The sequence below is a fragment of the Rhizobium sp. UFLA01-1127 genome, assembly GCF_059803845.1.
Window position 1 is genome coordinate 1 of the sequence record NZ_JAUQTZ010000016.1, and the last position, 55,712, is coordinate 55,712.

Genomic DNA, 55,712 nt, shown 5'->3' on the forward strand with positions numbered 1-55,712 from the left:
GAGATCGAGTACGGCGATGCACTGCTTTTCCAGCTCGCTGCGGTAGGGTTCGGCGGCGGGATCGATCTGGCCGAGGCGGTCGATATTGCCGGAAATGCGCCGCGACAGGGATAGCGCGCGGTCGTCACGCGAGACGAACAGCGTGAAATGCGGTTTGTCCTTGCCAAGTGCCGCGAACTGCCGTCCGAAGACATCAACGTCGAGATCGGGTGACGCCAGCATGACATTCTTGATCTTCGGTGCGACGCGGCCGTTGCGGATTGCCATCTGCCGCAGCGATTCGACCGCAAGCCAGCTACCCATGGAATGCGCCATGACGGTGATATCGCCCACGGCGGGATCGGCGGCAACCCGGCGCAACAATTCCTCGAGCGAGTCTCGCGAATAGTTCGTGCTTTCCTTGTCATAGGCATAATCGAAGATGCTGGCGCGCGACGGCCAGGTGAACACGATCGGCGCGACCTCGGCGTGGGAATCGTGAACGATCTGTGCAAAGCGATAGACCGCGTCTTCATAGCGATTATTGAAACCATGCACGAAGATCAGCACCCGCCTGTTCTTCGGCAATTCCGCATGCAGCCAGCCTCGGCCGTCCGCTTCGGTCGCCAGCGGCTTGACGGCGATCGTGACGAAATTCTTCAGTGGATTGCCCGGCAGGCGGCTCGGCCATTGCACCTGGCCGACCTTGCGATTGGCCTCTGGCGGAATGGAGACGCTGACGGCATCCACCTTCAGCCCGGATCCCCGCTCGCCCGAAAACAGAATGGCCGGGTCCTTGTCCGGCAGGCGTGTCGTCGCAACGAGAAGATCGACCTTCGACGTGCCCGGCACATTTTCACTGACGGGCTGCATGACTCCGATGGGACGACCACATGCGGCCAGCGACAAAGTCGCGGCCACGGCGACAGTTCGGAAAAACACTCTTCCCCATCGGCCGGAATCCGCCACGCGCTGCATCATGCAACCTCTCATTACCGCCAGAAAGCCGCGCTACTCTACGCGTGGATACCCGCCACGCAAGCGACTCCAGCAGCCCGCTGTCTCATGACGCAATGCTAATTTGCGAAAGCATTGCAAAGACGCAACGCAATCGTCCGATACCGCAGGTCACCGATCGTGGCTGAAAATAAAAAAGAGCCCGATGCGGGAAGAGGATGCATCGGGCTCTTGATCCGGATTGGCAACTGGGAGGAGGAGGAGTGTTGCCAATCATTGAAGGAGCGCTGGGAGGAGGAGTGCGCTGCCTTCGAGGGATTAGATATAACGAGAGGGACAGGATGAACAGACCAGCTTTCGCAATGCAGCAATGCATCCAATGCATTGCTTTTGTCGCAGATGCCGGAAATTACGCATAGCAGCGGCATTTCAAGGCTTTCAACGCCTATTTTACAGTCGTTATTTGCCCAGATCCCGAGATTCACATGATCGTGATCGGCATTTTTGCATTGGAATGCCTCTTGCTGGCAATCCGGCCGGCGGGCCACCTCCGCCGGCCGGACGTTTTCCGGCTCAGGCTGCCTTGAACGCCTTCCTGCCCTCTGCGTCCAGCGCGGCAAACTCCTCGTCGGAAAGGACAATATCGACCGCCGCAGTATTTTCCTCGAGATGCCTGACCTTGCCCGTTCCGGGGATCGGCAGCATGACGGGACTGCGCTTCAGCACCCAGGCAAGAGCGATCTGGCTCGGGGCGGCATTGTGTTTTTTCGCGATGGTATCGAGCAGCGAACCTTCCCTGGCGAGATCGCCGGCGGCCAGCGGGAACCAGGGAATGAAGCCGATGCCGTGCTTTTCGCAATAGTCGAGCACGTCTTCGCTAGTACGATCGACGAGATTGTAGCGGTTCTGCACCGTCACGACCTTGAAATGCTTCGAAGCTGCCTCGATGTCGGCAACGGAGACTTCGCTCAAACCCGCATGACGGATGATGCCGTCGTTCAACAGCGATTTCACGGCATCGAACTGCTCGGCCGCCGGCACCTTGGAGTCGATTCGGTGCAACTGCCAGAGATCGATGCGGCCAACGCCGAGATTGCGCAGGCTCTTGTGCGCCTGCTGGATCAGATATTCGGGGCGGCCCAGAGGCACCCAAACGTTCGGGCCGGTGCGGGTGAGCCCGCCCTTGGTCGCGACGACAAGACCGTGGCCATAGGGGTGGAGCGCCTCCTTGATCAGACGTTCCGACACGTCAGGGCCATAGGAATCGGCCGTATCGATGAAATTGATGCCGAGCTCCGGCAGACGCCTCAGCGTGCGGACGGCTTCGTCGCGATCCTCCGGTTCACCCCAGATACCTGCGCCGGTGATGCGCATGGCGCCGAAACCGAGGCGATAGACGGGGAGGTCACCGCCGATCTTGAACTGACCGGACTTGGCTGCGTCGAATTCTGACATGGTTCTGGTCCCTTTTGCTGATCTGAAATGGATCTGGCATTTCGGCATCCGTGGAGGAGCCGGGATGTGACGGATAAATCGAGGGCTTCGCGAGGGAGAGATGCTGTCGCGATCCGATATTAGATGGGTCGCAGCGCAGCATATACAATGCACCGATGCGCTCGCGGGTCTGGCGGCGCTTGCGCGCACGCCGGCCTTCCTTCACCGCGACATCGGCATCATGCTTCTTTGCCATCCGCTATCCTTGCCCCGTTCCGCATCCGTCACGCGGCGCCTCCACACCAGCTAGCCGGCTCCAGCGCCTGGGGCAACTCCAGGAAAAGTGCGCAGCAGCTTCCGTCCGGAATTGCGCAAAAACAAAAGGATAGAGCGTTTTCGCGCTTCGAGGAAACGCGGATGCTCTAAGCGCTTATTCCGGCGCTGTCTCCCGCACCACGATATTTGGAACCGGCAATCGGGAGCTCCAGCGGGTTTTGCCGCGATATCCTGTAGACGCCGGCGGGCGGAATATTGCGCACCGTGCTGCCGATCCGCGTTCCCTTCAGCCCGAGGCTCTCGAGAACCAGCTTCGGCACCGGACAGCGCGGACCGTAGGTGAACTGATAGAAGGCGCCGCCCGGCTTCATCGCCTCGAAGGCACCTCCGACGATGGCCGCGACCTTCTCAGGCGGCATGGACAGCAGCGGCAGACCGCTGACGACGGCACCGAAGGGAGCATCGTCGAAAAGGCCGCACTGGGCGAGCTGCGCCGCATCCATCTGCACCACCCGCGCCTCGGGAAAACGCCCGCGCAGGCGAACGGCAAACTCTTCGCCGAACTCAACGAGCGTCAATGCGCTTTCCGGAATACCACGCGCCAGCAAAGCCCGTGTGAACACACCGGTTCCCGGTCCAAGCTCAAGGATCGGACCCGTCAGCGGCTCGATCTCCTGTGTCATCAACCTGGCCAGCCGCTCGCTCGACGGCGCGACCGCCGCAACCCGCATCGGATCGCTCACCCAGGAGCGGAAAAACCGCACAAAATCAGCGCATGAGGTTTTTGTCGTCATTCCGCGAATCCAATCTTCGGCTACGGTATCGAATGTGGCGAGATGTGGGCTGAGCAGCATGGCAATTCAAAGGCATGCCATGGCGTCAGGCACCGAAAATCATTGATATGCAGGCATTTCGGCAGTCTTGCCGGATATGAATTCTCATTTATTGCAAACTTGCACTCAGCGTATAAGCGGCCGGGCGCAATAGGCAACGCCAAATCTCTCGCAGGGGTTCCGCGATGCCAGGCTGGTGCAAGAGCCGTCATTGCCTCTTGCACCGACGCCGGGGCCAAAGAGGCGCTTGCCAAAATACGGGCGACACCATGTACGGACCGAAATACGGTTTCTACGAACTCAAAGAGCTGTCGGTGCGCGCCGCGATCGCCGCTCATGCCCGTGATCAGCCGATCTGCCGGCGGCTACGGAGTGCCTCGGAGCTGTTGACGGGTTGACGATGCTCCTTCCCTCTACGCCCCTGTAACAAATCCCTCCCCGCAGAACGGAGAGAGGGATTTCAATGCTTGCGCAAGTACATCCGGCGCGATAGATAGAAAGCCTACCTACATATTCCCCGCGAGGCCCTATGAGCAAAGTCGACCGCCCTCATGTGATCGAAGATGCCTATGAACTGGCCGAGGCGCTGCGCCCCGCACTCCATCGCCTGTACCGGCAATTGCGCCGCGAGAGCGACGAAGCCGGGCCGTCGCCGCTGCATGCCCTGCTGCTTGCCGCCATCATGCGCCAGCCAGGCATCGGCGTTGTCGAGCTGGCGCGGATGGAGAGGCTGCGCGGACCGACGATTTCAGGCCATGTGAAGGCCATGGAGCGGGACGGCCTTATTGCCCGTTCGGAGCCGGATCCAAGCGACCGGCGCCGCATCGGCCTTGTGGCGACGGAGAAGGGGGAGGAGGTCATCCGCCGTCTGAAACAGCGCAGAACCGACTGGCTCGCTTTCGAACTCGGCAAACTTTCGCCCGCGCAGCGTGACGCTATCCGCGCCGCAATCGCGCCGCTCATGGAGATCGGACAATGAATACGGCTCGCCTGGATACCGTCCCGCCATCCGCTCCCGCGGCAGGCGACCCGCCGGATCGTCGCGAGATCCGCGCCGTCATACTCGGTCTGATGATCGTTCTCGGCCTCGGGGCGATCGACCAGAGCATCGTTGCGACCGCGCTGCCGCGCATCGTCAGCGATCTCGGCGGATTGACGCATCTCTCCTGGGTCGTCAGCGCCTATGTGCTCGCCTCGACCAGCACCATGCCGCTTTATGGCAAGCTCAGCGACCAATACGGCCGCAAGCCGATGATCTACGCGGCGATCCTCATCTTCCTTCTCGGCTCGGTGCTGAGCGGCATGGCGCAGACGCTGATGCAGCTCATCATCTTCCGGGCGATCCAGGGCATCGGCGCCGGCGGGTTGCTGCCGCTGGCGCAGATCATCATCGGCGACATCGTGCCGCCGGCGAGACGCGGCCGCAATCAGGGTTCGATCGCGGCCGTCTTCGCCGTCTGCAGCGTCATCGGTCCGATCGCCGGCGGCGTCATCACCGATCTCCTGTCGTGGCACTGGATCTTCTACGTCAACCTGCCGATCGGCGCCGTCGCCCTCGTCATGATCGGCCGGGCGCTGAAGCGGCCGCACCATGCTCGCAGCCGCCGCATCGACTATCTCGGTGCGGCCCTGCTGACGAGCTGTACGACCAGCTTCCTGCTGGTGCTCGCGCTCGGCGGCAACGAATGGGCTTGGAACTCGCCCCAGATTTTCGGCCTTTCCGCGCTTGCGCTCGTTCTCTTCGTCTTCTTCATTCTGCATATCCGGCGCGTGCCGGAGCCGGTGCTGCCGCCCGATCTCTTCCGCAACCGGCTCTTCGTCATCGCCTGCATCGTGCTCGCCCTGACTTTCATGGGCATGCTGGGGGCAAGCCTCTTTTTTCCGCTGTTCTTCCAGATGGTCATGGGAGTCAGCGCCTCGCATTCCGGCCTGCTCACAGGCCCGCTGATGATCGGCGTCGTCATCTCCTCCATGGTCAATGGGCGCGTGCTGCTGCATCGCTTCGGGCGCTACAAGCCGGCGCAGATCTGCGGCCTGAGCCTTGCGACGGCCGCCTTTGCGGTGCTCGCCTGGGCCGCAGCTGCCAGCCGGGGATTCTGGACCATCGAGCCGACCATTTTTGCCCTCGGCCTCGGCCTTGGCCTCGTCATGCCCACCATGACGATCGCGGTGCAGAATGCCCTGCCTCTTGCCCACCGCGGCGTGGGCACGGCGACGCTTGCCTTCTTCCGCTCGCTCGGCGGCCTCATCGGCGTCACCGGCTCCGGCGCAATCCTCGCCTATCGCGTCCAGACCGCCGGCGCACTGGATGGGATGCATGTAGCGTCCTTGACCGAAGCCGGCATGAAACGGCTCGCCACCGCCTCCCCCGAGGCCCATGCCGCGGCGATAGCCCTCTATCGTCATGCGATTGCCATGACCTTTGCAACGGGCACAGCCATCGTGGCATTGGCGCTCCTCGCACTGCTCTTCCTGCCGGAATTGCCGCTGGCGACGGATCATGGAGCGGAAGCCAAGCGTGAGGGCTGATTAGCGCCACTTTAGGAAAAGTGCGTTTTCTGCCCGGAACCGCGTAAGAACGAAAGGATAAGAAGTTTTCGCGATTCGAAGGAAAGCAGAAATGCCCTAACGCGGAGAAGGGTCAGAATGCCTAGCTGCATGCGCCAGACGTCGAACGTCCCAAGCGAACTAATACGCCGGCACCAAGGCCGATAGGCAAGTCAAAATCTACATGAATGAAATGGCGCACCCGAAGAGATTCGAACTCCTGACCCCCAGATTCGTAGTCTGGTGCTCTATCCAGCTGAGCTACGGGTGCGTGGCCGAAACGGAAGAAACCGTTGGCGTGGGCGGTTCTCTAAAGCGTCCCTTGAGGGAATGCAAGTGGATTTCTGAAAAAGATCGCAATTTTCGTGCATATCGACGTCAAGTGGCTGAAAACCATCAGCTTTCTTGCAAGCTTCTGCTGCGATAATCGTCGAGCGATACCGGGCGGTCGGGAATTTCGATGCGGAACTGGGTGCCGGCAGCCGGCTTTTCGACGAGCGCAATGGTGCCGCCATGGGCAAGCACGAGTTCACGGGCGATCGCCAGGCCAAGGCCCGTGCCGCCGGAGCGGGCCGAGCCGCGGAAAGCCGTGAAGAGATTTTCACGCGCCTTTTTCGGCATGCCAGGCCCGGTGTCATCGATGGTGATGCTGACAACGCTGCCGATCCGATGCGCCGAAACCGTAATCCGCCTGACGCTATCGGGCTCGGCCTCTCTGAAAGCGATCAATGCCTGATGGGCATTCCGGCAGAGATTGTGGATCACGCGGAAGAGCTGCTCGCTGTCGGCATCGACCTCCAGATCGGGGCTGAGCTGCTCGACGAACTCGATGCCGCTATCCGGATCGATCGCCAGGATATCGCGCACCTCTTCGATCAGCTCTAATATGCGGATCTTGCGCCGGCGCGGCGCCGATTCGGAGGTCTGGCCATAGGAGAGGACCTCGGTCGTATAGCCGACGGCGCGATCGATGGTGCGCAGCAGCTTCGGCGCGAAACGCTTGACCATAGGGTCGTCGACATCGACCAGGCGATCCGACATCAGCTGGGCGGCAGAGAGGATATTGCGCATATCGTGATTGATCTTCGACACGGCAAGGCCGAGCGCCGCCAGGTTCTTCTGCTGCTTCAGCGTCTTCTGCAATTGCGATTGCATCGCGGCGAGATGCCGGCCGGCCACTGCAAGCTCGTCACGCCCCTTATCCGGCGCAAGAATACGGCCGGGATCTTCCGGATCGTCCGCATAGGCCTGCATGCTGTCCGTCAGCCGGCGGATCGGGCGGATCATCATGCGGTTGATGGCAAAGAAGATCAGCGTCGCAGTGAACAGCGAGATCAGAATGGAGACGAAGAACACGCTGGTCGAATAGGCGAGCATCGCATTGCGCAGGCGGGTATCCTTCAGCACCACCTCGATGCCCGTATTGGCGTCGCCGCCGACCGGACCGAAAACGCGGATGATGCGGTTGCCGCCGAACAGCAGCGTATCCAGCGCATCCTTGATCGCGGTGAGCTGAGACACGTCGCCGAGGTCGTATTTCTCATCGACGGAAGCCGGCATCTCGGCTGTTGCCAGCAGGCGTGACGTGCCGTCCTTGCGCAGAACGATGGCCCGCGTGCCCGTCGCCATCAGCGTTTCCTTCTGCAGCGCGCGCGGCAGTTCGGCCGGCTGCAGGCCGTCGATGACGATAGCGGCGGCTGCGGCAGTGTTCAGCCGATCCTCCAGCCAGCGCAACCGCATATTGGCGACGGACGGCACGAAAATCAGCACTTCCGCCAGCGAAATGAAAACGACGGTGAGGACGAGGAGCTTACCCGAAAGGCCGCCGAAGATGCCTGTCGGACGGCAAAACTGGGACAGGCGGCCCTTCTCGACCTTGCCGTCCTTTGCGGCGCCCTTGTCCTGCCCACTGTCCATTTCAATTGTCCCGCTTCGCTGGAAAGCGACTTGATGCAATCTGGTCGAAACTAAATAATAGGCGATTGTGGGCTTTTTTCCAATCGGCCGAGGATTTTGAAAAAGAAGAAGGCCGGCAGCGGCGCTCAGGCGCTGCAACCAGCCTCACCGAGCCGACCTCATATCTGCAAGATCAGAATTCTTCCCAGCCCTGCCTCGCGGCAGCCGGTGCAAGCGCCCCGCCGCCGAAAGCGGTTGCGACCTTGTTGATCATGCTTCGTGCCGGCGAAGCGGCCGGACGATGCGTTTCGGCACGCGCGGGCACCGGCACCGAAACATTGACAGCATCGACCTTGAAGCGGGAGACGAGATGGACAAGACCATCCGCTTCGGCCGCCAGCCGATGGGTCGCAGCCGAGGTTTCCTCGACCATGGCGGCGTTGCGCTGCGTGACTTCATCCATCTGGTTGACGGCCTTGTTGACCTCTGACAAGCCGGTTGCCTGCTCGCGCGCTGCCGTTGCGATCGAGTGGATATGATCGTTGATCTTGAGGACCCTGGCTTCGATGGAGGACAGCGCCTCCCCCGTCGCCTGCACCAGCTTGACTCCGACATGCACCTCGTCACCGGACTTGCCGATCAGGGCCTTGATATCCTTGGCGGCCGTGGCGGAACGTTGGGCGAGTTCGCGCACTTCCTGAGCAACGACGGCAAAGCCTTTACCCGCTTCACCGGCGCGTGCGGCCTCGACGCCGGCGTTCAGCGCCAGCAGGTTGGTCTGGAACGCGATATCGTCGATCACGCCGATGATCTGGCTGATCTCGCCCGATGCCTGCTCGATACGGCCCATGGCGTCGATCGCGTTGCGGACGACCGTGCCGGAGCGTGCGGCATCGTCCTTCGCTTCGCCGACCATGACGCTTGCCTCACGCGCCCGTTCCGTCGAATTCTGCACGACGGAGGTGATCTCATCGAGCGCTGCCGACGTCTCCTCCAGCGCTGCCGCCTGCTGTTCGGTACGCTTGGAGAGGTCATCGCTCGCGTGACGCAGTTCGTTGGTATTGGAGTTGATCGAGCCGGTGGTCTCCCGCACTTCGCGCATGGTGCTCTTGAGCGTTGCGAGCGTCGTGTTGACGTTCTGCTGCAGCTCGGCGAAAGCGCCCTGGAACTCGCCCTTCATGGCCTGCGTCAGATCGCCCTCCGCCAAGCTCGCGATGACACGGCGGACCTCGCCGACCCCCGTATCCACGCTGACCAGCAGCTCGTTCACATTGCGGGCGAAGCGATTGAGGTTGACGTCGCCATAGTCCTTGTCGATGCGCCGGCTGAAATCGCCGGCCGCAGCAGCAGAGACCGCCAGGGACATGCTCGACTGAAGCTCGTCGCTTTTGGCGCGCATGGCCGTTTCCTCGGCATTCATACGGCGCACGGCATTGCCGTTTTCCTTGAAGACATCGACGGCGGCAGCCATTTCGCCGATCTCGTCGCGGCGCCCGGCAAACGGCACCTCTATATCGAAATGACCTTCCGCGACCTTCTTGATCGCCTCGGTCACCTTGCGGATCGGACGGCTCAGATGAACGGTGCCGATGTAGGCGCCTAATCCGATACCGGTGCCAATGCCGGCGACCATGATGCCGAGGACGACCGTCAGGATGCTGGTGTGGAAAGTCGTGATCTCTGCTTCCGCCGCGGCGAGTTCGGCCTTGTCCGTCTGGACGACCGCATCGATCTCGGCCTGGAAGGCCTTGCGATTGGCGCGGTTGGCTTCGTTGTTCCCTTGTTTGCCGGCCGCCTCGGGGCCGTCGGTCACGCCGAGCCTGGCGGTCTCGGTGCGAAAGGTGCGAAACTCCTGGGCGCGAGCCTGCAATTTGGCAAAATCCGGCTTCTGCGCGTCAGGAACCAGGGGCGCCCAGGCCGCAAGCACCTTGTCGATCTCGTCGAGATCGACCGTCAGCCCATCGGCAAAACTTTTGGAATCCTTTGCCGAGGCAGCCGCGTAGATGCCGCGTGCTTCCATGACGACCGCGGTCACGTAGCGATTCAGGCGCTCGCCCATATAGGCGCGGCCGGCCGTCTGCTCGTAGCTCTGCAGTTTCTGATCGTATTGATGCAGCGCATAAAGGGCGGTCGCGCCGATCAGAAGCGCTGCTCCGGTCATGACAGAGACAAGCAGGTTAATTTTGCCGCGAATTTTCACGATATATCCCTCCGACACTGATCCCAGCCCCCACAAATTGATGGGTTCCCAGCGTTAGGTTAGATATCGACTAAAATCATTAACGTTCGCTTGAAGTATTTTCAGCTCATATACGGATTGGTTTTACTACATATTTTACGAATTTCTTAATTTCACCCCACGGATATGAATCTGCAGCAAGAAGCAATGAATAGTCGTCGAGGGCCTCGAACAACCGCCGAATTTGCCGGAATTCAAGGAATCTGCGCCCATATAATTGACTTCCGAAGGCTTGGTCCGTATAAGCCCGCGCACGTCCGGTCATGGAGCCCGCATTTGCAGGCCAAGTCCGTTCGCCATAATCAACAACGCTCCTTGCTACTCAAAGCAAAGCTCAAGAAGGGCCGCACTCCGCGGTGTTCAAATAAATGAAGCGTACCTATCAACCATCCAAGCTTGTCCGCAAGCGTCGCCACGGCTTCCGTGCGCGCATGGCCACCAAGGGCGGCCGTGCGGTTCTTTCCGCTCGCCGTAACCGCGGCCGCAAGCGTCTTTCGGCCTAAGGGCCGAAGTGCCCGATGATCCAGGATGGCGGGCAAATTGACGAATGAACGACCCAAAAAGACTGTCGGGCGGCTGAAAAGCCGGCCGCAGTTTCTTGCAGTCCGCGAAGGCGAGAAGCGCAGAGGCGGCTTCTTCCTCATAGAAATGCTGGACCGCAAGCTCGCCGACGCCGAACCCCGCGTCGGTTTTACCGTTACCAAAAAACATGGCAACGCGGTGGAGCGCAACCGCATGCGGCGCAGGCTGAAAGAAGCCGTGCGGCTTCACGCCGGATTTGCAATGCAGCCCGGACACGACTATGTGGTTGTCGCGCGACGCGAGGTGCTGACCGCGCCTTTCGAAAAACTGGCGAGCGAACTCGTAAGCCGCATCGAAACCAGGCCGAAACATCGGCGGTCGGAAAACGACCGCTCCAGGAAAGTATGATGGAAAACAACCGCAATTACTTCATAGCAATTGCACTGTCCGTGCTGATCGTTCTCGGCTGGCAGTTTTTCTACATGAACCCGCGCCTCGAAGCGCAGCGCCAGGCCGAACAGGCCGCCAAGCAGCACCAGCAGACGCAGCAGGCCCAGACGACGCATCCAGCTCCTGCGGGCACCGCGGTCAACGGTTCGCTGCCGGCAAACGGCCAGACGACGCCTGCGGTCCTCAGTCGTGACCAATCCGTCGAAAAGACGGCTTCCGCCCGCGTCATCATCGACACGCCGGCCCTTGCCGGCTCCATCAACCTGGAGGGTGCCCGCCTCGACGATCTCCGTCTCAAGAGCTATCACGAGACCGTCGACAAGAGCAGCCCCATCATCACGCTGTTCAGCCCGGCCGATACCAAGGACGGCTATTTCACCGAGCTCGGCTATGTCGGCAGCGACACGACCGGCGCAGTTCCCGGCCCCTCGACCGTGTGGAAGCTTACAAGCGGCGACAAGCTCACCGACAAGACGCCGGTGACGCTCTCCTACACCAACGACAAGGGCATCACCTTCACCCGCACCATTTCGGTCGACGATCGCTACATGTTCACGATCAGCGACAAGATCGCCAACAGCGGCCAAGCGCCGGTTGCGCTGTCGAGCTACGGCCGCGTCACCCGCTACAACAAGCCCGAGACGCCGTCGGCTTACGTCCTGCATGAAGGCTTCATCGGCGTCATCGGCGATGACGGCCTGATCGAGACCAAATACGCGTCCACCGAGAAGGAAGCCACGACGCCCGCCAAGGCGACCGGCGGCTGGCTCGGCATGACGGACAAATATTGGGCCGCAACCATCGTGCCGCCGCAATCGACGGCCTATGACGCGCGCTTCTCGCACTTTACCGACGGCACGCCGCGCTATCAGGCCGATTACAAGGAAGACGCCGTAACCGTCGCCCCGGGCCAGTCGATCGAGCTGAAGAACCTCGTCTTCGCCGGCGCCAAGGAAGTCCCGGTCATCGACCGCTACGAAACCAGCTATTCGATCCCGCGCTTCGACCGTCTGATCGACTGGGGCTGGTTCTATTTCATCACCAAGCCGATGTTCAAGCTGATGGATTTCTTCTTCCGCTACTTCGGCAATTTCGGCGTCGCCATCCTCTGCACCACCATCGTCGTCAAGGCACTCTTCTTCCCGCTCGCCAGCCGGCAATATGCCTCGATGGCGAACATGAAGCGCGTGCAGCCGAAGATGGAGGAGCTGAAGGCCAAGTTCGGCGACGACCGCATGGGCCTGCAGCAGGCGACCATGCAGCTCTACAAGGAAGAGAAGATCAATCCGATCGCCGGCTGCTGGCCGGTGCTCCTGCAGATCCCGATCTTCTTCTCGCTCTACAAGGTGATCTACATCACCATCGAGATGCGCCATGCGCCGTTCTTCGGCTGGATACAGGACCTTTCGGCACCGGATCCGACGTCGATCGTCAACCTCTTCGGTCTGCTGCCCTTTGCGGCCCCGACCTTCCTGCATCTTGGCGTCTGGCCGCTGATCATGGGCGTTACCATGTTCTTCCAGATGCGCATGAACCCGACGCCGCCGGACCCGACCCAGGCGATGATCTTCAACTGGATGCCGCTGGTGTTCATGTTCATGCTGGCGAGCTTCCCGGCCGGTCTCGTGATCTACTGGGCCTGGAACAACACGCTCTCGGTGATCCAGCAGTCGATCATCATGAAGCGGCATGGCGTGAAGGTGGAACTCTTCGACAATCTGAAGAACCTCTTCAAACGAAAACCGGCTCCATCGAAATGACAGCAAAAGCCCCGCTTCGGCGGGGCTTCTCTTTTGGGGCTGGCATTCGATGCGAACAGGGCCGGCGATCCAGCGATCTTCTCAGCTCTTGCGCTCAGATGCGAGGTTTCGCCGAAAGAATTCGAGGACGTCGGCATCGAGCAATCTGTGAAATGCGGCCCGATCAAACCCCGACTGATCCGTGCAGATTTCCGACTGCGACTTGGCCAGGCCGGGTGGGCATGGCGCCAGAAAGGCGAAATGGGCCGAACCGGGCACGACACGGAAATCCGGCTTGTCAGGCAGATTCACCGCCAGTGCCGCGACATTTTCCGGCAGCACGCCATCACCGCCATGTTCCGAACTCCAGAGCTGGATCGGTGCATTGACCGCCCTCAGGCTTTCCTTCTTCGAAAAGAAGCTCAGCGGATCGGCCAGGACGAAAGCTTTTATGCGCAGGTCACGGGCAAGTGGCTCGACGGGTATTTCGTTGCGGCGGATCTCGCCGCAGATCGGCGCGGGCTCCGGGCATGGCACGGTCGCATCATGAAGATCCGGGACCGCGCCCGCAAGCACGAGCCCCGTATAGCCGCCACGCGAAAAGCCGAAGAAGCCGATGCGGTCAGGATCGATCTTTTCCGACTGCTGCCAGTCACCCAGCAGGAAATCGATAAGCCGCTTGATGTCCTGTGGCCGCTGAAACATGATCGAAATATCGCCGGAGCGGCTGAGGTCGGAAAAATTATCGCCAGGATGGTTGAGCGCGACCACCAGAAAACCGGCATCGGCGAGCGTTTCCGCTACATCGTGATGATTGAGGGAGCCGCCGCCATGTCCGTGCGAGATGATGACCAGTGGCAGCCTGCTTCCGTCAATCGGACAATTGCGGACCGCGGGCATCGTCATCGGTCCAAGCTGCACGTCCCCGGGCTGCGTCGCGCAGGGCGACCAGACAAAGGCGCTCAGGGCCGGCTTGTCCGCACTTTCAGGGACCTTGATGGAAGCCAGACCGGCCGCTTGAGTTGACGAGGCAGCCAAGCCTATGGCGAAGAGAATTCCAATCTTCGTGAAATGAATTTTCTACTCCGGGAGCGAAATCAAGCAAGAGAAAGACAAGTGATACCGACCCGCCGGCCTTGATGGCCGGCATGGTAAAGTCGGGAGTCTGCATTCAGACGGCTCAGGCTGCCGTACGACGCAACGGGATCAGGAGATCGGTGGCTACTTCATGCTCCATCACCTTGGCGGGATGGTTAAGATAGGCTTCGATCACCGGGCGGTCGTCAGGCTCGTAGCCGCTCTGCGGCATCCAGCCGCCGAAGAGCGTCTGAAAGGTCGGAGAAATGAGGGTATACGACCCCATAAGACGATAGCAGGCATAGAGGCCACCGGGCAGATCACGCTGCTCCAGCCCTTCCGTCGCGGCATCATCCGGCGGCAGCACGACACCCGCGAAATACCAAAACCCCTCCCCCTGTTCGGGGTCGCCGGAACCGATGCCTACGCGGGTCATATCGTGCCAGCTGCAGCCGAATTCCGCCAGCCTTTGCGCGAGCCGGCGAAAAGTGTGCGGTATCGTTTGGGCCGGCCCTTCATGACTTAACCCAAAGACCTTTGCGGAGTCCCGGTCACTTACCTCAACGGCGGGTAGATTTGCGGTGATCGCCTGCTGCTGCAGCTGGAACGCTGACGGGGTAAAGCCGGTCATCCCGCGAAAGGCGCGGGCGAAGCTTTGCGAGCTGTCATAGCCCGCCTCAAGCGCCGCCTCGGTGACGGAGGCCGGGCTCGCGGCCAATTGATTGGCGGCCTGCGCAAGCCGTACCCGGCGGATCGTGGCGGCAACGCTTTCGCCTGTCATCGCCCGATAGAGCCTGTGAAAATGGAATGGCGAGAAGTGAGCGATCGCCGCCAGGCTTTCGACGGAATGAGGTGCCGTGGGATCGAGCATGATCGCTTCGATGACCCGGGCAATACGCCGACGATAATTCTGTTCTGTAGTGGTTTTCATGGGCGCGAGATCTAGCACGGCTTTGATGTATTGGCGGTGCAGCAATTGCGGATTTTACTCTCATGCTGCCGATTGACTGATCGAAACTTGACTTTCATGGGCAAAACCTTGAAGCCAAACCATCAGACCAAGCAAAAGACCGAGCAAATGGCAGACCAGACGACAAAAGACGACAAGCCGCTCTTCGGGCGACCGTGGATCTTCATCCGCGGCGTGCCGTCGATGAAGTTCCTGCCGCCGGAAGGGCCGCCGGAAATTGCCTTTGCCGGCCGCTCCAATGTCGGCAAGTCGTCGCTGATCAATGCTCTGGTCGGACATAAGGGGCTGGCGCGTACTTCGAATACGCCGGGACGAACGCAGGAGCTCAACTATTTCGTTCCCGATGGCTTTTCCGGCGAGGGCGACGATCTGCCACCAATGGCTCTGGTCGACATGCCCGGCTACGGCTACGCCGAAGCGCCGAAGGATCAGGTCGATGCCTGGACGAAACTGGTATTCGACTATCTGCGCGGGCGCACGACGCTGAAGCGCGTCTATGTGCTGATCGACAGCCGCCACGGCATCAAGAAGAACGACGCGGAGGTTCTGGACCTGCTCGACAAGGCCGCAGTTTCCTATCAGATCGTGCTCACCAAGACCGATAAGATCAAGGAAGCGGGCCTGCCGAAGCTCCTTGCCGACACTGCCGAAAAAATCCGCAAGCGCCCCGCCGCCTATCCCGGTATCCTCGCCACTTCCTCGGAAAAGGGCGTGGGCCTTCAGGAACTGCGCGAGGCCATCGGCCTGACAGCCGGCATTCAGGTCTGACACATGCCGGCAGAACGAGGCCGCCGTCCCTGATCCCGCATCAGGAGACGACGGCCGTATCGCTGTTGAGAATTACATCTTTGGCAGCAGCACCTTGTCGACGACATGGATCACGCCGTTCGACTGCTTGACATCGGCAATGGTGACGTGAGCCGTACCGCCCGCTTCGTCGGTGAGCGTCAGCTTGCCGCCCTTGTCCATGGTCTTTATCGTGCAGCCGCCAACCGTCTTCAGATCGTATTCGCCGCCTTTGCTCATTGCCCACTTCCTGAGTGCGGCAGCCATGTCATCGCCGGCCACGACATGGCAGGTCAGCACCTTGACCAGCTTCTCCTTATTCTCCGGCTTCAGCAGCGTTTCGACCGTGCCAGCCGGCAGCTGCTTGAAGGCCTCGTTCGTCGGTGCGAAGACGGTGAAAGGCCCTTTGCCTTCAAGCGTATCGACAAGGCCGGCCGCCTTGACGGCCGTAACAAGCGTCGTGTGATCCTTGGAATTCACGGCGTTCTGAACGATGTTCCTGCTGGCATACATCGCAGCACCACCCACCATCGGGTCCTTGGCATAGGCAAGGCCGGCTGCGGCTGACAACATTGCGGCAGAGGCAGCAATGCGAAATACGGTCCTGATCATAACGTCTCCTATTCCTCTTTGTTGCCCCGTCAGGCGGGGCCGGAAGGAGATACGGAGCACGCGGACAAAGAGTTTCGGCTGCGATTGCTTTTCGCGGGATGAAATTCGTCAGGGCAAGTGGATCGTGCCGGAGGCAACCACATCGCCTGTCGGCTTGCCGGTCGGCGAGCCGCCGAAGGGCTCGACGCTGACAGCAATGATCGCGCCCTCGGTCAACTTAGCGTGAAGCTCCGGCGGCAGGACGATTTCGCCATCGCCGGTCTGCGGCAGGACGCCAAGCGCTTCGGCCGGATCGCTGCCTCGAATCAGCCAGAGCTCCAGCGATTTTTCCTCGGGCTTGCCGGCCGCGACCGGCGTTATCTTCAGACGCCCGTTGGCGACGTCATAATTGGCGAGAAGATTGATCGGGCTATTCTGGCCGGAAAGGGAGGCGGTCAGCTGCTTGCCGACGGAAGACCTTAATGCACCCTCGTTCGTGATGGCGAAAACGAGGACGCCGACGGCCAGAAACAGCGAACCGAAGGCGACCGAACGCCAGAGCATGAGCGAATTCCAGAGATGTGCTCCGAGCGCGACCTCACCGAAAATCCGCTTTTCGATCTTCGGAAATACGGCGGCCGCGGGTGCCACCGCTTCATATTCCTCGTTGAATTCCGAGAGATTCTGCTCCCAGCGGCTGACGATGGCGGCAAACTGGCGGTCGCTGCGCATGCGGCGCTCGACCTTTTGCCGGTCCTCCAGTGAAAGCACGCCAAGCACATATTCTCCGGCCAGGACTTCGTCGCGGGAGCGGCCTCCCTTGCTTTGATCGGGCGTACTCATCGGTCCATGCACTCTCTCAGTCTGATCAGGCTTCGGCGCAGCCAGGTGCGCATAGTGTTCAGTGGCACCGCGTGCTGGTCGGCGAGCTCCTGGTAGCTCAAGCCCTCGACATAGGCGCTGCGAACCGCCCGCGCACGATCAGCTTCCAACTCTTCCATGCACCTGTCAATCCGCCTCCCCTCTCCCTTCACGATTGCTTGCTCTTCGGGGTCCGGTTCGAGGTCGGCGAGATCATAGGCGCTATCTATTTCGTCGGCTACGGGCTTGCGGGCGCGCACGAAATCGATGGCTCGATTGCGCGCGATCGCCGTCAGCCAGGGTATCGCCGGCCCTTCCGAAGCTGCAAACTGCTCCGCCCGCTGCCAAATCCTGACATAGACTTCCTGCAAAATCTCTTCCGCATCCGCTTTATTGCCGACGATACGCAAGCTAACGCCGAGGAGCTTCGAGCTGGTGCGTTTGTAGAGCACGGCAAACGCCTTTTGATCGCGCATCGCAACGCGACCGATCAGCGCTTCGATCTCTTCGTTCGCCATCCAAATCCTCGATTGCGACGCCATACCATCTTTAGAAGAAAACTCCTCCACGGCCAACGTGCCGGCAGCATCAATTTCGGCGACGCGAATATGACATAGTATCAACTAATCCCGACATCATTATTCCCTCTGTCAAAAACTTGAGATAAAAGGCCGCGAACAATTCCGAAGGGTGCACCATGTCCGAAGCCCACAGCGAACTCCAAGCCAACCTGCTCGCACAGGCGCTGCCCTACATGCAGCGTTACGAAAACAAGACGATCGTCGTGAAATACGGCGGCCATGCCATGGGCAACGTCGAACTCGGCAAGGCGTTCGCCGCCGATATCGCGCTGTTGAAGCAGTCGGGCGTCAACCCGATCGTCGTCCATGGTGGCGGCCCGCAGATCGGCGCCATGCTGACGAAGATGGGCATTGAATCGAAGTTCGAAGGCGGGCTGCGCGTTACCGACCAGAAGACGGTCGAAATCGTCGAAATGGTGCTTGCAGGCTCCATCAACAAGGAAATCGTGGCGCTGATCAACCAGACGGGCGAATGGGCGATCGGCCTTTGCGGCAAGGACGGCAACATGGTCTTCGCCGAAAAGGCGCACAAGACCATCAAGGACCCTGATTCCAACATCGAGCGCGTGCTCGATCTCGGCTTCGTCGGCGAGGTGGTCGAAGTGGACCGGACGCTGCTCGACCTGCTCGCCAAATCGGAGATGATCCCGGTCATCGCTCCGGTCGCTCCCGGCCGCGACGGCGCGACCTACAACATCAATGCCGACACCTTTGCCGGCGCCATCGCCGGTGCATTGAGCGCCACGCGCCTGCTCTTCCTGACGGATGTTCCCGGCGTGCTCGACAAGCAGGGCCAGCTCATCAAGGAATTGTCCGTGGCGCAGGCCCATGCGCTGATCGCCGACGGCACGATTTCCGGCGGCATGATCCCGAAGGTCGAGACCTGCATCGACGCCATTAAGGCCGGCGTTCAGGGCGTCGTCATCCTCAACGGCAAGACGGCCCATTCGGTTCTGCTCGAGATCTTCACCGAGCGCGGCGCCGGCACGCTGATCGTTCCGTAACGACCACGCTTGTTCAGCTCGATGCAGAGGCCCTCCGTAGTTCGATTGCGGAGCGCCTACGGCCCGATCACGACGGCCGATAGATTGCTTCGGCCTCGCTCTTCAGCATCCCCATGACGGAACGATAGGGTGCAGGGCCGTAGCTGATGCGGCTGACGCCAAGGCCAGCCATGGTCTCGTTATCAGGCGTTGCGGGGCGCACCATGATATTGACGGGCAATGGGGAGCGTTCGCACAGAGCCCCGATCAATTCGGCCTCGACGAGCCCCGGCGCGAAGAAGCCGCTGGCGCCTGCTTCGGCGAAGGCATCGGCACGGCGATAGGCGTCGTCAAGCAGGATCTGATGATGCGCGGTATCGCTTTCCTGCAGGAAAAGATCGGTACGGGCATTGATGAACAGCGGTATCTCGCGGCGATCAGCCATTTCCCGGATGGCGCGGATGCGCGCCGCCTGCACCTCAATGGGATGGACGCCCTGGCCGCCGATCACCTGATCCTCGAAATTGATGCCGATGGCGCCGTGATCCATGATCTTTTCGACATTGGCGGCAACCTCCTCGGGCTCGACGGCATAACCGCCCTCGAAATCGACCGACAGAGGCAATGGGCTCGTTACCGAAATCAGTTTGGCGGTAACAGCCAGCAGCGATAACGGAATTGCCTGGCCATCGCTGAAGCCGTTGGCGGCGGCGACCGACCAGCTTCCCGTTGCCAGCGCCTTCGCACCGGCTTCCGTAACGGCCTTGGCGGATCCCGCGTCCCAAATGTTGAAAAGGATCAGCGGCTCGCCCTTCTTGTGCAGCCGCGCGAATTCCTGCGCCTTTTCCACCTGACTCATCGCATCCCTCCGAAAAGCCCGGCCGGGCAATTTCCTCTCCACGACCCGAAAGAGCGTAAGCCCTTGCTCACAAGTGAAATAGAGTAAAACCCCGAAAATCAATAGTAAAATCATAGCGGGCATTGAGGTGGGCGGCAATCTCCCTAATATGATCCGCACGTTGCGGCATGAATATTTCCCTTCCCCTCCCGGGAGAGGGCGTGTCATAAGACGCCATGGACAAGACGAAAACACTATCCGACCCATCCGATTTCTCCCATATTCGCGATTGGGTATTCGATCTCGACAACACGCTCTATCCGCATCACGTCGATCTCTTCGCGCAGATCGATAAGAACATGACAGCCTATGTCGCTGCCCTGCTGCAGATGGAGCGCGAAGACGCCCGCAAACTGCAGAAGCAATATTACCTCGAACATGGCACGACCCTGCAGGGCCTGATGATCCACCACGGCATCGACCCCAACGATTTCCTGGAAAAGGCCCATGCGATCGATTATTCGGCGCTGACGCCGCAGCCGGAGCTGGCCGCCGCCATCAAGGCGCTTCCGGGGCGAAAGTTCATCTTCACCAACGGCAGCGTCAAGCACGCCCAGGCAACTGCCGGAGCGCTCGGCATCCTCGACGGCTTCGACGATATTTTCGATATCGTTGCGGCCGACTACGTGCCGAAGCCCGCCGGCACCACCTACGACAAATTCATGAGCCTGCATCGCGTGGACACGAACAGGGCCGTCATGTTCGAGGACCTGCCGCGCAATCTTACCGTACCCAAGGCGCTCGGCATGAAGACCGTGCTTCTCGTGCCTCAAAATCTCGAGACGACCGTAGTCGAGTGGTGGGAGCGCACGACGGGCGAGGACGATCATATCGACTATGTAACCGACGACCTCACCCATTTCCTCAAGGCATTGATTTAACCCTTCATTAGAGCCGGATGATTTTAGGTCCGACCGACCTAAAATCTGAATCCGCTCTAGAATCAAGGAAATAGAGCATGATGTCGTCCGAAAACCGCTCACACTTTTCGGCATCATGCTCTAGGATGGGGTTACGAAAGTTTCATCCGCGTTACAGAGGTTTAATTGGTCGTTTTCGACCGCCAGCCGTATCGTTTGACCATTCCTCGACACGAAAGGAAAAACGATGAACGGGAAAAAAATTCTTCTTGCAGGACTTTCCGCCGCCCTTCTGGTGGGCGCTGCCGCTCAGGCAAGCTTGGCTGCCCAAGGCGGCGAAGCAAGGGACGGTCACCATGGCGGACGTTGGCACGGACCGCACTTTTCACCGGAAATCGTCTATGTGCGGATGCTGAAGCAATTCGGCCAGCCCGGCGACACCAAGATCACCCGTGATGAAGTGAAGACCGGCGTCGACAAGATCTTCGACCAGATCGACACCAATCACGACGGCGAGATCACGCCCGGCGAGCTGCGCGCCTACCGCCAGGAACGCCTCAAGGAGTGGAAGGCCGAGCGCGCCAGGGCGGACGGCGACCAGAGCCAAAACAGCCAGGCTCCAGCCGATCAGTCCAAGGGGGATCAAGCTCAGGCCGACAATAACGGCGATAGCGGCCCGCGCCCGCGCCATCACAGGCCGCACGGACGCTTCATGCACGAAGCAGGCCTCATGCGAGGCATGATGCTGTTCCATCGCATCGACAAGGATGAGAACGGCCAGATCAGCAAGCAGGAAGCCGAAGACGCTGCCAGCAAGCTCTTCGACCGCATGGATCGCAACCATGACGGCGTGATCTCGCTGGACGACATGCCGAACCGGCCGCTGCTGTAAACCCGCCCGATCGAGCGATACTCCCTAGACCGAAGGCCCGCCCTCGCCCATGCGATGGCGGGCCTTTCGTCGTCAGTGCCCGTTATCGTGCTCGTAGAAATCCTGAACGATCTTCCATGCCTCGTCGGCGGTATCGACGAAGCTGATCAGGTTCACGTCGTCAGGAGCGATGGTGCCGAATTCGGCAAGCGCTTCGAAATTGATGATGCTGCGCCAGAACTTCTCACCGAAGAGAATGAGCGGCAGGCGCTCCATGCGGCCGGTCTGGATGAGCGTCAGGCATTCGAACAGCTCGTCCATTGTGCCGAAGCCGCCGGGGAACACCGCGATCGCCTTGGCGCGCACCATGAAGTGCATCTTGCGGATCGCGAAATAGTGGAAGTTGAAGCTGAGATCCGGCGTGACGTAAGCATTCGGCGCCTGCTCGTGCGGCAGCACGATGTTGAGGCCGATGGACGGTGCACCTTCTTCGGCCGCACCGCGATTGCCCGCCTCCATCACGCCCGGGCCGCCGCCGGTGACGATAACATACTCGCGGAAGTCGGACCCGGCGGAGTAGCGCGAGCAAAGCTGGGCGAACTTGCGTGCCTCCTCATAGTAGACCGATGCCGCTTCGAGATTGGCGCGCTGCACATCGTTGCGCGCGGCCCAGGCATTGGCACCGGGCGCTGGAATGCGCGCGCCGCCGAACATCACGACGGTCGATGTGATGCCGCGCTCGGTCAGATACATTTCGGTCTTCAGCAATTCCAGCTGCAGACGGATCGGCCGCAATTCCTCGCGGCAGAGGAAATCCTCGTCCGCATAGGCAAGGCGGTAGGAAGGCGACATCGATTGCGGCGTGCGCGGCACCGATTCGGCTCGCTGCTTGTCCGCCGAGCTCGTTTTCAAGGGGTCCCATACCCCATCCTTGCGCCTCAGCCTGCCGTTCTTCCCCTTGCTCATTTATTCATGCCTTTCGAATAGATCATGACGAGCCGTTCCCGCCAATGGACAGAAATGGCCAAGCTCTTGCATATGCCCCTGCGACGCCTTGATTCCAAGCTTAATCGGCGCGGAAAAGACATTCCATTTTCGAACTCCATGCTATAGGACCAATCGACCGTTTCCGGACCATTTCCGGAAAACACGATAGGCACTGACGTTTTAAGGAATTCCCATGAGCGCTAACGATCTCGCCTCCCTCGAAAAGTCCATCGAGGCTGCCTTTGACAATCGCGACAATGTGAACACGTCAACGCGCGGCGAGGTCCGCGACGCTGTCGAAGCGGCGCTCAATCTTCTCGACAGCGGCAAGGTTCGTGTGGCCGAGCGTGGTGCGGACGGCAACTGGACGGTCAATCAGTGGCTCAAGAAAGCGGTTCTGCTCTCCTTCCGCCTGAACGACATGAAGATCGTCGAAGGCGGCCCGGGCAACGCCACCTGGTGGGACAAGGTTCCCTCGAAATTCGAAGGCTGGGGCGAAAACCGCTTCCGCGAAGCCGGCTTCCGCGCCGTGCCAAACGCCGTCGTGCGTCACTCCGCCTATATCGCGCCGAACGCCATCCTGATGCCGTCCTTCGTTAATCTCGGCGCCTATGTCGGCGAGGGCACCATGGTCGATACCTGGGCGACGGTCGGCTCCTGCGCCCAGATCGGCAAGCATGTGCATCTTTCCGGCGGCGTCGGCATCGGCGGCGTGCTGGAGCCGATGCAAGCCGGCCCGACGATCATCGAAGACAATTGCTTCATCGGCGCCCGCTCCGAAGTCGTCGAAGGCTGCATCATCCGCGAAGGTTCCGTGCTCGGCATGGGCGTCTTCATCGGCAAATCCACCAAGATCGTCGATCGCGCCACCGGCGAGATCACCTATGGCGAGGTTCCGCCATACTCGGTCGTCGTCGCCGGCGCGCTGCCGAGCGGCAACACCATGGCGAACGGCCAGCCGGCCCCGAGCCTCTATTGCGCCGTCATCGTCAAGCGCGTCGACGAAAAGACCCGCTCGAAGACCGGCATCAACGAGCTGCTGCGCGACTGATTTCGCAAAAATTCGGAAGCGCGGGCGCCATACCGCGCTTCCCTCATGCTTGCCGGGTGAGCACGCCTGTGCGATTGCTGGAATCGCTGCAAAGATTTTCGACTCATCGCCGATCCTTTGCCATCGCTTTGCCATTTCCCGCCGGATAAGTTGCCTCCGATGACCGTTACCGATCCCGTCACCAATCTGCAGACCCTCATTCGCTGCGCTTCCGTCACGCCGGCCGAGGGCGGTGCGCTGACTGCGCTTGCCGATATGCTGGCACCGCTTGGCTTCAAGGTCGAGCGCATGACGGCGAGCGAACCCGGAACGCCCGATATCGAAAACCTCTATGCACGTCTTGGCACGCATGGGCCGCATCTGATGTTTGCCGGCCATACGGATGTCGTACCGGTCGGCGACGCCGCGTCCTGGAGCCATCCGCCCTTTGCCGCCGAAATCGCCGATGGCGAGCTTTTCGGCCGGGGCGCGGTCGACATGAAAGGCGGCATTGCCTGCTTCGTAGCGGCAGTCGCGCGGCACATCGAAAAGCACGGCAAGCCGGCCGGTTCGATTTCCTTCCTGATCACCGGCGACGAGGAAGGACCGGCAATCAACGGCACGGTCAAGCTGCTGCAATGGGCGGCGGAGCGCGGCGAGAGATGGGACGCATCGCTCGTCGGCGAACCGACCAACCCCGACCGCCTCGGCGACATGATCAAGATCGGCCGCCGCGGTTCGCTCTCCGGCTTCATCACCGCCCATGGCGTCCAAGGCCATGCCGCCTATCCACACCTCGCCGACAATCCGGTGCGCAGCATCGTCAAGCTGACGGAAGCGCTGCTCGACCCTCCTTTCGACGCCGGCACCGACAATTTCCAGCCGTCGAACCTCGAAGTGACGACCGTCGATGTCGGCAATGCCGCTACCAACGTCATTCCCGCCAAGGCGGCCGCTGCCTTCAACATCCGCTTCAACGACACCTGGACGGCCGATACGCTGAAGGCCGAAATCCTGGCGCGCCTGGATGCGGCGGCAGCCGACCAGTCGCTGCGCCCTGGGCGCCCGCCCGCAAAATACGACATCGTCTGGTCGGAGCGTCCGAGCCAGGTATTCCTGACGCGCAACAATGCGCTGATCGCCTCACTTTCCTCCGCCATCGAGAGCGTCACCGGCCAAAGGCCGGCGCTGTCGACCACCGGCGGCACGTCTGATGCCCGCTTCATCAAGGACTACTGCCCGGTCGTCGAATTCGGGCTTGTTGGCCAGACCATGCATATGGTCGACGAGCGCGTAGCGCTCTCCGATCTCGAAACGCTGACCGGGATCTACCAGACCTTCATCCAGCGCTGGTTCGAGAATGCCCAACTTTAGGGAAGTCCAATATTACCTGTCCGGCCTCTGGCTGCTGATACGCATGGACGCGCGCGGCTTCCAGTATCTGGATATTTCGGACCGCGGCATGCTGCGCTCCTTCTGGGCGATTTTGTGGAGCCTGCCGTCGATTGGCATTTTCTGGCTGCGGTGGCAGCAGGCCTATCTGACCGCCATGCCGCCCGAAACATCGACCGGCCTGGCGTTTTTCCTAAGGCTGGCGCTGGTCGAAGCCGCGAATTGGCTGATCCCGCCCATATTCGTCGGCGTGCTGCTCCTGGCCTTCCGCTTCGGCGACAAATTCGCGCCGATCGTCGTTACCGCAAATTGGCTTTTCGTGCCCGCAAACTATCTGAACGCACTCCTCGTTGCGATGACCGTCTTTATTCCCGGCTCAAAGGAGTTGGCGGCGCTTCTATCCCTGGCGCTGACCATGGCCATCATCTTTTCGCTGGCGCGCATCCTGAGGATGATCTGCGGTACACATCCGCTTTTTGTCGGCACGCTGACGCTGATGCTGCTCATTCCAAACCTGCTGCTGACGGATTTCCTGCAGCGCTTCCTCGGCGTCTATCCGCCGGGCTGAGACCTGCTCCTAACGAACCACGACCTCGCCATCTTCCTTGGTAAAGGGACCGATGTCCGGATTCGGCAAGATATCGAGCACGAGTTCGGAGGGGCGGCAGAGGCGCACGCCCTTTTCCGTGACCACGATCGGACGATTGATCAGGATCGGGTGCTCGATCATCCGATCAAGCAGCTGATCGTCGGCGAGGTCCGGATTGCCAAGACCGAGTTCGTCATAGGGCGTTCCCTTCTGGCGGAGAAGATCGCGCGCCGTCAGGCCCATGGCGGCTATGAGTTCCGCCAACCGTTCGCGGCTCGGCGGTGTCTTCAGATACTCGATGACAATGGGTTCCTCGCCCGATTGGCGGATCATCGCCAGCGTGTTGCGCGACGTGCCGCAAGCGGGATTATGATAGATCGTCACCGTCATCGATATTCTCCTCTTCGCCGCCGGCCAAACCGGCACCGTCACGATAATCCACCTGCATGAAATAGAGCCCATCCGGCGGCGCGACAGGGCCGCAGGCCTTGCGATCCTTGGCCTCGAGCACCGCGCGCACGTCGTCGGGCGTCCATTTGCCCTCGCCGGCAAGCTTCAGCGTACCGGCGAAGGAGCGGATCTGATTGTGCAGAAAGCTTTGCGCCGTGGCCCGGATCTCGATCAGCTCGCCGCTGCGCGTCACGTCCAGCCGGTCGAGCGTGCGCACCGGACTATTCGCCTGGCAATGCGCCGAGCGGAAGGTAGTGAAATCATGCCGTCCCACAAGGGTCTGCGCCGCGGCATGCATGACTTCGTGATCCATATCCTTAGGCACCCACCAGGCGCGTCCGGCTTCCAATGCAAGCGGCGCACGGCGGGCGATGATGCGATAGAGATAGTGGCGGCGGATGGCCGAAAAGCGCGCGTCGAAGCTCGCATCGACTTCAGTGACATCGAGAATGGCGACGCGCTCTCCGGCGAGCCTCAAATGGGCATTGAGCGCGTTTCGGAGCGTATAGACCTTCCACTCTTTGGAGAGATCCGCATGCATGACCTGCCCCACGGCATGCACGCCGGAATCGGTGCGTCCCGCCCCGCGGATCGAAACGGTTTCGCCCGTCAAAGACAGGATGGCGCCTTCGATCGCGCCCTGCACGGAGGGGCCGTTTTCCTGGCGCTGCCAGCCGACATAGGGGATGCCGTCATATTCGACGGTCATTTTGTAACGCGGCATCAATCCTGCTCCGAGGCAAGTACGGTGCCCGGCGCGATCGGCGTGCCGCGCAGGAAATCGGCCGCCCCCAACGGCTTGCCGCCGGCCTTCTGCAGCTTCGTGAGCCTGACGGCGCCGGAGGCGCACGCAATGACGAGATCATCCGTCAGCACATGGCCGGGCGCTCCATTGCCCTCGGCCAATTCCGAACCCAGCACCTTGATGCGCTCCGGACGGCCGGCGATTTCGGCTTCGAACCAGGCGCCAGGAAAAGGTGACAGGCCGCGAATGTGATTGTGAATGTCCGCTGCGGGCTTGCCGAAATCGAGACGCGTTTCGCCCTTGTCGATCTTGGCGGCATAGACAACGCCCTCGGATGGCTGTGCGGTCAGCGGCAGTTCGTCATACTCCAGCTTGTTCATCGCCTCGGCCATGGCTTTCGCACCCACCAGCATCAGCCTGTCATGGAGCTCGCCTGCGGTCATGGTCCCGCCGATCTCAACCTCGCGCGTCAGCGCGACCGGGCCGGTATCGAGCCCCTTGTCCATCTTCATCACCATCATGCCAGTCTTGGCGTCGCCGGCCATGATCGCACGCTGGATTGGGGCAGCACCGCGCCAGCGCGGCAGCAGCGAGGCATGGCCGTTGTAGCAGCCAAGGCGCGTGCCCGTGAGGATCGCTTCCGGCAGCAGGAGGCCATAGGCGACGACGACGGCGACATCGGCTTGCAGATCGCGAAAGCGCTGGCGTTCGTCGGGATCCTTGAAGTTGACGGGCGTGAAAACCGGCAGGCCCAGCAATTCGGCCGCCTGATGTACGGGAGATTTCTGCAGATCCAACCCTCTCCGACCGCCTGGCCGCGGCGGCTGCGTATAAACGGCACGAATCTTGTGCCCGGCATCGATCAGGGACCGTAATGTCGGTACGGAGAATTCGGGCGTTCCCATGAAAATGATGTTGAGCGACATGCGATCCATCCGGCTAAGATATCAGATTTGGAATGACCCAGCAGCGGCTGCACATGCCATCGGTCAAGCGCTAGCCGCTTTCAAACGGGTTTATGAGCTTGAGATCAAGCCCTTCGAAGTCTTTTGTGTTCCGCGTCGCCAATGTCGCACCGTTCGCAAGGCAGATGGCCGCGATCATCGCATCCTTCGTTTCCATCCTTCGTCCGACCTTGTGACGGCGAGCGGAGATAATTCCGTATTGATGGGCTGCGTTGCTCGAAAATCCCAGAACACGACCGGAAAATTCCGTCTCTATCGCCTCCAGCTCCGCAAGCAACGCCATTTTACGCCGACCGTCGGCCAACAGTTCCAGCCCGAAACGGACCTCGCCGACTGTGATAGCGGTTAAGAAGACGGCCTCGGCAGCGAAGCCATCAAGCCAGGACAATATGTGCTCGCTATATAGTCGCCCTTGCAATTCGGATACGACATTTGTGTCCAGAACGATCATTCGCCAGCCACAGGACTATTCGAAATGGGGCGGATCGCGATCCGGTACATTCCGAAAGGCGTTGATCGCCTCAATTTCTTCTTCGCTGAGCTTCTCCGCGCCGAGAACAGCCCTCAACCGCTGACCCGCCGACTTACTTCCATCCTGCAAGCGTCCAAGCGATTGACGCAGCAGAGCGATTGCTTCATCCGAGAGGCTACGGCCATGCTTACTGGCATTTGCCTGCAATTGTTTCTTCAAGCTGTCGTCGATGCCGCGCAGCAACAGATCACTCATACGGGCCTCCCTTTGATATCAATGATATCATAGGCGCTTCAGGCCAATCTTTCAACGGCTGGGAATCAGAGAACCTTGGCCTTGGCCGCTTTGGTGAACTTCTTGATCACCATCTCCCGCTTCAGGCGCGAGATATGGTCGATGAACAGCACGCCGTTCAGGTGATCGATCTCGTGCTGTACGCAGGTCGCCAGCAGGCCATCAGCCTCCGTGAACTGCTCCTTGCCATTGCGGTCCAGGTGCTTGACCGTGACGCGCGCGGGGCGCTCCACTTCGGCATAATAATCCGGAATGGAAAGGCAGCCTTCCTCATAGACCGAACGCTCGTCCGAAGACGCGACGATCTCCGGGTTGATGAAAACGAGCGGCTTTTTCTCTTCGCCTTCGCGAGCAACGTCGATGACCAGGAGACGGCGAGGAACGCCGATCTGTATAGCGGCAAGGCCGATGCCCGGCGCGTCATACATGGTTTCCAGCATGTCGTCGGCGAGGCGCTGAATTTCGGTATCGATCTGCTCGACGGACTTGGAGGCCTGGCGGAGCAGCGGATCGGGCAAAATGATGAGTGGCTTGATCGTCATGACGTTTCCCATAACGCATCTTGTTGTGCGATGGAATCGCCAAGATGGCGGTGAAGCGGTGTTTTTTCAACGGTCGCCATTCAGATCCGCATAACCGGTTCGGAAATTCTGTTCACGTTTTGATCTGGATATTCGTATCAAACTTGCTATGGTGTCGATGAGAACGTCATCAGCGCGCCAGGTTTCATGTCTTTCATCCTCTTCGGCCAAGCCATTTCCGCGGTCCAGGTTCTGACCGGCCTCGTCGTCCTGCTTGCGATCGCGGTGATCGTCCTTTTCGCCCGCGGCAGAGCACGGGCGGAAGATGACGCACTCGACGCCGAGCACACGATGGCCGCACTGCTGCGGTCGCAGGCGGAGATGCAGGGACGGCTTGCCACAATGGCAGAAGTCTTCGGCTCCAGGCAGGCCGAGCTCAATCAGGCCATCGGCCAGCGCCTGGACGGCATGTCGCAACAGGTGACGGCGACGATCGGCGAGCAGACGCGCTCGACGCACGAAAATCTGCGCCGCCTGCAGGAAAGGCTCGCCGTCATCGACGCCGCGCAAACCAATATCCAGACGCTCGCCAAGGATGTCGTCGGCCTTCAGGCCATCCTTTCGAACAAGCAGACGCGCGGCGCCTTCGGCCAGGCGCGTATGGAAACCATCATCGCCGATGGGCTGCCGATGGGTGCCTATGCATTCCAGGCAACGCTTTCCAACGGCTCGCGGCCTGACTGTACCGTGCGAATGCCGAACGGCACGCCACCGCTTGTCATCGATGCCAAGTTTCCGCTAGAGGCCTGGAATGCCATTCGCGCTGCGGCCAGTCCCGAACAGGGCAAGATCGCCGCACAACAGTTCCGCCGGGACCTCGAACTGCATATCCGCGATATTTCGGAAAAATATCTGATCCCCGGCGAGACGCAGGATACGGCTTTCCTCTTCGTGCCGTCCGAGTCGATCTTCGCCGAGATCCACGAGAATTTCGAGGCGATCGTGCAGAAGGCCCAGCGCGCCCGTATCGTCATCGTCTCGCCTTCGCTGCTCATGCTGTCGATCCAGGTCATCCAAGCTGTCCTGAAGGACCAGCGTATGCGCGAGCAGGCCCATGTGATCCAAAGTGAAGTGGCTCATCTGATGGACGACCTGTCACGCCTGGACGAACGGGTGCGAAAGCTGCAGGGTCATTTCGCCGTGGCGCAGAAGGATGTCGACATGATCGTCACCTCGGCCGACAAGCTCGCAAGGCGCGGCGAACGGATAGAAGCACTGGAATTCGAGGCGGCGAAAGAGCCTGTCAAGGCGCGGCCGGAAGAACGGCCCAAGCCTGTCGACAACCGCACGAGCCAACTCAAGCTCAGGGTAGTTGACGAAGACTGATCGCTTCGGCAGTGTCGCGCCCAATCGGCGCATGATCCGCAAAGACATAAGACGGTAGGATCATGCGAGACCAACACCCAGGGCAGGACATTGCATGATCACTATTTTCGGCTCCATCAACATGGACCTCATCGCCACCACGGATCGTTTGCCGAAGCCGGGTGAAACGGTTGCCGGCAACGGTTTTTCCACGGCCGCCGGCGGCAAGGGTGCCAATCAGGCGCTGGCCGCACGCCGCGCCGGCGCAACCGTCCGCCTCAGCGGGGCGGTCGGCAATGACGGTTTTGCGGAGCCCGCGCTGGATCTGCTTCAGGCGGCAGGCACCGATCTTTCTGCCGTCCGGCGGGTGTCCGAGCCGACGGGCACGGCCCTCATCCTGGTCGGCGGTGACGGCGAGAACATGATCGCCGTCGTTCCCGGCGCCAATGGCACGAATACGGCCGAGCACGCAACGGCTGCAGTGGCCGCACTGAACCCGGGCGATACGCTGATGCTTCAGTTCGAAATCCCGGTCGCAGCGGTCAAAACCGCGCTGAACGCCGCCAAGGCAAAGGGCGTGCGCACCGTGCTCAATCTCGCTCCGCTGATCCCCGAGGCGGCCCGTCTCGGCCGGCTTGCCGATATCGTCATCGCCAACGAGACCGAATTCGAGAGGCTGGCAGGCCAGGACAACATGTCGGCGGCTGAGCGTGAAGCAGCGCTCGTGCGCCTGCATGGCGAAACCGGACAGACGCTGATCGTCACACTCGGCGGCGACGGTGTGGTCGCCATCCGCGACGGTGAGCTTTCGCATGCGAAAGGCCTCGTCATCGAGCCGGTCGATACGGTCGGTGCCGGCGACACGTTCTGCGGTTATTTTGCCGCCAGCCTCGATCAAGGCCTGGATTTTCATGCCAGCCTGCGCCGGGCTGCCGTCGCCGGCTCGCTTGCCTGCCTGAAGCCGGGCGCACAGCCATCAATTCCGATTGCCAGCGAAGTCGCCGAAAAGCTTTAGGACTAAAATTCTGTAAGCATTGCGAAGCGCAGTTAATTAAATTTTTGCGCTTCCATATCATTCTCCTCTGGCCTGGCGTGCATAGCCTTCCGGCCGCGGCAGGAATTTTCACGGCGGCCCCATGACGGGGCCATCCTGCGCCGACTTTGCATCCGGATAATGTGTATCCGGCGCATCGCTTTTCGAGGAAATGATGTTCATCTTTCGTATGAAGTCGCTTGCGGCCAAGCTGATCTTGGTCACCGGGCTGGCGATTGCACTCGTCCTGCTGATTTCCAACTTTCTGCTGATTTCCCAGACCCGCGATCGCGTCGAAACGCTGACGATGGATCAGGCCAATACCGAGGCCAAATCCATTTCCAATGAGATCGCCGCAAATGTCGGCGAAATGGCCAGCGCGGCCCGCTCCATGGCCGCCATTATCGGCCGCGGTCACGAAGGTCATACCTTCGATCGCAAGGGCATCATCAACATCCTCAAAGCCAATGTCGAACAGAACGCCTTTGCCTTCGGCAGCTGGTTCTGCGAGCAGCTCGGCTCGATCGATGGCAAGACGACGGAACTCGCCAACAACAAGGATCAGGGCGTCAACGACAAGGGCGCCTTTACGCCCTATTGGTCAAAGACCAAGGATGGCGGCATCCAGTTCTCGACCTTCGACAATGATTACACCGCGGCGTGGTGGAAGCTTGCCGCCGACAGCGGCAAGGGCGCAATCACGCCGCCCTATCTCGCCCAGGGGACCGACGTCCCGACGACCATGAGCTCCATCGCCTATCCTGTCGTATCAGGCGGAAAGCTGATCGGCGTTGCCGGCGTCGATATCTCGCTTGCTTCGCTTTCCACCAAACTGCAGAAGCTGCAGCCGTTCGGCACCGGCCGCGTGCTGCTGGTTTCGCAGGATAACAAGTGGCTGGTCGCGCCGACCGCCGACCTCCTGATGAAGGACTATAACGGCACTGGCGCAGACATCATCAAGTCGGCTTTGACCTCTTCTTCGTCAAGCGTCCTGAAGGACCTCTCGGACAATAGCGGCGAGGCATTCGACCGCGTCGTCTACCCCTTCGCCGTTCCCGGCCTCAACGCCACCTGGGTCGTTCTCATCGACGTGCCGCACAGCGCCATTGCAGCGCCGGTACGCGATCAGACCTATATGATGATCGTTGCCGGCATCCTCGTACTCGCTGCCGTCATGCTCGCTCTCTACGCCGCCGTGCGCGGTTTCGTGCAGAAGCCGCTTGCGGGTCTCGTCGCAAGCGTCAACCGCCTCAGCGCCGGCAACTATGCCGAACCGGTCGCCGGTCAGGCCGGCGCGGACGAAGTGGGCTCGGTCGCCAAAGCGCTGGAAGGCTTCCGCTTCGCACTCGCCGATACCAAACGCCTGGAAGGCGAAGCCAACAATCAGCGTCTGGCCGCGGAAGGCGAGCGGCGCCGCTCGGAAACGGAACGCAGCGAGAGCGTTGCGCTGCAACGCCATATCGTGAGCATTCTCGGCCATAACCTTGCCGAACTCTCGAAAGGCAATCTCAGCCAGCGGATCACGGACGATTTCCCAGGCGAATATGCCCAGCTCAAGCAGGATTTCAATGCCGCGCTGGCGAGCCTCGAGGAGACCGTGCACACCGTCAATGCCAGCGTCGGCAATATCGGCAGCGGCACCGGTGAAATCAGCAACAGCGCATCGGATCTCGCCCGCCGCACCGAACAGCAGGCGGCAAGCCTCGAAGAGACGGCGGCAGCGCTCAACCAGCTCACCGCTCAGGTCAATTCCAGCGCCGAGAACGCCCGCACGGCGGCAAGCAGCGTCAGCGCCGCTTCCGAAGATGCCGAGCGTTCCGGTGAGATCGTCCAGAAAGCCATTGCCTCCATGCACGGCATCGAGCAATCGTCGCAGGAAGTGTCACGCATCATCGGCGTCATCGACGAGATCGCTTTCCAGACCAACCTCTTGGCGCTGAACGCCGGCGTGGAAGCCGCCCGTGCCGGCGAGGCAGGCAAGGGCTTTGCCGTCGTCGCGCAGGAAGTGCGCGAGCTGGCTCAGCGCTCGGCCAATGCCGCCAAGGAGATCAAGACCCTGATCAACGCCTCGGCCGGGCAGGTCAAGGAAGGCGTCGATCTGGTCGGCCGCACGGGCGATGCTTTGCACAAGATCGCCCAGCAGGTGATGGAGATCAACGGCCTGATCCGCCAGATCTCCGCGTCTGCAAGCGAGCAGGCCATCGGGTTGAAGGAAATCAACTCGGCCATGAACCAGATGGACCAGGTGACCCAGCAGAACGCCGCGATGGTCGAGGAGACCACGGCCTCCAGTGTGGCGCTTGCCGAGGAGGCCCAGACGCTCAGGACGCTCGTCGCACGCTTCCGCACCGCGCGGGCCGTCCAGGAAAATGCCAGCGCATTGCGGGCAACGGCGCAGCAGATGCGTGCGCCGGCAGCTCCGCGCCGGGCTGCGGCACCTGTGGCTGCGCCGGCGCGCAAGGCGGCTGCCCAGACCCAAGGCGCCAATGCACTCGCTCGGGACGATTGGGAAGAGTTCTGAGCCGACCTTGACCGGATGAAAACGCAAAAGGCCGCCGGATCGATCCGGCGGCCTTTTGCATGGTCCGATCAGATGGGGGTCCCGATCAGATGCGTGCGAACCGTTCCGTCAGCAATGCGAAAAAGCCATCAGCGTCAACGTCGCGCATGACCTTGGCATTGCGCTTACGGTCGGTGACGTGCCACCAGTCCACCACGGTCATGCCGGCGGTCAGCTCCGAAGTCACCTCGATCTCGACATTGCATTCGCGCCCCTTGAACAGCTCGGGCCTCAGAAGGTAAGCGATAACCGTCGGGTCATGCAGCGGACCACCGTCCGAGCCGTATTTCTCGATATCGAAGCGCTCGAAGAACTGCAGCATTTCGACCATGGCCTTGGCCGGTGGAGTGCCGACAGCGGCGATACGCTCGACGCGATCCTTGCGCGTCAGCAGCTTGTGGGTGACGTCGAGCGGCATCATGACGATGGGCACACCCGAGCGGAACACGACGTCCGCCGCCTCGGGGTCGACATAGATGTTGAACTCGGCCGCCGGCGTGATGTTGCCGCCTTCGAAGAAGCCGCCGCCCATCATGACAAGCTCGCGTACGCGGCCGACGATGTCGGGCGCCTTCTGGAAAGCCATTGCGATATTGGTCAGCGGGCCGAGCGTGCAGAGCGTGACGGCGCCTTCCGGTTCCCTGCGCAGCGTATCGACGATGAAATCGACGGCATGGCCCGGCTGCAGCTCCATGGTCGGCTCGGACAGTTCCGGGCCGTCGAGGCCGGTCTTGCCATGCACATGCTCGGCCGTGACCAGCTTGCGCTTGAGCGGCGCATCGGCGCCGGCAAATACCTTGACGTCGCGACGATCGCAGAGCTCGCAGACGATGCGGGCATTGCGGCTCGTCAGCCGTAGCGGCACGTTGCCGGCGACCGCCGTGATGCCGAGCACATCGATCTCCTCGCGGCTGCCGAAGGCGAGAAAGATCGCTGCGGCGTCATCCTGACCGGGGTCGGTATCGATGATGATTTTTCTGGGTTCGGTCATGTCTTCAACTTTCCTCCGGTGCAGATCGAGAGGCTTTGTCGCGGGTCCGGTCCGGCTTTGTCAAGCACTCGCTCGCCGTGGCGCAAAACGATTTCGCATCATGGATTCCGATCTCGCAAATGCGAAGACGTGATGGCTTGCACTCACAGGTGCGTACTCCCATATTATGGCCAACCGGGTGCTGAAGATCAGGTCCGGAACGGTCGCTTGATACCAAGGACTTGAAACGATGAGCCGGATGACTCCCTTTGCCAGCCCACTGCTTCTGGGCTTCGACACCATGGAAAAGACGCTGGAGCGGATTTCCAAGGTCAGCGACGGTTACCCTCCCTACAATATCGAACGGATGCGTGCGGACCGTCTTTCCGGCGAGCCGGAGCGTCTGCGCATCACGCTGGCCGTCGCCGGCTTTTCCGAAGACGAGCTCGATGTCACGACGGAAGAAAACCAGCTTCTGATCCGGGGGCGCCAGGTCGAGCAGGGCGAGCGCGACTATCTCTATCGCGGCATTGCCGCCAGGCAATTCCAGCGCGTCTTCGTCCTTGCCGACGGCATGCAGGTGCTCGGCGCCACGCTGAAGAACGGCCTGCTCTCCGTCGACCTCATTCGGCCGGAACCCGACCGCATAGTAAAGAAAATTAACATTTCGGTCTCACAGTAGAACAACGGCCTAGAGCCGGACGATTTCAGGCCGAATCGATCTGAAATGCGAATCAGCTCTAGAATCAAAAAACTAGAGCACGATGTCGCCAAAAGCCGCTTACACATTTCGGCATCATGCTCCTGAGCCGTTGGTCCCTCACACTGGAGGTACGAGCATGTTGTTGAAAGAAGCCACCGCCCGCCTGACCCAAACCGAACTTGCCAATATCGGCACCGGTGAGGTCGCCTACATCAGAAAAATGGATTGGTCCGAAGTATCCCGTTGCTTCCCGGAAGCGCCCGATATCGATCCCGATGTCGATCTCTGGGCTCTCTTCGGTGCCGACGGCACGCCGATCCTTTTGACGGACAATCGCTCCAGCACCTTCTATCGTGCTGCCGAAGACGAACTGAAGACGGTCAGCCTGCACTGACCATGAGCGTCGCCCGACGGTGAAATCCGCCGTCCGCCAGGACCGCATCGAACCGGCCCCATATGGCAACGCGTGCGCATGATCCAGACCGCCTCGCGCGGCGGTCTTCGAATGGTGCGATCAGCAATATCTCAAATTTTCGCCCTGATAACGAGCGGTCAGACTTTCTTGAAGGTCAGATAGGCAGACGAGCGCCCCTCGCGCCTCGCTTTGGCTTCATAGCGCGTGCTCGGCCAGCCCTCATAGGGTGTCAGCCAGTCGGCGGCATTCCGCGCGGTCCACTCGAAGCCACCATGCGCATGGCAATGCTGCAGCGTCCAGTTGACATAAGTGTCGATGTCCGATGCGAAGCAGAAGAGCGCGCCAGGCTTCAGCACGCGGTGGAAACGGGCAAGGTTCACCTGCGAGACGAAGCGGCGTTTCCAATGCTTCTTCTTCGGCCAGGGATCCGGATAGAGCAGGTCGATCTGATCGAGGCATCCGGCCGGCAGCCAATCCAGCACCTGCGTCGCGTCGTCATTGTAGACGCGGATATTGTGCGCGCCAGCTTCGTCGACACGTGCAAGCAGCTTCTGCATCGAATTGACGAAGGGTTCCACGCCGATGAAGCCTGCTTTCGGCTGCTCCAGCGCCCTGTGGATCAGATGCTCTCCCCCGCCGAAGCCGATCTCCAGGCGCAGATGTTCGGTCGGCACCGGGAAGAGATCGTTCAGCGGCTGCGGCGCCGGGTCGGAAAGGTCGAGGATGAACCGCGGCAGCAATGCTTCCAGCTTTTCGGCCTGCTGGCCGCGCAAGGCCTTACCCTTGCGCCGGCCGAAGAATGCTTCCGTCGCCCGCGACCGGCGCTCGGTATCGATCATGCGGCTTCCCGGAGCTTCACGGCTTCCTTGAGGGCCTTGACCAGGTCCGTACGCTCCCAGGAGAAGGAACCGTCACGACCGGCCTTGCGACCGAAGTGACCATAGGCCGAGGTCTTTGCATAGATCGGCTTGTTGAGGTCGAGGTGACGGCGGATGCCGGTCGGCGAAAGGTCCATATTCTTGCGGATGGCCTCTTCGACCTGATCTTCGGTAACGCCCTTGCCCGTGCCGTGCAGATCGACATAGATCGACAGCGGCTGGGCAACACCGATGGCGTAGGACAGCTGGATCGTGCAGCGATCGGAAAGACCGGCGGCAACGACGTTCTTTGCAAGATAGCGGGCGGCATAGGCAGCCGAACGGTCGACCTTGGTCGTGTCTTTGCCGGAGAAAGCGCCGCCGCCGTGCGGGGCAGCACCGCCGTAGGTATCGACAATGATCTTGCGGCCGGTGAGACCGGCATCGCCGTCCGGGCCGCCGATGACGAACTTGCCGGTGGGGTTGATGTACCACTTGCAATCGGAGGCAATCTTCAGGTCGCCGAGGGCTTCGACGATATAGGGCTCGACAACGGTGCGAACCTTCTTCGAGTCCCAGCTTTCGTCGAGATGCTGGGTGGACAGAACGATCGAGGTCACTTCGGACGGCTTGCCGTCGACGTAGCGGACAGTCACCTGGCTCTTGGCATCGGGGCCGAGCTTGGCAACCTCACCGTCGCCCTTCTTGCGGGCGGCAGCGAGCAGCTGCAGGATCCTGTGCGAATAGTAGATCGGCGCCGGCATGAGGTCAGGCGTTTCCTTGCAGGCGTAGCCGAACATGATGCCCTGGTCGCCGGCACCCTCGTCACCCTGCTGGTCGGCAGCGTTGTCGACGCCCTGGGCGATATCGGCGGACTGCGAATGCAGGAGCACGTCGATGCGCGCCTTCTTCCAGTGGAAGCCGTCCTGTTCGTAGCCGATATCCTTGATGGCTCGGCGCGCGGCGGCCTTGAACTTGGAAGGATTGATGACGTCGTTGCCGTCCTTGTCCTTCTTCATCAGGCTCGGAGGCAGGCGAACCTCACCGGCGATGACGACGCGGTTGGTGGTGGCAAGGGTCTCGCAGGCTATGCGCACGCTCCAGGGGTTCACGCCGGTTTTTGTGGCCTCGCGGTAAACCAGATCGACGATTTCATCGGAGATGCGGTCACAGACTTTATCCGGGTGACCTTCGGCAACAGACTCACTCGTAAACAGATAATTCGCGCGCATACGGGATTCCCCTCAAAGAACAAATCTCTGCATTTGATATTCGCCTCCGCCTGGAAAAACAAGCCACACAAGGACATAAATATATCTTTATATCCCCGCCAGGGTGATAAAATTTTGCCTGAAACGCGAAAAGGCGGCCAAACTGACCGCCTCTCCACTTTACGGGTTTGCCCTTGCTGAGAAAGGGTTACTCGGCATCTGCCTCGGCGGCTAGCGCCTTGACCAGCTCGACAACCTTGCGACGGACTTTACCATCGGAAATCTTCACGAAGGCGCGATTGAGCTGCAGGCCTTCGGAGGAAGACAGGAAATCGACGACGTAGTTGGAACTGGATGCCTCGGCCATGCCGCCGGCGGCTGCCGAGTGCTCACCCGGCGCATCTTCGAAAAAGAAGGATACCGGGACATTGAGGATGCTTGAGATATTCTGCAGGCGGCTGGCGCCAACGCGGTTGGTGCCTTTTTCGTATTTCTGAATTTGCTGAAACGTAATTCCGAGGCTTTCGCCGAGCTTTTCCTGGCTCATGCCAAGCATTGTGCGGCGGAGGCGTATGCGGCTACCGACATGAATGTCGATGGGGTTCGGCTTCTTTTTATTCTCTATCATCATTTTACCCTAACATAGGTTGAATTCAGGACCTGCCACCCGGTACCCTTCTCCACCCCTATAACGCCACGTTGCAGCCGACGCCCCCAAGGCCTCCAGTCTACGTTCAAAAGGCGGATGCCTAGCACTATGCAATTTTAGGGTTTTTTGGTCAATTCACCCTAAAAATAAAACCCATACGCGAAATCGCAGCAATCATGCCGACTGCGCCGATGATCAACCAAAAGTTTGTTTTTCTGACCTTATCATCGATGCGCGATACGGTTGCGCCACCCAGAGTAGCATCTATAAAGCCTTGCTGGTTATAATCGATACCAGAAAGCAGACGTCCGTGTGCATCAACGAATGCTGAAATACCTGTATTGGCGCTCCGAATCAGCGGCAGCCCCTGCTCCACCGCTCTCACCCTTGCCTGCAGGAAATGCTGATAGGGGCCAGGCGTATCTCCGAACCAGCCGTCGTTGGTCACGTTGAGAATGGCATCGACCTGGCGGATTTCCGACGTCATCTCGTTCGGGAAGATGATCTCGTAGCAGATCAGCGGATAGAACTTGATGCCATCCGGCAACGTCAGCAATTGCCGCTTGGCGGCGGCGGAAAACCCGCCCGGCAGCTCCACGACATTCTCGATGCCGAGATAGCTGAGAATATGCTCGAAGGGGACATATTCGCCGAAGGGCACGAGATGGGTCTTGTCGGAGGCGCCAATGATCTGACCTTTGCCGTCGATGACATAGATCGAATTGTAATAGCGCGGCTCGATGCCAGGCCCCATGTCTTCGACGCGGACGGCGCCGGTGATCAGGGTCTGGTCGTCGTCGAGCTGATCCGCTATGCGGGCAAGCGCATCGCGGTTATCGGTCAGGATGAAGGGAACGGCCGTCTCGGGCCAGACGATGATGTCGGGTCGCCTGCCGCCGTTTGCCGGCGGCTGGACCGAAAGCGCCAGGTGCTTGTCGAAGATGGCGGCGCGGTCGGCGGCCGTGTCCATCTTGGTTTCCTGATCGATGGACGGCTGTACGATACGCACGACCGGCGCGGTCTTGGCGTCGGTGAGCGGCGCTTCGGGCAGACCAAGCGCGTAGTAGCCGTAGCCCACATGAGCTGAAACGATGAGGATAGCAAGACCGATCCCCGGCACCCTGCCCTGGCGCGTGCCGAGCAGTGCCGGCGAGGCGAAGACGAAGACGGCAAGCACGTTGACCCCGAGCACGCCGATCACATGCGCCGACTGCATCATCAGCGGAATGGGCATGGCGCCATAACCGATGGCATTCCAGGGAAAGCCGGTGAAGAGGAAGCTGCGCAGCCATTCGAGAATGCCGAAGGCGAAGGCGAGTGCCGCGATACGCCCCATGCCGTCGGACCACAGGAGGCGGGCAAGCACGGTCGCAACACCGTAGAAGACGGCCAGGAAGGCGGGAAGGCCGAGAATTGCGAGCGGCAAGGCCCAGGCGAATTCGTCGGCATCGATCAGCAGCGCGTGGCCGAGCCACCAGAGACCGGCAACGAAATAGCCGAAGCCGAACAGCCAGCCGGTGAAGAAAGCCGGCCACAGACGCCCGAGCAGGCCGCTGTCCGGGCCTGCGGCGACACCGTCCAGCAGCAAGACCAGCAGCGTGAAGGAGACGAACATCGCCGCAAAGAAGCCGAAAGGCGGCAATGCCAGCACGCCGGCGGCACCGGCTAGGATCGTAAGCAACGCACGTTTGAAACCCCAGACGAGGATCACCCTGCCCGAAAGCCATTCCATGCGCCAGCTCCGTCCAATCGCGAATCAATTGGGCGCAGTCTTTCAAAAATGCAGCGATTTGTCCCGCTGAAGCGCCGACTATAGCGCCGCGCGTCATATGCGGCGCGCGAGGGGTCGCTGTAACGCTTTAAATCTGCAGCATAATTTCAGGAAAAGCGCTGCGCACTTTTCCTGAAATTGCTCTAATGGCTGGTTGCGTTACGCTCTGCCGATATTTCCTCGGCAATCGCTTCCGGCGCCGGCAGGTCACGCTCCGGCGAACCCACTTCGCCTTCCAACTTGACGGTCGGCCGGCGGCGAACGGCATGGCGCTTGCGTGTGATACGCACCCGCTTGATGCGGCGCGGATCGGCATCGAGAATATGAAACTCGAAGCCCGGAAGCGCCTGTACCACCTCGCCGCGCACCGGAATGCGACCAAGCGCGGAGAAGATCAGGCCGCCAAGCGTATCCACCTCGTCCACCTGCTCGGCGATATCGAAATCCGGACCGATCGCTGCGGCGATCTCCTCCAGCTCGACGCGGGCGTCGGCGACGAAGACGTCTTCGGAGACGCGCTTGAACATCACTTCTTCGTCATCATGTTCGTCATCGATGTCGCCGACGACCATTTCGACGATGTCCTCATGCGAAGCCAGGCCGTCCGTGCCGCCGTATTCGTCGATGACAAGCGCCATCTGCGTCCGGTTGACCTGCATGCGGCGCAGGAGATCGGAGGCGAGCATCGAGGGCGGCACGAACAGGATCTTGCGGATGATGCCGGCGTCCGCCAGCGTCTTCTGCAGATCGACCCGCGAAAGATCGAAATTCGGCTTGGCCGAGCGCGGCGCTTTTTCGGCGGCAGCACCGGTCGCAGCAGCGGTGGCCGTCTTGGCGCTGCCTGCGCGACGCTTGTTGCGGGCCTGCTTGGCGACATAGGAGAGCAGATCGCGGATATGCACCATGCCGCGCGGATCGTCCAGCGTATCTGCATAGACGGGCATGCGTGAGCGGCCGCTTTCCTCGAACAGGATCATCAGCTCTCCGATGGTGATATTCTGGTCGACGGCCTCGATGTCGGCGCGGGGCACCATGACATCCTCGACGCGCACCTCGCGGAAGCGCAGGATGTTGTGCAGCATCGCCCGCTCATCCGCGGAGAAGGCGTCGTCACCGGCCGCGTTGGTCATCAGCGCGTCGGCGAGATCCTCGCGCAACCGGGCGGCATCCTGCGCCGGGCGAAGGATGCGCGCGGCGCGTGCCCAGAATGAAGAATGGGATCGCTTGCCGTTGCTACTACTGCCTACCTCGTCGGAGGAGGCTGCATCGGCTCCGTCTTTGGCCTCGGGGGCCGGTCTTGTCGTAAAGTCGCTCATTGTTCCTGATCGGACAGGGTTCAAATCAAATGGGGTCTTGTCCCGCATAGGGATCAGATAGGCCAAGACCAGCCAAAATGCGAGTCTCCAGCCCCTCCATTCTTTCGGCTTCGCTATTATTCATATGGTCGTAGCCGAAGAGATGCAAGAAACCATGCACCATCAGATGCGTCAGATGGTCGTCAAAACTCTTTTCGAACTCGACGGCCTCCCGCTCCACGGTCTCTCTGGCGATGATGATGTCGCCGAGCATCGGGCCGGGCTTGCCGCCGGGCTCCAGCGGAAAAGCCGGAAAGGAAAGGACGTTCGTCGCCTTGTCCTGCGAGCGCCATTCCGCATTGATCTCACGGATGGAGGCGTCGTCGGTGAAGACCAGGGACAATTCGGTCGCCGTTCTTGGAAAAGGCTGCTTTTCGTGTTTCTTGAGATAGGCCGCAGCTTCACCCAGCACGCGCTCGGCAAGCGACTGCAACTCCTCTTCGGAGGGCCAATCGCCCTCCTCCACGCTGATCTGTATATCGAGTTTGCTCATCGGCTTCTGCGTCGCAGATCAGATCTGCGAATCGCTTTCCTCGGCCGTTGCGGCATAGGTGGAATCGTAAGCCCGAACGATGCGTGCCACCAGCGGATGACGGACGACATCCGTATCCTTGAAGCGAACGATGGTGATGCCTTCGACGCCGTTCAGCAGCTGTAGCGCTTCGACCAGGCCGGACTTGACGCCGCGCGGCAAGTCGATCTGGCTCGGATCGCCTGTCACGATCATCCGCGAGTTTTCGCCGAGACGGGTCAGGAACATTTTCATCTGCATGGATGTCGTGTTCTGCGCCTCGTCGAGGATGACGGCAGCGTTGGCAAGCGTGCGGCCACGCATGAAGGCGAGCGGAGCGATCTCGATGACGCCGGCGATGATGGCACGCTCGACTTTGTCGCCCGGCATCATGTCGTAGAGCGCATCATAGAGCGGACGCAGGTAGGGATCGACCTTTTCCTTCATGTCGCCAGGCAGGAAGCCGAGACGCTCACCGGCCTCGACGGCCGGGCGCGACAGGATGATCTTCTCCACGGCGCCGCGCTCCAGAAGCTGAGCAGCGTGGGCAACGGCAAGATAGGTCTTGCCGGTACCGGCAGGCCCGACGCCGAGGACGAGCTCGGAACGCTCCAGCGCCCGCATATAGGCATCCTGGGTCGGCGTGCGAGCGATGATCGTCTTCTTGCGCGTCGAAATCTGCGCCATCGTCAACTTGGCTTTTCTCTCCATGGTCGGCAGCGTCAATTGATCGTCGGCGGCAACCGCCATGCGGATTGCCCCTTCCACGTCGGAACGCTCCACATTGCCGCCTTTTTGCAGCTTGTCATAGAGGTAATCGAGCGTGCGGCGCGCCTGATTGGTGGCCAGCACATCGCCTGTGATGACGACGGAGTTGCCGCGGGCGCGCGCATCGATGCCGAGCCGCTCCTCGAGCAGCTTCAAATTCTGGTCGAATTGCCCGAAAAGCTCACTGGCGAACCGATTATTCTCGAACGTCAGGGTGAAGTGATTGGCGTCGCTCGCGGTGCGGGGCTGGCGCGATGAAGAAGAAACCAATTCCTGTCCGTTCAAGCGGTGCGGCTCCTTTGGGTAGGCCGGAACCTAGAGCAACTCAGCAAAGAGACTGTTGGTGCTCGTTCCGGTGATTCGTACGTTAATAATGTCACCGATTTGCGATGCTTTTGCATCAACATTCACAGATTGCAGCCAAGGGGAGCGTCCAATCAACTGGCCCGGCATCCGGCCCGGCTTTTCCAGAAGGATATCCACTGTTTTGCCCACACAGGCCTCGGCAAACGCATGCTGCTGCCTCAACAGCAATGTCTGCAATCGCTCCAGCCGCTCGGTCTTGACCTCTTCGGGCACCTGATCCTTCAATTCCGCACCGGGCGTGCCCGGCCGCGTGGAATATTTGAACGAGAAGGCCTGTGCATAATTCACCTCCCCGATAAGCCTCAGTGTATCCTCAAAATCCTGGTCTGTCTCCCCCGGGAAACCGACGATGAAATCACCGGAAAGCGCGATATCCGGCCGTGCGGCCCGGATTTTCTCGATCAGCGCGAGGTATTCCGCAGCCGTGTGCCGACGGTTCATGGCCTTCAGAATACGATCCGAGCCGGCCTGGACCGGCAGGTGCAGATAGGGCATCAGCGTGCGCAGATCGCGATGCGCGGCGATCAGCCGGTCGTCCATGTCGCGCGGGTGGCTGGTCGTGTAGCGCAGGCGCGCGAGGCCGGGGATTTCCGCCAAACGATAGAGGAGATCGCCGAGGCTCCAGGCTTCGCCTTTGGGTCCGATGCCATGCCAGGCATTGACGTTCTGGCCGAGCAGGGTGATTTCGCGCACACCGCCGTCCACAAGTTTCTCGGCCTCCTCGACGATCTGAGCGACCGGGCGGGAGACTTCTGAGCCGCGGGTGTAGGGTACGACGCAGAAGGTGCAGAACTTGTCGCAGCCTTCCTGCACCGTCAGGAAGGCGGTGACGCCGCGGGAGCGAATCTTCGCCTTCTCTGCGATCGGCAGATGCTCGAACTTGTCCTCGATCGCATATTCGGTATCGACGACGCGCTGACCTTCCTTGGCGCGGCGAAGCGCGTCGGGCAGGCGATGATAGGTCTGCGGGCCTATGACGACATCGACGGCCGGCGCGCGGCGCAGGATTTCTTCGCCTTCCGCCTGGGCGACGCAGCCTGTGACGCCGATCATCATATCGCGGCCGCCGGCAGCCTTTCGCTTCTTCATCTCGCGCAGGCGGCCAAGCGCGGAATAGACCTTTTCCGCCGCCTTTTCGCGGATGTGGCAGGTGTTCAGCAGGACGAGGTCGGCCTCTTCCATGTCCTCGGTCGGCTCATAGCCGTCGCGGGAGAGCGCATCGCTCATCCGCGTGGAATCATAAACATTCATCTGGCAGCCGTAGGTCTTGATGAAGACCTTGCGGCTGTTGGAGCCGTCGCGGGGACCGAGCTGTGAAGCGTCGGCCGCCGGGGCATCGAGGATCAGGCTGTCCTTGGTCATGGGCCGCTATGTAGTGGCTTTTGCCGCCGGAGAAAATGAAAAAGTTGGAATCACCTGGAAATCAAGCGATCTCGCGGCCAAGCAGGCGGCTGGCAAGCATATTGCGAATGCGCCGCGCGATGGTGGCGCTGACTTCCTTGCGGTTGGTGCCGGGGCGATAATCGACGGCTTCGCCGAAGCAGACATCGACATCGATGGCGCCACACTGGATAATGCCCTTCAGGTGCGGCACGAGCTCGATGTCGCCGGGCCACGCCGTCAGCGGGCGATAATAGCGACCCATCGGCGTGCCATGAACGCGGGTGTAGGCGACTGCGACCGGCTGGACATGCACGACGGCATCCGGCGCCTTCGGCAGCGCGGCAGCAGCAGCGCCGAACAGCGAGGACTTGACCTCAAGCAGCCGATTGCCGTCGGACGTCGTCCCTTCCGGAAACAGAACCATGATCTCGCCATCGGCCATGCGGTCGGCGATCTCGTTTACCTGCTCGCCGGTCTTGCGCTTCTGCTCGCGCTCGACGAAGACGCTCTTCTGCCATTGCGCGAACTGGCCGAAGATCGGCCAGTCCCGCACTTCCGATTTTGCGATGAAAGCTACATCGGCAACCGCCGAAAGGACGAGAATGTCGAGCCAGGACGAGTGGTTGGAGGCCAGCATCAATGGCCGGCTCGTCTCCATCCTGCCGACCACATGGATGCGCACCCCAAGCCAGTAGCAGACGATGCGGTGCCAGTAGCGCGGCAGATAGCGCCGGAGCCTCCAGTCGAAGCGCAGGCAAAGGATCTGCAGCGGCAGCATCACGGCGCTGACGGCGCAAATGACCACGGCGGCACAGCCGATGCGCAGCCAGGTCATCAAATCATTCGCTCCTGCATAAAAGCCTTCACGTCAACCTTCGTCCTTCTTCAGCGGGATGCCGTAAAGCTCCAGCCGGTGGTCGACGAGTTTGAAGCCGTGTTCGCGGGCAATGCGTTCCTGCAAAGCCTCGATCTCCGGCGAATGGAATTCGATCACCTCACCGCTCTTCAGGTCGATCAGGTGGTCGTGATGCTCTTCCGGCACCGTTTCGTAGCGGGAACGTCCATCGCGAAAATCGTGGCGGGCAAGAAGGCCGGCATCCTCAAACAGCTTGACAGTGCGATACACGGTGGAAATCGAGATTTTCGCATCCACCTGTACAGAACGCCGATAGAGCTCTTCGACATCCGGGTGATCCCCGGAACTCTCGATAATGCGCGCGATGATCCGGCGTTGCTCCGTCATGCGCATGCCGCGCTCGGCGCAAAGCTCCTCGAGGGATTTTACGGCATCATCCATCAATTGCTGTGTCTTCGGTCTGTTGGACTGTAACAAGGGATAGAGCGCCGAATTGCCGTTCCATCCATTTGTCTTGCCGCATTCGTGCGACGCCAAGTGATGCCACCTGGCTGCAAAATGCTCTAGCGAAGAACGCGGCGCATGACAAGCGCCGTCGATCTGGTGCCGTCGTCACCGACATAGTAGGCCTTGCGCTCGCCGACCGTTTCGAAGCCGAGCTTGCGATAGAGGCCGAGCGCCGGCTGATTGCCGCCGTCAACCTCCAGGAACATGGCTTCACCGCCGCGATTGCGGGTCTCGCGAAGGGCCGCCTGCATCAGTCTCCAGCCGAGGCCGGAGCGCGCGAGCTTGGCATGGACGGCGATCGTCAGGATTTCACCCTCGCCCGCCACATGCCGCGCCAGCACGAAGCCGGGAAGCGCCTTCTTCAGGATGGCATTGGTCTGGCGGGCGACGAAGCCGAAGGTGGTTTCCTGCGAAAGGAGCCCCTGAAATTCGGCCTCGTCCCAGACCCGCGAGAACCGCTCGCCGTGCAGGAGCGCCACTTCGGCGCAGTCCTTCAGTTCCATTGGGATGATTTCGTATTCGGCTTTCAAGGTAAGGTAGGATTCGAGCATTTCTACTGCCTGGCAACTGCGTATCCGGCCTGCGGTCTGGCATCGGGTCCGCGAAGATAAAGCGGCTTCGGCTTTTCGCCGGCAGGTTTGCCAGCGCCCAGCCGGGCGACGATGGCAATCGGAAATGCGTCTGGCCGCTCCGCAGGCGGCGCGTCGCTCAGCCGGGCGACGGCCGTTCCGGTGACGATGCCGTCGAAGGCGCCGGCAATTGTCCGCGCCTCGCCGATCGTCACGGCCCGAGCCTCGTCCAGCGGACTGCCATCGGCATCGAAGCTCTGGAGATAGATCTCCTCGCGCTTGGCATCGATGGCAGCCAGAACCGACTTGCCCGGATTCTGCTCTCGCGCGGCCGCTGCCATGACCTCGAGGGTCGTGACGCCAACGGCAGCGACATTGAGGGAAAGTGCAAAACCGCGTGCGGCTGCGACGCCGATGCGGATGCCGGTGAAGGAACCGGGGCCGACGGTCACGACGACACGCTCGACCGCCGAAAGCGCTATACCGGCCTTTGCCAGCGCCTCGTCGACAACGTGCATCAAATGCTCGGCATGCCCCCGTCCGATCGTTTCCGTGACCTCCCCCATCACAGAATCACTGCCGCTATCATACACAGCGGCAGCGCAATCCACACCTGCCGTGTCGAGCGCCAGTACGATCATGTCAACTTTTCCGAAAGCCTGGGTGTTAAACGGCTTCGACTTCCTGCACTTCCGGGACGAAATGGCGCAGAAGGTTCTGCACGCCATGCTTCAGCGTCGCCGTCGAAGACGGGCAACCCGAGCACGATCCCTTCATGTTGAGGTAGACCTTGCCGTCGCGGAAGCCGCGGAACGTGATGTCGCCGCCATCCTGGGCAACGGCAGGACGCACGCGGGTATCCAGCAGTTCCTTGATCGTCAGAACGATCGCCTCGTCGCCCTCGTCGAAGAACTCACCGCCGGCATCCTGCACTTCGGAGGAAACCGAAGACGTTCCCATGACCGGCTTGCCGGACATGAAATGCTCCATGATCGAACCGAGGATGGCGGGTTTCAGATGCTGCCATTCCTGATTTTCCTTGGAGACCGAAATGAAGTCGTAGCCGAAATAGACGCCCGTTACGCCAGGAACTTCGAAGAGGCGGGCGGCGAGCGGCGAAGCTTCGGCTTCCTCGGCGCTGCGGAACTCGGCCGTGCCGCTTTCCATAACCACTTTGCCCGGCAGGAACTTGAGGGTCGCGGGGTTCGGCGTCGCTTCGGTCTGAATGAACATCTTGATCTCCATGCGGCGGGCGAAACACCCGGTTCCGACTTTAGAATATTTCAAAAGAAAATAGGCCTTTTGGCCATTTCAATCAAGAGAGTGTTTCTCAAGAAATGGCATGCGCCGGTCAGCTCAGCGCGTCGATTTCCTCGTTGCTCAGCGTGTCCGGAAGCACGGTGACTGGGATCGGAAAGGCTGCCGCGCGTCCGGCGATCGATGAAACGAGCGGGCCTGGACCTTCCTTGGCCGAACCGGCGGCAAGCACGAGGAGCGCAATATCGCGATCTTCCTCGATCGCCGCGTTGATCTGTTCGGCCGCCGATCCCTCGCGGATGACGATCTCCGGATCGATGCCGACATTCTCGCGCACGCTCTGCGCCGCCTTTGCGGTCGCGGCCTCGGCCTCCTCGCGCGCTTCCGCCCGCATGATCTCCTCGACGCCGAGCCATTGCTGGAAATCGCCCTCGGGAATCACATAGAGCAATACGAGGCCGCCATTGGAATTCTTGGCACGTCGGCCAGCATAGTGGACGGCGCGCTGGCATTCGGGCGTGCCGTCGATGATCGCCATGAACTTGCGGCGATGGCCTTCCAGCCGTGAGAGACGTTTTGAAACCATGCGGCGATTCTGACACCCGAAGGCGACGTTTTGCAAGCCCCCGTTTTCAACCGGGGAGCTTGCATGACGACATCTTCAATAGAGAAAGCCGATAATGTCGCGAACCTGCTTCATGGTCACGTCGGCGCGGGCGCGAGCGCGGGCGCCGCCATCACGCAGAACAGCATCGATGTGACCGGGATCGGCCATCAGGCGGCGCATCTCCATCGTGATCGGCGACAGCACATGCACCGCGAGATCGACCAGCGCCGGCTTGAAGACCGAAAACTGCTGGCCGCCGAATTCGGATAGAACCTCGGCCTTCGACTTGTCGGCAAGAGCCGCATAGATACCGACCAGATTGTCGGCTTCCGGGCGGCCGGCGAGACCGGCGATTTCGCTCGGCAAGCCATCCGGATCGGTCTTGGCCTTGCGGATCTTCTTCGAAATATTTTCCTCGTCGTCGAGCAGGTTGATGCGCGAGAGGTCGGAAGCATCGGATTTCGACATCTTCTTGGTTCCGTCACGCAGCGACATCACGCGTGGCGCTGGGCCATCGATCAGCGGCTCGACCATCGGGAAATAGGCATGCACCGGCTCGTCGCCGACAGTGATGTCGATGCCGTAGCCGGTGCGGCGTATATGCTCCATGTAGTCCAGATTGAACTTCATGGCGATATCGCGGGTCAGCTCCAGATGCTGCTTCTGGTCGTCACCAACCGGAACATGGGTGGCGCGATAGAGCAGGATGTCGGCGGCCATCAGGCTCGGATAGGCGTAAAGGCCGAGCGAGGCCTGCTCGCGGTCCTTGCCGGCCTTGTCCTTGAACTGCGTCATGCGGTTCATCCAGCCGATGCGGGCGACGCAGTTGAAGATCCAGGCAAGCTCGGCGTGCCCCGGCACGGCCGATTGATTGAAGACGATATGCTTTTCCGGATCGATGCCGGCAGCAAGGAAGGCGGCCGTGATCGAACGCGTCTGGTTCGGCATATCGTCATGGACGAGCTGGGCCGTCAGCGCATGCATATCGACGACGCAATAGATGCAATCGTTGTTTTCCTGCAGGGCCACGAACTTGCGGATCGCGCCGAGATAGTTACCGAGATGGAGATTGCCTGTGGGCTGAACGCCGGAGAATACGAGCGGCTTGAATTCGGTCATGTCGTCCTCAAAAGGCTTGTGGAGGGCCTAGAGCATGATGCCGAAAAGTGTATGCGGTTTTCGGACGACATCATGCTCTATTTCTTTGATTTTAGAGCCGGATGATTTTCGGTCGCTTCGACCGAAAATCATCCGGCTCTAGGAGAGCAATGCTCGCCCCTTGGTTTCGAGCGGCTTATGCACGCGGTATCGACGGGGATCAAGAGGCTATGTGACGGAGTCTCAGGAAGAATGCTGGATCAGGTCCCAGGTGTTGCCGTAGGGATCGGCAAAGACCGCCACCGTGCCATAGACTTCATGGCGCGGCTCCTCCAGAAAACGCACGCCCTTGGCCTTCATCGCGGCATGGTCGCCGGCGAAATCATCGGTCTTGAGGAAGAAGCCGACGCGGCCGCCGGTCTGGTTGCCGATCGCGGCGCGCTGACTGTCGCTGGCGGCCTGGGCGAGCAACAGCGCGGCGCCCTCGGTGCCTTTCGGTCTGACGACGACCCAGCGCTTGCCTTCCGACTGCGCCTCGTCAGCCAAGCACTCGAAGCCGAGGACATCGCAGTAGAAGGCTTTGGCGCGGTCGTAATCGTCAACGACGAGGGTTACCAGGAAGAGGGATTGGGGCATGCGGGCTCCGCGAACAAAATAAACTGCGCATATGTGGAGGGTGCGTGCCCCCTCTGTCCCTATCGGGACATCTCCCCCACAAGGGGGGAGATCGGTAGCGCGTGGCACCTACTCATATCTAATCATTAACGTGCTCATAGAGGTGGGCCTACTGGTTTACGAAGGGCGCGGCAAACTCCCAACAATCTCCCCCCTTGTGGGGGAGATGTCGCGGCAGCGACAGAGGAGGTACGCGATCTCAGCTCGCGCGATAGCCGGCGTCGCTGTCTACTCCCCGTTCACCGCCTTCGCATCCGGTGCAGCCGCCGCTCGCTTGCGCTTCAAGTTGCGGCGTATCATGCCCAAATCCACGCCGCCGATCAGGAAGGCGACAATGAAATACACCGCCATCGCAATCACTATGAGCAAGCCCAGGACGCCTGCCTTGGTGAGCAGCGGCGAGCCGGACCCCAGAAGCGGCTCCCACCGATGAGACAAATATACGATGACGCCGCCCATGACGGCGGAGGAGACGAGGAGCATGACGGTGCGGCGCGCCAGCGACCATTCCCAGGCGAGATGCCCGCGGCGATAGAGCGTAACGAAGAGCTGTACGGCGTTCAGCCATCCGGCAACCGCCTCGGCGAGCGCAATACCGCGTTCGGCCAGCACCGGGAAAAGCAGGATGGACAGCGCCGAATTGACGAAGACGGCGACCGCCGTGTAGCGCATCGGCGATTTCGTATCTTCGCGGGCATAAAAGCCGGGCTGCAAGGCCTTGATCAGCACGAAAGCCGGTAGGCCCAAGCCGAAGATGGCGAGGATGGAGCCGACCAGCGTCGTGTTGTTCGGGTTAAAGGCGCCGCGCTCGTAAAGCACGCGGATGATGTCGTCGGAGAGCAGCCACAGGGCGACAGCGGCCGGCAGCGTTAGGAACAGCACGAATTCGATCGAGCGGTTCTGGATATTGGCGGCTTCCTTGATATGGCCCGACTTCAGCGAACGCGCCAGCTCCGGCAGAAGCACGATTCCGACCGCGACACCGACGACGCCGAGCGGCAGTTGATAGATGCGGTCTGCATATTGCAGGGCGGCGATCGCACCTTCCTTACCCGAGGCAATCGCCTGGCCGATCACCAGATTGATCTGAGTGACGCCGCCGGTAATGGCCGCGGGGATCGCAAGGAGCAGGAGCCGCTTGACATTGGGCGTAAAGCGCGGAAAGCGCAGGCCGATATTGATGCCGGCACGACGCACGCCGATATAGACGACGGCCAGCTGCAGGACGCCTGCCACCAGTACCGACCAGGATAGGTACCAGGCGGTGCTCAGCGGATCGGCGCCGAAGTGGATCGCGTAGAACAGCGCGCTGATCATCACTAGGTTCAGGAAGATCGGAGCCACGGCGGCGGCGAAGAAATGATGCAGCGAATTCAGCATGCCGCTCATCATCGCCGTCAGCGACATCGACATGAGATAGGGGAACATCACGGCGGCCAACCGGACCGTCAGGTCGAATTTCTCGGCATCGTCGGCGAAACCAGGCGCGATGACCCAACGCACCAGGAGCGGCATGCCGAGTTCCATGACGACGGTAATCAGGAACAGAACCGAGAAGAGAACGCCAAATACTTCTTCCGAGAAGCGTTTCGCGCCGTCGATGCCGTTCGCCTCGATTTCCTTGGCGAAGAGCGGCACGAAAGCGGCGTTGAAGGCGCCTTCGGCGAACAGGCGGCGGAAGAGGTTCGGGAAGCGGAAGGCAGCGTAGAAAACGTCGGCCATCGGCCCGGTGCCGAGAGCGGCCGCCATCAGCGTTTCGCGAGCAAAGCCGAAGATGCGGCTGCCAAGCGTCGCGCCACCGACGGTGATGAATTTCTTGACTAGGCTCATGCGGCGGAACCGGCTTTCTTCTCAGGATCTGGCTTTTCGACGACGACGCCGCGCGTGGCGGCGGGCGCGATGATGCCCGACGGCATGCGCTCGCGCATTTCATCCTCCTCGCCCGCCATGACGGCTTTCAGGCGCGCGGTGATATAGGCTCGCCTGTTCTCGTTGGAAATCTTCTGCCCGATGAGATCGGCGACGTAGAAGGTGTCGATGACCTTTTCGCCGAAGGTGGTGATGCGTGCCGACTGGATATCGAGCGACAGGTCCGAAAGAACGGCTGTTATTTCCGACAGCAGGCCCGGACGGTCGAGGCATTCGACCTCGATCACCGTGAACTTGTTGGAGAGGCTGTTGGTGATGATGACAGACGGCGGGATAACGAAGGCCTTGTTCTTGCGGCGGTTCTTCGTCCGCGTCGCGATGACCTCCGGCAGCCGTTTGCGGCCGGCCAGAACATCCTCGATCATCTTGCCGATAGTGGCGGCACGGCGCAGCTCATCGGCATCATTGGGGAATTCGCGGCTGACATGGATGGTATCGAGCGCACGCCCGTCCGATGTCGTGAAGATCTGGGCATCCGCGATGTTGGCTCCGGCAGCGGCGCATGCACCGGCGATCACGGTCAGCAGACGCGGATGGTCGGGCGAGAGCACGGTGATTTCGGTGATGGCATGGAAGCTGTCGGTGCGCACCATGGTCGCGAGCACCTTGCCCGCCTTGTCCGACTGGCGAATGAACTGCGTGTGGCGGAGCTGATCCTCCAGCGGCACGGACAACAGATAGGGTTGGTAGTGCAGCTTGACGTAGGCCTTGCGATCCTTCTGGCTCCAGTCCGCAAGCGCATGTGCCAGCGCCTCGGCCGCAGCTTCCGCCCGCTCCTTGCGCGATACTTCGGAGAAGCCGCCGGATAGCAGCAGCTCGGTTTCATAGTACAGCGTACGCAGAAGCTGGCCCTTCCAGCCGTTCCAGACGCCCGGGCCAACGGCGCGGATGTCGCAGACCGTCAGGATCAGCAGCATCTTCAGCCGGTCGAGCGACTGCACCCGGTCGGCAAAATCGATAATGGTCTTGCGGTCGGTCAGATCGCGTGTCTGGGCGACCATCGACATGGTCAGATGCTCGGCGATCAGCCAGACCACAAGCTCCGTCTGCTTCGGCGAAAGGCCGAAGCGGGGGCAGAGCTTGCGCGCGACTGCGGCGCCGGCCTCCGAGTGATCTTCCTCGCGGCCCTTGGCGATATCGTGCAGAAGCACGGCGACATAGAGCGCGTCGCGATCCTCGATGCCGGGCATCAGCTTGTTGGTGAGCGGATGGATGTCCTCGGCCTTGCCCTTGTCGATTTCCGACAGCACCTCGACGGCGCGGATCAGATGCTCGTCCACCGTATAGTGATGATACATGTTGAACTGCATCATCGAGACGATCTTGCCGAATTCCGGGATGAAGCGGCCGAGCACACCGGCCTCGTTCATCCGGCGCAGGATCAGCGCCGGATCGCGTTTCGAGGTCAGGATGGAAAGGAAGAGGCGGTTCGCCTCCTCGTTTTCACGCAGATCGTTGTCGATGAGGTTCAGCGAGCGGGTGACGCGCTTCAAGGCATCCGGATGGAATTCGAGGCCGTTGATGTCGGCAACGAAGAACAGCCTGATGAGGCTGACCGGATCGCGCTTGAAGACATCGGGATTGGCAAGTGCGATCCGGCCGCGATCCTCGACGAATTCGACGGTGCCGGCGATCTTGCGAGAGCGGTTGGCAAAGCGGCTGATGACGCCGGTGAGCCCCGGAGTGGCCTTCGCCTGCTGATCCTCAAGCGCCGCGCAAAGAATGCGGGTGAGATCGCCGACATCCTTGGCGACAAGGAAATAGTGCTTCATGAAGCGCTCGACGGCGGAGAGGCCGGGGCGGGCATGGTAGCCGAGCGCCTCGGCAATCTCGCGCTGGATATCGAAGGAAAGCCGCTCCTCCGCCTTAGCCGTCAGGAAATGCATGTGGCAGCGCACGGCCCATAGGAAATCCTCGGCCTTCTCGAAAAGGCGGTACTCCTGCTTCGAAAGCACGCCGAGCTTCACCAGTTCGGCGGGATCGCGGACGTGATAATAATATTTCGAAATCCAGAAGAGCGTGTGCAGGTCGCGCAGGCCGCCCTTGCCTTCCTTGACGTTCGGCTCGACCAGATAGCGGGTGTCGCCGGCCTTGCGATGGCGCTCGTCGCGCTCGGCGAGCTTGGCGGCGATGAATTCCGGACCGGTATTGGTGACGATTTCCTTGTCGAAGCGCGCCTGCAGCTCGCGCTCCAGCGCGACGTTGCCGCAGATATATCGGGTTTCGAGAATGGCGGTGCGCACCGTCATGTCGGACTTGGCCTCGCGGATACATTCCTCGACCGTGCGCGTGGCGTGGCCGACTTTGAAGCCCATGTCCCAAAGCATATAGAGAATGAATTCGACCGCCTTGTGCGTCTCACTCGCCGGTTTCGGCTGGAAGAGGAAGAGAAGGTCGATATCGGAGCCCGGCGCCAAGGTATCGCGGCCATAACCGCCGACGGCGGTGACGGAGAAGGCGCCTGCCTGTTTCGGATAGACGTGGCGGACGGTGAAATCGTAGAGGACGGTGATGATCTGGTCCTGCAGCCAGGAAATCCGGTGCGCGCAATCGAGCCCGCTGCCGTCGGCAATCAGCGATCGCCGCGCCTCTTCGCGTCCGTCCTGGCTCGCCTTCTTCAGCAGTGCAAGTAGCGCAGAGCGCTCCTCATTCTTGTCCAGACCGCGTTTGGCGAGAGCCTCGCACTCCGCCCTCAGCGCGGATACATCGAGAATGGTCGAAAAATTGATATGATGCGTTTCCATGCCCTGCCGATCGGCTTTCTGTTCGCTGGCGCGGCCCATTGCCGGCGCGCCCGTCTTTTCGTCTGCATGCGCTATAGCCTCTTTGCCGGGCGATTGACACAGGCATTCTATGCCCGGGTTCCTTGAAACCAGCCGGAGCCGACCATCTCGAATCGACGATCCTCCCGACTTCTACCGGGCCAAAGTTGACGAAGCGTGACGCCAATCGGCTCAGAAACCGGCAGTTTTAGGGCCTTGCCGGCTCCAGCGTCCGCCTTAGCTCGTTCAAGCTATATAATATGTTTCGCGACTGGGCGCCGATCTGCGTCACCATTTCGCGCTCGCATTCCCAATAGCCGGCCTTGGCGATCTTCGAACAGATATCGGAAATACGGCTGCAGGACAGGGTGATGTCGAGCAGGCCGCGATCGGATTCGCAATCCGGCGCCTCGCCCTCGCCGCCTATTTTGCCACGCGCGGCAATCGGAGAAAAGCGCTCGCCCAGAATGCGGACTTCGGCGAGAAGAACTTCGAGATACATCATGTTGTCCTTGGAATATCGCCTGTGTCAGCTGGTCTTGGTCAGAGTTTTCTTCAGCTCGTAGAGCACATCGAGGGCGGCGCGCGGCGTCAGATCGTCGAGATCGAGCGTCTTCAGCCGCTCCTCGACCTTGGAGGGTTCGCGTCGCCCGACCGCCTCCTCCCGGCGAACGGCCACCTGGAAGAGAGGCAGATCATCGATGAGCTGGCTTGCCGGATTCTTGCGATCGGCATCCTCG

58 protein-coding genes and 1 tRNA gene (1 of these 59 running past the window's edge) are annotated in these 55,712 nt (G+C 60.8%); 18 read left to right on the forward strand and 41 right to left on the reverse strand.

All coding sequences use genetic code 11. The features are described from left to right. From Q4Q11_RS05990 to Q4Q11_RS06005, 4 genes are all read right to left on the reverse strand, one after another. The coding region (locus tag Q4Q11_RS05990; RefSeq protein WP_498568922.1) for an alpha/beta hydrolase at window positions 1-960 on the reverse strand (960 nt) is incomplete at its 3' end. Window positions 961-1,509: 549 nt separating this feature from the next. Continuing rightward, a complete protein-coding gene (locus Q4Q11_RS05995) occupies window positions 1,510-2,391 on the reverse strand; it encodes an aldo/keto reductase (RefSeq protein ID WP_498568923.1) in 882 nt (293 codons plus the stop codon). Continuing rightward, a complete protein-coding gene (locus tag Q4Q11_RS06000) occupies window positions 2,342-2,626 on the reverse strand; it encodes a hypothetical protein (RefSeq protein ID WP_498568924.1) in 285 nt (94 codons plus the stop codon). Before Q4Q11_RS06000 ends, Q4Q11_RS05995 begins: the two co-directional genes overlap by 50 nt. Before the next feature lie 166 nt (window positions 2,627-2,792). After that, entirely contained in the window at window positions 2,793-3,440 is a 648-nt protein-coding gene (locus tag Q4Q11_RS06005) for a class I SAM-dependent methyltransferase (RefSeq protein WP_498568925.1), read from the reverse strand. A gap of 308 nt (window positions 3,441-3,748) precedes the next feature. Between Q4Q11_RS06005 and Q4Q11_RS06010 the strand changes: the two genes are divergently transcribed. The 3 genes from Q4Q11_RS06010 to Q4Q11_RS06020 all read left to right on the forward strand — a co-directional run bounded on the left by Q4Q11_RS06010 (window position 3,749) and on the right by Q4Q11_RS06020 (window position 6,008). Further along, window positions 3,749-3,877 carry a hypothetical protein gene (locus Q4Q11_RS06010; protein WP_498568926.1) on the forward strand — a complete coding sequence of 43 codons (129 nt, stop codon included), beginning with the start codon at window positions 3,749-3,751 and terminating at the stop codon, window positions 3,875-3,877. A 131-nt stretch (window positions 3,878-4,008) separates the two neighbouring features. After that, window positions 4,009-4,458, forward strand: a complete 450-nt coding sequence (locus Q4Q11_RS06015) for a MarR family transcriptional regulator (protein WP_112506378.1) — start codon at window positions 4,009-4,011, stop codon at window positions 4,456-4,458. Then, window positions 4,455-6,008, forward strand: a complete 1,554-nt coding sequence (locus Q4Q11_RS06020; RefSeq protein WP_498568927.1) for an MDR family MFS transporter — start codon at window positions 4,455-4,457, stop codon at window positions 6,006-6,008. Before Q4Q11_RS06015 ends, Q4Q11_RS06020 begins: the two co-directional genes overlap by 4 nt. Window positions 6,009-6,220: 212 nt before the next feature. Here the strand turns inward: Q4Q11_RS06020 and Q4Q11_RS06025 are convergent. From Q4Q11_RS06025 to Q4Q11_RS06035, 3 genes are all read right to left on the reverse strand, one after another. Then, window positions 6,221-6,297: transfer RNA gene (locus Q4Q11_RS06025), tRNA-Arg, on the reverse strand. Between the two features lie 125 nt (window positions 6,298-6,422). Next, window positions 6,423-7,943 (reverse strand): sensor histidine kinase, encoded by a 1,521-nt coding sequence (locus Q4Q11_RS06030; RefSeq protein WP_113214002.1) that lies wholly within the window; start codon window positions 7,941-7,943, stop codon window positions 6,423-6,425. 172 nt (window positions 7,944-8,115) lie between these two features. Then, window positions 8,116-10,122: a methyl-accepting chemotaxis protein gene (locus tag Q4Q11_RS06035; RefSeq protein WP_112506764.1), complete on the reverse strand. Its 2,007-nt coding sequence runs from the start codon at window positions 10,120-10,122 to the stop codon at window positions 8,116-8,118. Window positions 10,123-10,529: 407 nt separating this feature from the next. Here Q4Q11_RS06035 and rpmH point away from each other — a divergent pair, with 407 nt between their 5' ends. From rpmH to yidC, 3 genes are read left to right on the forward strand one after another with little or no spacing between them, the layout of a single operon-like run. Beyond that, window positions 10,530-10,664, forward strand: a complete 135-nt coding sequence (rpmH, locus tag Q4Q11_RS06040) for a 50S ribosomal protein L34 (protein ID WP_041677194.1) — start codon at window positions 10,530-10,532, stop codon at window positions 10,662-10,664. 25 nt (window positions 10,665-10,689) lie between these two features. Beyond that, complete coding sequence (gene rnpA, locus Q4Q11_RS06045; RefSeq protein WP_112506372.1) at window positions 10,690-11,091, forward strand: ribonuclease P protein component; 402 nt, start codon at window positions 10,690-10,692, stop codon at window positions 11,089-11,091. Continuing rightward, window positions 11,091-12,893 carry a membrane protein insertase YidC gene (yidC, locus tag Q4Q11_RS06050; RefSeq protein WP_498568928.1) on the forward strand — a complete coding sequence of 601 codons (1,803 nt, stop codon included), beginning with the start codon at window positions 11,091-11,093 and terminating at the stop codon, window positions 12,891-12,893. Before rnpA ends, yidC begins: the two co-directional genes overlap by 1 nt. Window positions 12,894-12,974: 81 nt before the next feature. Here yidC and Q4Q11_RS06055 read toward each other — a convergent pair whose 3' ends face one another. Together Q4Q11_RS06055 and Q4Q11_RS06060 are read right to left on the reverse strand one after the other, a co-directional pair. After that, on the reverse strand, window positions 12,975-13,778 hold the full coding sequence (locus tag Q4Q11_RS06055; protein ID WP_498568929.1) for an alpha/beta hydrolase family protein: 804 nt from the start codon (window positions 13,776-13,778) through the stop codon (window positions 12,975-12,977). A gap of 274 nt (window positions 13,779-14,052) precedes the next feature. Further along, window positions 14,053-14,880 carry an AraC family transcriptional regulator gene (locus Q4Q11_RS06060; RefSeq protein WP_498568930.1) on the reverse strand — a complete coding sequence of 276 codons (828 nt, stop codon included), beginning with the start codon at window positions 14,878-14,880 and terminating at the stop codon, window positions 14,053-14,055. Window positions 14,881-15,027: 147 nt separating this feature from the next. Here Q4Q11_RS06060 and yihA point away from each other — a divergent pair, with 147 nt between their 5' ends. Next, entirely contained in the window at window positions 15,028-15,687 is a 660-nt protein-coding gene (gene yihA, locus Q4Q11_RS06065; protein ID WP_113214004.1) for a ribosome biogenesis GTP-binding protein YihA/YsxC, read from the forward strand. 72 nt (window positions 15,688-15,759) lie between these two features. Here the strand turns inward: yihA and Q4Q11_RS06070 are convergent, their stop codons facing one another. From Q4Q11_RS06070 to Q4Q11_RS06080, 3 genes are all read right to left on the reverse strand, one after another. Next, window positions 15,760-16,317 carry a fasciclin domain-containing protein gene (locus Q4Q11_RS06070; protein ID WP_498568931.1) on the reverse strand — a complete coding sequence of 186 codons (558 nt, stop codon included), beginning with the start codon at window positions 16,315-16,317 and terminating at the stop codon, window positions 15,760-15,762. Window positions 16,318-16,425: 108 nt separating this feature from the next. Then, the gene (locus Q4Q11_RS06075; RefSeq protein WP_498568932.1) at window positions 16,426-17,139 is read right to left on the reverse strand and encodes an anti-sigma factor; all 714 of its coding nucleotides are present in this window, start codon (window positions 17,137-17,139) and stop codon (window positions 16,426-16,428) included. Continuing rightward, entirely contained in the window at window positions 17,136-17,675 is a 540-nt protein-coding gene (locus tag Q4Q11_RS06080; protein WP_113223035.1) for a sigma-70 family RNA polymerase sigma factor, read from the reverse strand. The genes Q4Q11_RS06075 and Q4Q11_RS06080 overlap by 4 nt, the downstream gene beginning before the upstream one ends. A 179-nt stretch (window positions 17,676-17,854) precedes the next feature. Between Q4Q11_RS06080 and argB the strand changes: the two genes are divergently transcribed. Further along, window positions 17,855-18,742, forward strand: a complete 888-nt coding sequence (gene argB / locus Q4Q11_RS06085) for an acetylglutamate kinase (protein ID WP_112506358.1) — start codon at window positions 17,855-17,857, stop codon at window positions 18,740-18,742. A gap of 67 nt (window positions 18,743-18,809) precedes the next feature. Here argB and Q4Q11_RS06090 read toward each other — a convergent pair whose 3' ends face one another. Further along, window positions 18,810-19,580, reverse strand: coding sequence for an isocitrate lyase/PEP mutase family protein (locus Q4Q11_RS06090; protein ID WP_113223036.1), 771 nt, complete (start codon window positions 19,578-19,580; stop codon window positions 18,810-18,812). A 215-nt stretch (window positions 19,581-19,795) separates the two neighbouring features. Here Q4Q11_RS06090 and Q4Q11_RS06095 point away from each other — a divergent pair, with 215 nt between their 5' ends. Then, complete coding sequence (locus Q4Q11_RS06095; protein WP_112506353.1) at window positions 19,796-20,500, forward strand: pyrimidine 5'-nucleotidase; 705 nt, start codon at window positions 19,796-19,798, stop codon at window positions 20,498-20,500. A gap of 226 nt (window positions 20,501-20,726) precedes the next feature. After that, window positions 20,727-21,371 (forward strand): calcium-binding protein, encoded by a 645-nt coding sequence (locus Q4Q11_RS06100; RefSeq protein ID WP_113213954.1) that lies wholly within the window; start codon window positions 20,727-20,729, stop codon window positions 21,369-21,371. 72 nt (window positions 21,372-21,443) lie between these two features. Here Q4Q11_RS06100 and Q4Q11_RS06105 read toward each other — a convergent pair whose 3' ends face one another. After that, window positions 21,444-22,316: an LOG family protein gene (locus Q4Q11_RS06105; RefSeq protein ID WP_498568933.1), complete on the reverse strand. Its 873-nt coding sequence runs from the start codon at window positions 22,314-22,316 to the stop codon at window positions 21,444-21,446. A 214-nt stretch (window positions 22,317-22,530) separates the two neighbouring features. On the opposite strand from Q4Q11_RS06105, the gene dapD reads away from it, so the two are divergent. The 3 genes from dapD (at window position 22,531) to Q4Q11_RS06120 (ending at window position 25,327) form a co-directional block, all read left to right on the forward strand. After that, window positions 22,531-23,388 carry a 2,3,4,5-tetrahydropyridine-2,6-dicarboxylate N-succinyltransferase gene (gene dapD, locus Q4Q11_RS06110; RefSeq protein ID WP_112506346.1) on the forward strand — a complete coding sequence of 286 codons (858 nt, stop codon included), beginning with the start codon at window positions 22,531-22,533 and terminating at the stop codon, window positions 23,386-23,388. 159 nt (window positions 23,389-23,547) lie between these two features. Beyond that, entirely contained in the window at window positions 23,548-24,741 is a 1,194-nt protein-coding gene (gene dapE, locus Q4Q11_RS06115; protein ID WP_498568934.1) for a succinyl-diaminopimelate desuccinylase, read from the forward strand. Next, the gene (locus Q4Q11_RS06120; protein ID WP_112506342.1) at window positions 24,728-25,327 is read left to right on the forward strand and encodes a hypothetical protein; all 600 of its coding nucleotides are present in this window, start codon (window positions 24,728-24,730) and stop codon (window positions 25,325-25,327) included. The genes dapE and Q4Q11_RS06120 overlap by 14 nt, the downstream gene beginning before the upstream one ends. Before the next feature lie 9 nt (window positions 25,328-25,336). Here Q4Q11_RS06120 and arsC read toward each other — a convergent pair whose 3' ends face one another. The 6 genes from arsC to def all read right to left on the reverse strand — a co-directional run bounded on the left by arsC (window position 25,337) and on the right by def (window position 28,816). Then, on the reverse strand, window positions 25,337-25,738 hold the full coding sequence (gene arsC, locus Q4Q11_RS06125) for an arsenate reductase (glutaredoxin) (RefSeq protein WP_113337065.1): 402 nt from the start codon (window positions 25,736-25,738) through the stop codon (window positions 25,337-25,339). Next, the gene (truA, locus tag Q4Q11_RS06130) at window positions 25,716-26,522 is read right to left on the reverse strand and encodes a tRNA pseudouridine(38-40) synthase TruA (protein WP_498568935.1); all 807 of its coding nucleotides are present in this window, start codon (window positions 26,520-26,522) and stop codon (window positions 25,716-25,718) included. Before truA ends, arsC begins: the two co-directional genes overlap by 23 nt. Beyond that, the gene (gene fmt, locus Q4Q11_RS06135; RefSeq protein WP_112506757.1) at window positions 26,522-27,469 is read right to left on the reverse strand and encodes a methionyl-tRNA formyltransferase; all 948 of its coding nucleotides are present in this window, start codon (window positions 27,467-27,469) and stop codon (window positions 26,522-26,524) included. Before fmt ends, truA begins: the two co-directional genes overlap by 1 nt. Window positions 27,470-27,539: 70 nt before the next feature. Next, a complete protein-coding gene (locus Q4Q11_RS06140; protein ID WP_498568936.1) occupies window positions 27,540-27,959 on the reverse strand; it encodes a type II toxin-antitoxin system VapC family toxin in 420 nt (139 codons plus the stop codon). Between the two features lie 15 nt (window positions 27,960-27,974). Next, window positions 27,975-28,223 (reverse strand): FitA-like ribbon-helix-helix domain-containing protein, encoded by a 249-nt coding sequence (locus Q4Q11_RS06145; protein WP_498568937.1) that lies wholly within the window; start codon window positions 28,221-28,223, stop codon window positions 27,975-27,977. A gap of 77 nt (window positions 28,224-28,300) precedes the next feature. Next, window positions 28,301-28,816 (reverse strand): peptide deformylase, encoded by a 516-nt coding sequence (gene def / locus Q4Q11_RS06150; RefSeq protein ID WP_112506331.1) that lies wholly within the window; start codon window positions 28,814-28,816, stop codon window positions 28,301-28,303. A 186-nt stretch (window positions 28,817-29,002) separates the two neighbouring features. Here def and Q4Q11_RS06155 point away from each other — a divergent pair, with 186 nt between their 5' ends. From Q4Q11_RS06155 to Q4Q11_RS06165, 3 genes are all read left to right on the forward strand, one after another. Beyond that, a complete protein-coding gene (locus Q4Q11_RS06155; RefSeq protein WP_498568938.1) occupies window positions 29,003-30,181 on the forward strand; it encodes a DNA recombination protein RmuC in 1,179 nt (392 codons plus the stop codon). A gap of 94 nt (window positions 30,182-30,275) precedes the next feature. Continuing rightward, window positions 30,276-31,175 (forward strand): ribokinase, encoded by a 900-nt coding sequence (locus Q4Q11_RS06160; RefSeq protein ID WP_498568939.1) that lies wholly within the window; start codon window positions 30,276-30,278, stop codon window positions 31,173-31,175. Window positions 31,176-31,368: 193 nt separating this feature from the next. Further along, entirely contained in the window at window positions 31,369-33,714 is a 2,346-nt protein-coding gene (locus Q4Q11_RS06165) for a methyl-accepting chemotaxis protein (RefSeq protein ID WP_498568940.1), read from the forward strand. Window positions 33,715-33,799: 85 nt separating this feature from the next. On the opposite strand, the gene Q4Q11_RS06170 is transcribed toward Q4Q11_RS06165, so the two are convergent. After that, window positions 33,800-34,744, reverse strand: a complete 945-nt coding sequence (locus Q4Q11_RS06170) for a nucleoside hydrolase (protein ID WP_112506320.1) — start codon at window positions 34,742-34,744, stop codon at window positions 33,800-33,802. Window positions 34,745-34,973: 229 nt separating this feature from the next. Between Q4Q11_RS06170 and Q4Q11_RS06175 the strand changes: the two genes are divergently transcribed. Next, window positions 34,974-35,405 carry an Hsp20 family protein gene (locus Q4Q11_RS06175; RefSeq protein ID WP_498568941.1) on the forward strand — a complete coding sequence of 144 codons (432 nt, stop codon included), beginning with the start codon at window positions 34,974-34,976 and terminating at the stop codon, window positions 35,403-35,405. Between the two features lie 157 nt (window positions 35,406-35,562). Beyond that, window positions 35,563-35,820 carry a BQ00720 family protein gene (locus Q4Q11_RS06180; protein WP_112506316.1) on the forward strand — a complete coding sequence of 86 codons (258 nt, stop codon included), beginning with the start codon at window positions 35,563-35,565 and terminating at the stop codon, window positions 35,818-35,820. A 158-nt stretch (window positions 35,821-35,978) separates the two neighbouring features. Here Q4Q11_RS06180 and trmB read toward each other — a convergent pair whose 3' ends face one another. The 20 genes from trmB to mutS all read right to left on the reverse strand — a co-directional run. After that, window positions 35,979-36,680: a tRNA (guanine(46)-N(7))-methyltransferase TrmB gene (gene trmB, locus Q4Q11_RS06185; protein ID WP_112506313.1), complete on the reverse strand. Its 702-nt coding sequence runs from the start codon at window positions 36,678-36,680 to the stop codon at window positions 35,979-35,981. Then, complete coding sequence (metK, locus tag Q4Q11_RS06190; protein WP_112506310.1) at window positions 36,677-37,930, reverse strand: methionine adenosyltransferase; 1,254 nt, start codon at window positions 37,928-37,930, stop codon at window positions 36,677-36,679. Before metK ends, trmB begins: the two co-directional genes overlap by 4 nt. A 187-nt stretch (window positions 37,931-38,117) precedes the next feature. Then, window positions 38,118-38,537, reverse strand: a complete 420-nt coding sequence (locus tag Q4Q11_RS06195) for a helix-turn-helix domain-containing protein (protein ID WP_047628819.1) — start codon at window positions 38,535-38,537, stop codon at window positions 38,118-38,120. A 151-nt stretch (window positions 38,538-38,688) separates the two neighbouring features. Continuing rightward, window positions 38,689-40,290 (reverse strand): apolipoprotein N-acyltransferase, encoded by a 1,602-nt coding sequence (gene lnt, locus Q4Q11_RS06200; protein WP_498568942.1) that lies wholly within the window; start codon window positions 40,288-40,290, stop codon window positions 38,689-38,691. 182 nt (window positions 40,291-40,472) lie between these two features. Next, entirely contained in the window at window positions 40,473-41,645 is a 1,173-nt protein-coding gene (locus Q4Q11_RS06205; RefSeq protein WP_498568943.1) for a hemolysin family protein, read from the reverse strand. A gap of 25 nt (window positions 41,646-41,670) precedes the next feature. Beyond that, window positions 41,671-42,177 (reverse strand): rRNA maturation RNase YbeY, encoded by a 507-nt coding sequence (ybeY, locus tag Q4Q11_RS06210; protein ID WP_498568944.1) that lies wholly within the window; start codon window positions 42,175-42,177, stop codon window positions 41,671-41,673. 18 nt (window positions 42,178-42,195) lie between these two features. Continuing rightward, window positions 42,196-43,248 (reverse strand): PhoH family protein, encoded by a 1,053-nt coding sequence (locus tag Q4Q11_RS06215; protein WP_498568945.1) that lies wholly within the window; start codon window positions 43,246-43,248, stop codon window positions 42,196-42,198. A gap of 30 nt (window positions 43,249-43,278) precedes the next feature. After that, window positions 43,279-44,691: a tRNA (N6-isopentenyl adenosine(37)-C2)-methylthiotransferase MiaB gene (gene miaB / locus Q4Q11_RS06220; RefSeq protein ID WP_498568946.1), complete on the reverse strand. Its 1,413-nt coding sequence runs from the start codon at window positions 44,689-44,691 to the stop codon at window positions 43,279-43,281. A 61-nt stretch (window positions 44,692-44,752) separates the two neighbouring features. Continuing rightward, window positions 44,753-45,550, reverse strand: a complete 798-nt coding sequence (olsA, locus tag Q4Q11_RS06225; RefSeq protein ID WP_113213972.1) for a lyso-ornithine lipid O-acyltransferase — start codon at window positions 45,548-45,550, stop codon at window positions 44,753-44,755. A gap of 30 nt (window positions 45,551-45,580) precedes the next feature. Further along, the gene (locus tag Q4Q11_RS06230) at window positions 45,581-46,009 is read right to left on the reverse strand and encodes a Fur family transcriptional regulator (RefSeq protein WP_112506292.1); all 429 of its coding nucleotides are present in this window, start codon (window positions 46,007-46,009) and stop codon (window positions 45,581-45,583) included. Between the two features lie 122 nt (window positions 46,010-46,131). Continuing rightward, a complete protein-coding gene (locus Q4Q11_RS06235; protein WP_112506289.1) occupies window positions 46,132-46,626 on the reverse strand; it encodes a GNAT family N-acetyltransferase in 495 nt (164 codons plus the stop codon). Window positions 46,627-46,628: 2 nt separating this feature from the next. Next, window positions 46,629-47,285, reverse strand: a complete 657-nt coding sequence (gene tsaB / locus Q4Q11_RS06240) for a tRNA (adenosine(37)-N6)-threonylcarbamoyltransferase complex dimerization subunit type 1 TsaB (protein WP_113213973.1) — start codon at window positions 47,283-47,285, stop codon at window positions 46,629-46,631. A 25-nt stretch (window positions 47,286-47,310) separates the two neighbouring features. Further along, window positions 47,311-47,877, reverse strand: coding sequence for a NifU family protein (locus Q4Q11_RS06245; protein ID WP_112506755.1), 567 nt, complete (start codon window positions 47,875-47,877; stop codon window positions 47,311-47,313). 118 nt (window positions 47,878-47,995) lie between these two features. Then, the gene (locus tag Q4Q11_RS06250) at window positions 47,996-48,487 is read right to left on the reverse strand and encodes a universal stress protein (protein WP_112506753.1); all 492 of its coding nucleotides are present in this window, start codon (window positions 48,485-48,487) and stop codon (window positions 47,996-47,998) included. Between the two features lie 75 nt (window positions 48,488-48,562). Further along, complete coding sequence (trpS, locus tag Q4Q11_RS06255) at window positions 48,563-49,627, reverse strand: tryptophan--tRNA ligase (protein ID WP_112506284.1); 1,065 nt, start codon at window positions 49,625-49,627, stop codon at window positions 48,563-48,565. Between the two features lie 222 nt (window positions 49,628-49,849). Beyond that, window positions 49,850-50,242 (reverse strand): VOC family protein, encoded by a 393-nt coding sequence (locus tag Q4Q11_RS06260; protein ID WP_113213974.1) that lies wholly within the window; start codon window positions 50,240-50,242, stop codon window positions 49,850-49,852. 267 nt (window positions 50,243-50,509) lie between these two features. After that, the gene (gene murJ / locus Q4Q11_RS06265) at window positions 50,510-52,111 is read right to left on the reverse strand and encodes a murein biosynthesis integral membrane protein MurJ (RefSeq protein ID WP_498568947.1); all 1,602 of its coding nucleotides are present in this window, start codon (window positions 52,109-52,111) and stop codon (window positions 50,510-50,512) included. After that, window positions 52,108-54,993, reverse strand: coding sequence for a [protein-PII] uridylyltransferase (locus tag Q4Q11_RS06270; protein ID WP_498568948.1), 2,886 nt, complete (start codon window positions 54,991-54,993; stop codon window positions 52,108-52,110). The genes murJ and Q4Q11_RS06270 overlap by 4 nt, the downstream gene beginning before the upstream one ends. A gap of 187 nt (window positions 54,994-55,180) precedes the next feature. After that, window positions 55,181-55,474 carry a hypothetical protein gene (locus Q4Q11_RS06275; protein ID WP_112506277.1) on the reverse strand — a complete coding sequence of 98 codons (294 nt, stop codon included), beginning with the start codon at window positions 55,472-55,474 and terminating at the stop codon, window positions 55,181-55,183. A 27-nt stretch (window positions 55,475-55,501) separates the two neighbouring features. Continuing rightward, window positions 55,502-55,712: the end of a DNA mismatch repair protein MutS gene (mutS, locus tag Q4Q11_RS06280; protein ID WP_498568949.1), read on the reverse strand. 2,447 nt of this gene lie beyond the right edge of the window; the window shows 211 of its 2,658 coding nt (coding positions 2,448-2,658); its start codon lies beyond the right edge, outside the window; it ends in the stop codon at window positions 55,502-55,504.

Coding starts and splice junctions, on each gene's coding strand:
- Q4Q11_RS06030 (WP_113214002.1), bottom strand. CDS start 7,943: ATGGACAGTGGGCAGGACAAGGGCGCCGCAAAGGACGGCAAGGTCGAG.
- Q4Q11_RS06105 (WP_498568933.1), bottom strand. CDS start 22,316: ATGAGCAAGGGGAAGAACGGCAGGCTGAGGCGCAAGGATGGGGTATGG.
- murJ (WP_498568947.1), bottom strand. CDS start 52,111: ATGAGCCTAGTCAAGAAATTCATCACCGTCGGTGGCGCGACGCTTGGC.
- Q4Q11_RS06245 (WP_112506755.1), bottom strand. CDS start 47,877: ATGTTCATTCAGACCGAAGCGACGCCGAACCCCGCGACCCTCAAGTTC.
- Q4Q11_RS06180 (WP_112506316.1), top strand. CDS start 35,563: ATGTTGTTGAAAGAAGCCACCGCCCGCCTGACCCAAACCGAACTTGCC.
- dapE (WP_498568934.1), top strand. CDS start 23,548: ATGACCGTTACCGATCCCGTCACCAATCTGCAGACCCTCATTCGCTGC.
- Q4Q11_RS06010 (WP_498568926.1), top strand. CDS start 3,749: ATGTACGGACCGAAATACGGTTTCTACGAACTCAAAGAGCTGTCGGTG.
- Q4Q11_RS06260 (WP_113213974.1), bottom strand. CDS start 50,242: ATGCCCCAATCCCTCTTCCTGGTAACCCTCGTCGTTGACGATTACGAC.
- Q4Q11_RS06140 (WP_498568936.1), bottom strand. CDS start 27,959: ATGATCGTTCTGGACACAAATGTCGTATCCGAATTGCAAGGGCGACTA.
- Q4Q11_RS06235 (WP_112506289.1), bottom strand. CDS start 46,626: ATGCTCGAATCCTACCTTACCTTGAAAGCCGAATACGAAATCATCCCA.
- tsaB (WP_113213973.1), bottom strand. CDS start 47,285: ATGATCGTACTGGCGCTCGACACGGCAGGTGTGGATTGCGCTGCCGCT.
- yidC (WP_498568928.1), top strand. CDS start 11,091: ATGGAAAACAACCGCAATTACTTCATAGCAATTGCACTGTCCGTGCTG.
- Q4Q11_RS06015 (WP_112506378.1), top strand. CDS start 4,009: ATGAGCAAAGTCGACCGCCCTCATGTGATCGAAGATGCCTATGAACTG.
- Q4Q11_RS06095 (WP_112506353.1), top strand. CDS start 19,796: ATGGACAAGACGAAAACACTATCCGACCCATCCGATTTCTCCCATATT.
- Q4Q11_RS06205 (WP_498568943.1), bottom strand. CDS start 41,645: ATGAGCGACTTTACGACAAGACCGGCCCCCGAGGCCAAAGACGGAGCC.
- def (WP_112506331.1), bottom strand. CDS start 28,816: ATGACGATCAAGCCACTCATCATTTTGCCCGATCCGCTGCTCCGCCAG.
- Q4Q11_RS06275 (WP_112506277.1), bottom strand. CDS start 55,474: ATGTATCTCGAAGTTCTTCTCGCCGAAGTCCGCATTCTGGGCGAGCGC.
- metK (WP_112506310.1), bottom strand. CDS start 37,930: ATGCGCGCGAATTATCTGTTTACGAGTGAGTCTGTTGCCGAAGGTCAC.
- Q4Q11_RS06020 (WP_498568927.1), top strand. CDS start 4,455: ATGAATACGGCTCGCCTGGATACCGTCCCGCCATCCGCTCCCGCGGCA.
- argB (WP_112506358.1), top strand. CDS start 17,855: ATGTCCGAAGCCCACAGCGAACTCCAAGCCAACCTGCTCGCACAGGCG.
- Q4Q11_RS06055 (WP_498568929.1), bottom strand. CDS start 13,778: ATGACGATGCCCGCGGTCCGCAATTGTCCGATTGACGGAAGCAGGCTG.
- Q4Q11_RS05995 (WP_498568923.1), bottom strand. CDS start 2,391: ATGTCAGAATTCGACGCAGCCAAGTCCGGTCAGTTCAAGATCGGCGGT.
- rnpA (WP_112506372.1), top strand. CDS start 10,690: ATGGCGGGCAAATTGACGAATGAACGACCCAAAAAGACTGTCGGGCGG.
- Q4Q11_RS06120 (WP_112506342.1), top strand. CDS start 24,728: ATGCCCAACTTTAGGGAAGTCCAATATTACCTGTCCGGCCTCTGGCTG.
- Q4Q11_RS06170 (WP_112506320.1), bottom strand. CDS start 34,744: ATGACCGAACCCAGAAAAATCATCATCGATACCGACCCCGGTCAGGAT.
- Q4Q11_RS06070 (WP_498568931.1), bottom strand. CDS start 16,317: ATGATCAGGACCGTATTTCGCATTGCTGCCTCTGCCGCAATGTTGTCA.
- Q4Q11_RS06060 (WP_498568930.1), bottom strand. CDS start 14,880: ATGAAAACCACTACAGAACAGAATTATCGTCGGCGTATTGCCCGGGTC.
- miaB (WP_498568946.1), bottom strand. CDS start 44,691: ATGACCAAGGACAGCCTGATCCTCGATGCCCCGGCGGCCGACGCTTCA.
- arsC (WP_113337065.1), bottom strand. CDS start 25,738: ATGACGGTGACGATCTATCATAATCCCGCTTGCGGCACGTCGCGCAAC.
- Q4Q11_RS06000 (WP_498568924.1), bottom strand. CDS start 2,626: ATGGCAAAGAAGCATGATGCCGATGTCGCGGTGAAGGAAGGCCGGCGT.
- yihA (WP_113214004.1), top strand. CDS start 15,028: ATGGCAGACCAGACGACAAAAGACGACAAGCCGCTCTTCGGGCGACCG.
- trmB (WP_112506313.1), bottom strand. CDS start 36,680: ATGATCGATACCGAGCGCCGGTCGCGGGCGACGGAAGCATTCTTCGGC.
- truA (WP_498568935.1), bottom strand. CDS start 26,522: ATGCCGCGTTACAAAATGACCGTCGAATATGACGGCATCCCCTATGTC.
- Q4Q11_RS06195 (WP_047628819.1), bottom strand. CDS start 38,537: ATGATAGAGAATAAAAAGAAGCCGAACCCCATCGACATTCATGTCGGT.
- dapD (WP_112506346.1), top strand. CDS start 22,531: ATGAGCGCTAACGATCTCGCCTCCCTCGAAAAGTCCATCGAGGCTGCC.
- Q4Q11_RS06075 (WP_498568932.1), bottom strand. CDS start 17,139: ATGAGTACGCCCGATCAAAGCAAGGGAGGCCGCTCCCGCGACGAAGTC.
- Q4Q11_RS06165 (WP_498568940.1), top strand. CDS start 31,369: ATGTTCATCTTTCGTATGAAGTCGCTTGCGGCCAAGCTGATCTTGGTC.
- lnt (WP_498568942.1), bottom strand. CDS start 40,290: ATGGAATGGCTTTCGGGCAGGGTGATCCTCGTCTGGGGTTTCAAACGT.
- Q4Q11_RS06100 (WP_113213954.1), top strand. CDS start 20,727: ATGAACGGGAAAAAAATTCTTCTTGCAGGACTTTCCGCCGCCCTTCTG.
- Q4Q11_RS06175 (WP_498568941.1), top strand. CDS start 34,974: ATGAGCCGGATGACTCCCTTTGCCAGCCCACTGCTTCTGGGCTTCGAC.
- trpS (WP_112506284.1), bottom strand. CDS start 49,627: ATGACCGAATTCAAGCCGCTCGTATTCTCCGGCGTTCAGCCCACAGGC.
- Q4Q11_RS06160 (WP_498568939.1), top strand. CDS start 30,276: ATGATCACTATTTTCGGCTCCATCAACATGGACCTCATCGCCACCACG.
- Q4Q11_RS06230 (WP_112506292.1), bottom strand. CDS start 46,009: ATGGATGATGCCGTAAAATCCCTCGAGGAGCTTTGCGCCGAGCGCGGC.
- Q4Q11_RS06155 (WP_498568938.1), top strand. CDS start 29,003: ATGTCTTTCATCCTCTTCGGCCAAGCCATTTCCGCGGTCCAGGTTCTG.
- Q4Q11_RS06080 (WP_113223035.1), bottom strand. CDS start 17,675: ATGGCGAACGAAGAGATCGAAGCGCTGATCGGTCGCGTTGCGATGCGC.
- Q4Q11_RS06005 (WP_498568925.1), bottom strand. CDS start 3,440: ATGACGACAAAAACCTCATGCGCTGATTTTGTGCGGTTTTTCCGCTCC.
- rpmH (WP_041677194.1), top strand. CDS start 10,530: ATGAAGCGTACCTATCAACCATCCAAGCTTGTCCGCAAGCGTCGCCAC.
- ybeY (WP_498568944.1), bottom strand. CDS start 42,177: ATGAGCAAACTCGATATACAGATCAGCGTGGAGGAGGGCGATTGGCCC.
- Q4Q11_RS06270 (WP_498568948.1), bottom strand. CDS start 54,993: ATGGGCCGCGCCAGCGAACAGAAAGCCGATCGGCAGGGCATGGAAACG.
- Q4Q11_RS06090 (WP_113223036.1), bottom strand. CDS start 19,580: ATGAGTCAGGTGGAAAAGGCGCAGGAATTCGCGCGGCTGCACAAGAAG.
- fmt (WP_112506757.1), bottom strand. CDS start 27,469: ATGTCGCTCAACATCATTTTCATGGGAACGCCCGAATTCTCCGTACCG.
- Q4Q11_RS06250 (WP_112506753.1), bottom strand. CDS start 48,487: ATGGTTTCAAAACGTCTCTCACGGCTGGAAGGCCATCGCCGCAAGTTC.